The sequence below is a fragment of the Paenarthrobacter sp. NPDC057355 genome (assembly GCF_042667405.1).
GTDB lineage: Bacteria > Actinomycetota > Actinomycetes > Actinomycetales > Micrococcaceae > Arthrobacter.
Genome location: NZ_JBHVAL010000016.1, coordinates 57,157 through 112,341, shown reverse-complemented (window position 1 = coordinate 112,341; position 55,185 = coordinate 57,157). Strand labels below are relative to the sequence as shown.

The following is a 55,185-nucleotide window of genomic DNA, read 5'->3' as shown; positions in this document are numbered from 1 at the left end:
GGGAGCGGCACGGAATTGATGCACCACGTCCATGCAGACGACGTCGCCCAGGCGTTCGAGAAGGCGATCCAGCGTCGCGAGGCGGCAGGCGGCGAAGACTTCAACATCGTCGCCCCGACGGCTTTGAGCGTACGGGGTTTTGCGGGGATTGCTGCTTCCTGGTTCGGCCAGGAACCGCAGTTTGAATCGGTGGGGTGGGAGGAATTCCGCCGGATCACCCCTGACGAGCATGCGGACGCGAGCTGGGCGCATCTGTCCCGCAACCACTGCCTGACCATAGAGAAAGCCAAGTCGCTGTTGGGCTATGCGCCGCGATATAAACCGGAGCAGGCTGTTCATGAGTCCGTCCAGTGGCTCATCGACAACAAACAACTCAGCGTCGCCGGGAGTTAGACCCGTGTACAAGGCACCGACCAGGGAAGTGACCGACACTTGGCTGGATCACGCCTTTTTCATCCTGGGCGGGGCCGCTTCGGTGTGGCTGGCTTTCCTGTTGGTGGGGGAGAGCTTCCATTTGGGCTGGGGCCAGTTGTGGTTCTACTTCTTCTTTTGGGCGTTCCTGGCCTACCTGCTCCTGCCTCGCCTCCACCGCATCCTCACCTCCATCTACGTTCCCGGCTACTTCATCGGACGGGCCCGGACCAGCGACGGGCTCCTGGGCGACCCCGTGAACGTTGCGTTGCTCGGCCACGAACCGCAAATCCACGCCATCATGCGTGCCGCGGGATGGACACAAGCGGACGACGTCACCCTCGGCAGCAGCCGCCGCATAATCAGCTCCACCATCTTCCGGCGCAGCTACTCCGAGGCTCCGGTCAGCCCGCTCTATCTCTTCGACCGGCAGCAGGACTTCGCCTACCAGCAGGAAGTGGACAACAATCCGGGCAAGCGCCACCACGTCCGCTTCTGGCGCTGCCCGGACGGCTGGCTCCTTCCTGGCGGACACAAGGTGGACTGGCTCGCCGCCGGAACCTACGACCGCAGCGTCGGATTCTCGCTCTTCACCCTCCAGATCACGCACAAGATCGAGCAGAATACCGACGTTGAGCGGGACCACATCGTGCGGACGGTGTCCGACGCCGAGCCTGCTGTGACGGTTCAGGTCATCAAGGATTTCTCCACCGGATACCACTCACGTAACGGCGGTGGGGACTCAATTTCAACCGACGGCGACCTCCCCATCATCGATGCGCGCCAGGTACCCGTCCCGGCGAACCAGCCTTCCCGCGCAACGGACAGCCGCGACAGGCGCCCGGCCCCCACCACGATGGGCGCCGCCCTGGTTGTGGCCCGGTCCATCGCGGCTTTCGTCCTCGCCTTGACTCTTTTGACCTCCTCAGAGGTGTTCACGGAACTCACCACCGACGGCGACCCCCTTGACCCACAAACCACGACGGCGGTGGTCACCTTCATCGCCGTGGTGGTCCTGCTGTTCGGGCTGGGTGAGATTTTCCTGGCCTGGCGGATTTTCCTTGGCAGCAATGGTGCCCGCGTGATCGCGATGGGGTTGAGTTCCGTCTCCGTGGTGGTGCAGGCGATTGACTACTTCACGGGAAGCGCCAACATCACCCTGGAGGCCGGCCTTGCGGGTCTGGCTACGGACATCCTGGTGCTCCTGGCACTGTCCAGCCAACGTGCCCGGGTGTACGCAAAACGGCAGCGGGTTCCTGCGGTTCCGCCAACATTTGCCCCGAAGCGCCTGCAAGCTGAACGCTGACCGGGGCTCAAAGTAGGTCGTGGCGGTACGGACTTCCAGCTTGGATCAATAGACTGGCCCTGCCCGGAGGCTGCTCATACTGCGCTTCACACTGCGCTGAGCCCCGGTGATCATCGAATACCGAATTGGGGACCCACGTCTTGACTGCTGTACATCCGAAAATCACTGTTGTTGTGCCCACCTACAACGAGCGGGAGAACCTGCCGGTCCTCGTCGCCCAACTTCAAGCACTGGCCATTCCACAACTCCACGTGCTTGTTGTTGACGACAATTCACCCGACGGGACAGGGTCGGTGGCAGATCAGCTGGCAGCAGGCTCCCGGGGCGCGGTGTCCGTCCTCCACCGGAAAGAAAAGGACGGACTGGGCCGGGCGTACGTGGCCGGAATGACCCAAGCACTGGACACTGATGCCGACGTCATCATCCAAATGGACGCCGATTTGTCCCACCCCGTCTCTGCCATCCCCATCATGCTTGACCGGGTCGGGACTTCCGGGGCCGCGCTTGTGATCGGTTCGCGCTACGTCCAGGGCGGGTCCACGGCTGCGGAGTGGCCGTGGCACCGGAAGGCACTCTCGGCCTGGGCGAACTTCTACGTGGGAGTGATCCTGGGCTTGAAAGTCAAAGATGCGACGGCGGGATACAAGGCCTGGACTGCGTCCGCCCTGCGACAGATAGATGTGGCGTCGATCCACAGTGACGGCTACTCATTCCAGGTCGAGATGAACTACCGGGCAGCCCGGCATGGCCTCACCATCATGGAGGTTCCCATCCATTTTGAGGAGCGCGTGGAAGGGGCCTCCAAGATGAATCTCCGCGAGCAGCTTGAGTCGGCGCTCACCCCGTGGAAGCTCCGCTTCCGCAAGGCAGAAGCACCTGACCGGGTGACCACCTCTTAACGGCTCGACGGCGGCACTCGTGGTGAGTGCCGCCGTCGGACGTGTCCCTAAGTGCGTGAGCGATCGGCTCAAGCGGTAGGGATGTGCGTGAGCGTTGGGCTCAAGCGGTAGGGATGTGCGCGAGCGTCAGGCGGTGACGGCCAGGGCGTCGATCTCCACCAGCATGACCTCGTGCGGGAGGTCCACGAACACCGTAGTGCGGCTGGGCAGCAGGCCGCTGGGGACGTTCTCGCGGATGAATTCGCCGTAGACCTCGTTCATGGCGGCGAAGTCGTCGCGGGTGGTGAGGTAGACGCGGAACATCAGGACGTCTTCAACGGAGGAGCCGCCTGCTTCGAGGATGGCCTTGACGTTCTCCAGGGTGCGGCGGGTCTGGACGCGGACGTCGCCCTCGCCGATGTACTGGTTGGTGGCCGGGTCCATGGGGCCCTGGCCGGACACCTGGAACATGCCGCCCTTCTTGATGCCCTGGGAAAATACGTGTGCCGGGGCGGGGGCGTTTTCGGTGAGTACTACGGTCTTCTCGCTCATGCGGGGTTCCTTTCGTGGCTGATCCAGCCGAGGTCGTTGGAGATGGCCTCGGTGCTGGCTTTGAGATCGGGCAGCAGCTCAAGCAGACCTTCATAGCTGAGCATCACTACCGGTACCGAACAAGAGGCTGCGGCAACAACGGCGCCGCTGGCATCGCGGATGGGGGCCGCGATGCAGTGCACGAAAGCTTCGTGCTCGGCGTTGTCGTGCGCCCAGCCTTGTTCCTTGACCAGCTCCAGCTCCGCCAGGAGGGCAGAGGGCGAGGTCAGGGTGTTTTCGGTGACTTTGACGTAGTCCAACCCCGCGGCGATCTTTTCCTGCCGGCTCCGCGGCATGTCGGCGAGGAGGACTTTGGACACAGCGGCCGAGTGCAGCGATGCAGTCAGGCCGATGCGCGAGTACATGCGGACGGGGTGGTGGGACTCGAACTTGTCGATATAGACCACCTCGTTCCCTTCAAAGGCGGCCAGGTGCACGGTGTGCCCCGTGCGGCCGTTCAGCTCGGCCAGGTGCGGGTGGGCGACCTTGCGGATATCCCGCTGTTCCAGGGCCAAGGACGAGAGTTCAAAGAGCTTGGAGCCCAGCATGAAGCGCTGATCGTCGTCCCGGACCACAAGCCGCTTCTCCTCGAGGGCGTGCAGGAGGCGCATCACGGTGGTTTTGTGCACGGAGGCCTTGGAAGACAGTTCATCCAAGGTGGCTGGCTTCGCGGCGAGTTCGCCAAGCAGGTCGATGGCCCGCAGGAGGCTTTGGCTCAAGGTGTCACGCTCCGGTTCCGGTGTTGAATTGTCCGTCTTCAACATGGATAGCAGCCCAATCGCCATCCGAAGAATCGAGGATCGCGGCGAGCTCCGCGGCGGGAGGCAGGGGGCCTCGGTCGCCGTGGACAGTGAGCGTGCAGGCTGCGGCAACATGGCCACGTCGGAGGCTCGCCTTCTGGCCCAGCCCGTAGAGCAGGCCGCTGAGGTAGCCGGCGGCGAAGGAGTCACCCGCGCCCACAGGCTCGACGACGGCGACGGACAATGCGGGCACTTCTTCCCGGGTGCCACTGCGGTCCAGGGCAATCGCGCTGATCGCCTCGTTCTTGATGACCAGCACCTGGGGATCCGGCATGAGGCGGCGGAGTTCAGTTTCATCGGTGGTTCCGAAGGCGTGCTCGGCCTCGTCTTTTCCAACCAGCACGACGTCGGCCAGGTTCGCCAGCCGCTGCAGGACGCCGCGATCCTGTCCTGCCCAAAGGGCTGCCCGCCAGTTGACGTCGAAGCTGATGATGCGGCCGTCCCTGGGTGTGGTGAGCAAGGCTTCGAGGAGGGAAAGGCATTCCGGCGAGAGCGCGGCCGTGATTCCGCTGAGGTGGATCAGCGAGGCCTTCTCCAGCATGGCAGCAACAGCGGGGTTGGAGAGTGTGTCCCGTCCCATGGCCGAGGCCGCGGATCCTTGCCGGTAGTACAGGACTGAACTGCCGCCGTCGGGGTCTGACTCCTGGGCTGGGACCTTCACGTAGAGGCCAGTGGGTCGCTCAGCGTCGAGCTCAACTCCGGAGACGCCCACACCATGCTCGCGGAGGTCGTTGAGGATGCGGGTGCCGAAGCCGTCGTGGCCCACCCGGCTGACCCAGTGCGTCTCCAGGCCCATCGCGGCAAGACCCATGGCGACGTTGGACTCCGCGCCCCCGATTCCGCAGTGAAGCTCGGAGGCCAGGTGCAGCGGAACGGCTTGGGTGGGCGTCAGCATCGCCATCGTTTCGCCGACACATACAGCTGAAAGCACTCGTTCTCCCATGGTTCGCGCGCTTCGCAGCGGCCTTGACTCTCGATCCGCCACCATGTTAGACATATCACCATCAGGTTTGCAACCAGCGTTGCAAAATACGCAACGCAACACAAGCAGCCCACAACGCAGCTTCAACGCCGCAGCACCGCGAAGGGAATCAACGCGTGGACACTTCCAAAGCAATCTCGGCAACCGCCGTGGGATCCTTGGCCGACCGCCGGCTCGACTGGCATCACAAGGCCATCCCCGCCGCTGCCAACGGGACCACGCATGCACAATTCCTCGACGAAAAGCACACGCTCGCGGACCTCCAGACTCCGCTGCTCACGCTCGACGCGCAGGCCTTGGATGCCAATGCGGATCGGCTCGCCCAGTGGTGCGCGGGGAAGGGCGTGCTGCTCGCTCCCCACGGCAAGACCACCATGTCCCCGCAGCTCTGGGCCGAGCAGCTCAAGCGCGGCGCGTGGGGCATCACCTTGGCCAACTTCGCGCAGCTTCGCGTGGCCCGGGAATTCGGTGTGCAAAACCTGCAGCTGGCCAACAGCCTCACCGATCCGCATGCCATCCAGTGGGTCGCCGGCCAGGACTCCACCATCCTGTCCTGGGTCGACTCAACGGAGACAGTCGCCGTGATCGAGCAGACGCTCGCCGGCACCGACTCGGTACTCGATGTCCTGGTGGAACTCGGTGCGCACGGTGGCCGGACCGGTGCCCGCGGCGTTGAGGCCGCGCTGGACGTGGCCCGGGCCGTGCACGCCGCGCAGCACCTCCGCTTGGTGGGCGTCAGCGGCTACGAAGGCTCGCTCGCGCACACAGCGGACGACGCCGGCCTGGCCGCCGTCCGGGGCTACCTCGCCGACATGCGGCTGCTCCACGAGGAACTCCTCGCGGCTGGGTTATACGGCGCGGCGTCAGTGTTTATTACCGCCGGCGGCAGTGCCTACTTCGACGATGTAGTGACCGTCCTTGCCCCGACCATCAGCGCCGGCGCCGAAACCGGAGGGCCGTCAGTTGATTTGATGATCCGCAGCGGCGCCTACATCATCCACGACGACGGCTTCTACCGCGGTATCTCGCCGTTCTCCCGGGCTGGCGATCAGCCGTTCCATGCAGGAATGTACGGTTGGGCGCGCGTCGTTTCGCAGCCGGAGCCGGGCCTGGCGATCCTCGACGCCGGCAAGCGCGACCTTCCCTTCGACGAAGGCCTTCCCGAGCCACAACTCATCGGCCCAGTGCTCGGCGGAGCCATGGAAGCGTTGGCCGGCGCGGAGATCACCTCCGTCAACGACCAGCACTCCTTCATGACCTTCGACCCCCAAACCACCACTGTCCGCCCCGGCGACGTGGTCCGGCTGGGCCTGTCCCACCCCTGCACGGCGTTCGACAAGTGGACGCTCATCCCGGTCCTCGCCGACACCAACAGTGACCAGACCGTCATCGACCTCATCCACACCTTCTTCTAGGACTACCCATGAAGACCCTCATCAGCAACGCCACCCTGGTGGACGGAACCGGAGCAGGACGCCGTGCTGCGGACGTCCTGCTGGACGGCGCGGTGATTGCCGCCGTCGTCGACGCCGGCAGCCTCACCGCGGCGGACGCGGACCGCATCATCGACGCCACGGGCTTGGTCCTGAGCCCGGGGTTCATCGACATGCACGCCCACTCGGACCTGCAATTGTTGGTCAACAAGGACCACTACGCCAAGCTCAGCCAGGGCGTCACCACGGAATTGCTCGGGCAGGACGGGCTTTCCTACGCCCCCGTGGACGACGCGACGCTGGCAGGCGTCCGGGAGAAGATCGCGGGTTGGAACGACAACCCGGCCGGCTTTGACTGGAACTGGCGGACCGTGGGGGAGTACCTCGACCGATTGGACACCGAGGATGAGGCCGGTCGCATCGCCACCAACGCCGCCTACCTCGTGCCGCAGGGAACCGTCCGCGCGATGGTGATGGGCTTCGCCGAGGGTGACCCGACACCGGAGCAACAGCAGCAGATGCAGGACGTCGTCCGGACCGCCATGGAGGAAGGCGCCGTGGGCATGAGCTCCGGGCTGACCTACACGCCGGGAATGTACGCGCAGACCGAGGAGCTCGCCGGACTGTGCCGCGTTGTTGGCGAACTTGGCGGCTTCTACGCACCCCACCACCGTTCCTACGGCAAGGGCGCCCTGGGCGCCTACGCCGAAATGATCGGACTCAGCCGCGACACCGGTTGCGCCCTTCACCTCTCCCACGCCACCATGAACTTCGCCGAAAACAAGGGCCGCGCCGGGGAACTGCTGGACCTGATCGATGAAGCGCTGGAGCAGGGCGTGGACATCACCCTGGACACCTACCCCTACCTCCCGGGCGCCACCACGCTCTCGGCGATCCTGCCCAGTTGGGCGTCGTCCGGCGGAACTGAAGCCACCTTGGCCCGCCTGGCCGACCCCGAAACCCGCGCCCGTATCAGGGAAGCCGTGGAAATCTACGGCTCCGACGGCTGCCATGGCGTAGTGGCCGAATGGGAAACCCTGGAAATCAGCGGCGTGCAGAACCCGGCGCTCACGGGATACGTGGGCAGGACCATCAAGGAGATTGCCGCGGAAAACGGGCAGGAACCCTTCGAGGTGTTTGCCGGCATCCTCACCGAAGACCGCCTCGGCACCGGCATCCTCCAGCACGTAGGCCACGAGGAAAACGTCCAGGCCATCATGAAGCACCGCACGCACACCGGCGGCAGCGATGGATTGCTGGTGGGGGCCAAGCCGCACCCCCGCGCCTGGGGCACGTTCCCGCGCTACCTCGGCCACTACTCACGCGACCTCGGGCTCCTCAGCCTCGAAGAAATGGTCCACCACCTCAGTGGCAGGCCTGCCGCCCGACTCAAGCTCCACAACAGGGGACTGGTCCGCGAGGGGTTCGCCGCCGACGTCGTACTTTTCAATCCGGAAACCGTCCGCGATACCGCCACGTTCCAGAATCCCCGCCAGGCCGCCAGCGGCATCCAGTACGTGTTCGTCAACGGCACGGCAGCGATCGACGGCGGCCAACCCACCGGAGCGCGCGCCGGCCGTGCCCTCCGCCGCCACAGCGATGGCCTCACCAGAGAAGGACAACAATGACCCCCCAGGAATTCGTCCAGCAGCTCGAAACCGACCGCACGCTTGCAGTGGTCCGGGCTCCCTCCATCACCGACGCCGCGGACCTGTGCCGGGCGTTGGCCGAGGGCGGCATCCGCAGCGTGGAGCTGACGTTCACCACGCCCGATGCTCTCAAGCATGTCCAGCGCGCGGCGGAGACCGCAACGGACCATGGTGCCGCCGTCGGAATCGGCACGGTGATGACCGCGGACCAAGCCCGCGCAGCCATCGACGCCGGTGCCCAGTTCCTGGTGACACCCGGACTCCGGCCCGAAGTCGCGGCAGTTGCTGCCGCGGCCGGCATCCCGTTCAGCCTCGGCGCGATGACGCCCACGGAAGTGGCTCAAGCGCTGGACCTTGGCTCGGACGTCGTCAAGATCTTCCCCGCCCGACAGCTCGGACCGGCGTACCTGAAGGATCTGCAGGGGCCCTACCCGGGCATCCGGCTGCTTCCTTCCGGGGGCATCGACGCCTCAAACGCCAAGAGCTACCTCGACGCCGGTGCTGCCGCAGTCTGCTGCGGCACCAGCGTCGTCCCGCCCGCGGCAGTCGCCGCCGGCGATTGGGCAGACATCGCGGCCCGCGCCGCAGCCTTCACCAGCACCCTCAAGTAGGACTCACCCAGAAAGAAACGCCCATGAATGAATTTCTTGAATGGCTGCGGCACGACACCGCCGGCCTGCTCCTCCTGGCAGGCGCGGGCATCGCGTTGCTGCTGTTCCTGATCATCAAGGTCAAGCTCGAACCGTTCATCGCCCTGGTGGGAACCGGTGTGATCGTGGCACTGGTTGGTGGCATCTCGGTGGAGGCCCTGGTGGGGTCGGCCACGAAGAGCAGCGACGCCCTCATTGAGAAGGGCTTCGCCGGCATCCTTGGCCACATCACCGTGATCATCGGCCTTGGTACCGTTCTGGGTGCCATCCTGGAACGGTCCGGTGGTGCCGAAGTCCTGCTTGGCAGGCTGGTGAAGATCTTCGGCGAGAAGGGCACGCCGCTTGCGATGGGCATCACCGGCTTCGTGCTGGGTATCCCGGTGTTCTTCGACATCGGCATCTTCGTACTGGCGCCGTTGGTCTACGTCGCTGCGATCCGTGGCGGCAAGTCGCTGGCGCTTTATGCCCTGCCGCTGCTGGCCGGTTTGTCCGTGACCCACGCCTTCCTTCCACCGCACCCCGGACCCGTCGCCGCTGCAGGCCTGTTCCACGTGGACCTCGGCTGGATCATCCTCATGGGCCTCATCTGCGGTATCCCTGCCTGGTTCGCGTCCGGTATCTTGTGGGGCACCTGGATTGGCAAGCGCGTGATGGTCTCCGTTCCGGAAGACCGGATTGTTCCCGAAGCCGAGGAAGCGAAGGGCCACGAGCCGTCCATCGGCATTGTCCTGCTTGCCATCGGCCTGCCAATGATCCTCATCCTGGGTGGCACGTTCGGCAACATCTTCGCCCCTCCCGGTGCTTTCCGTGACGTCCTCCAGTTCTTCGGCAACCCGGCCATCGCGCTAACCGTGGCCGTACTGCTGGCCATGTGGCTGCTGGGCATCCGCCGCGGCATGACCTCTGCGGAGCTCAGCGAAATCACGGGCTCGTCGCTGCGGCCGGTGGGCATGATCCTGCTGGTGGTTGGTGCCGGTGCGTTCTTCGGTGCTGTCCTCTCCGCCACCGGTGTTGGCAAGGCCGTTGCTGACTCACTGTCCCAAGCCGGCCTGCCTATCATCCTGTCCGCCTTCGTGATCAGTGCAGGCATGCGTATCGCCCAGGGTTCGGCCACTGTGGCGATCGTGACCACGGGCGGCATCCTCGCGCCGAGCCTGGCCTCGGGCTACACCCAGCCGCAGTTGGCACTGATCGTGGTGGCCATCTCCTCGGGCTCGATCATTGCCAGCCACGTCAACGACGGCGGTTTCTGGATCATCTCCAAGTACTTCAACATGTCCGTCAAGGACACCCTGAAGACGTGGACCGTGCTGGAGACGGTGTTGTCCATTGTTGGCTTCGGAATGGCGGCCCTGCTGTACACCTTCGTCAGGTGACCTTCCGGCACCCACGCCGGGTGCCGTCGTCGTGAGCTTGTACCGTCACGACCCACATTGAAATCCAGAACGGCCTCGACACGCCTGCAGCAAGGCGTGTCGGGGCCGTTTCCTGCGTCAAAGAAGGTGGTGGCGGCACGGTTCGGAGCCGCGCTTAAACAAAGAGCTCCGGAGTGCGTTATTGGGGGATACGCACTCCGGAGCGGTCTTTGGACAGGCGCTTTCGCTTCCTGCACTCATCACTCTACGTGGCATGGGAGCCCATTGCCACCACCTTGAATAAGTACTTTCGCTTTAGTTTTTCCTGGCCGCTTCGTGGCGCTTTTTCTGGGGCACGATCAGGACCGGGCGACGCTGGTGATGACTGAGCCAGGCAGCCACGGAACCGTTGAGGGCCTCGGAAATGCGGTGTCCCAGGCCAGGTTCCGGTGAGCCCACAATGATCATGGAGGCGTTGATGTCCGAGGCCAGTCGGCCCAAGGCCCGGGCGGGGTCGCCGGCGAGCAGCCGCAGGGTCCAATCGGCGCTGCCGCCGTCCATTGCTTCCGCGATCACCTTGCCAAGGTCTCCTCGGACGGCATCCAGCTCGGCGTCATCTTTCTCCGGATGGAGCGACATCCGGTGGGTTTCACGGGCCGGATCCCACTCCACCAGGTAGCTGGCTTCGTCCACGTAGGCGCAGACCAGCGGAACACCGAGTCGCTCGGCGAGGGTCCGGGCGGTCTGCAGCACTTCCACGTGCTGGTCCGGAAGGACGCCCACCACCAGTGGGATGGGGCCGCTGAAATCCTCTTCGGCCATACCCTTATTGTTGCGCCGCGGGGGGCTGTTGAACAGGCCGTTTGCTACCCAACTGAGTAACAGATAACGCTCCACCCAAGCCTCATTGGGACATGTGCTGTTACTCAGTTGGGGCGGGCTTGTTCCACGTCAGCCGGACCTTGAAGTTGGAGGCAGTGCTGGCCGAGGCTATGAAGGCCCCCGCCTCCGCATGAAGGTCGATCCCGAACTCCACACTGAGCTCATCCGGACGGTTTTCCAGGCTCAGGAGTTCGTCGATCACGCCCTGCACCGCCGGCCGGACGTGCGCCAGAGCCCGCTCGAAGGTTTGCTGGGCCCTCGCGAAAACCCCGGAGTGATCGGCTGCGTGGTCGCCACCCCTGGTCACCAGGCTCCCGGCGCCGCTGGCCACCTCCACAACTACCGTGCCGCCGTCGTCGGTGCTGAATTCAACCAGCCTGCTCATCTCCCGGTCCTTTCTGCTGAACCTGCACGCAGGCGGCGGGCGGCCAACACGAACCCCACGCCGGCCGCACACAACACCAGAAGCTGTATCAAGGCAAAGTACGCGTGGGTCCGGTACCAGGACTCAAGGAACACTCCCTTGTCCTGGACCCAGACCAGCGGCACTGACACGGTGGGCCACAGCAGGAGCCATCCCATCAGCCTGGATTCCCCGGCACGCAGCGCGAGGACCCCCGCCCACAAACCGAAGCCCGCGTGCACGAAACTGAACACGACGCTTGTCAGTTCCACGGCGTAATTCAGGCCTGACAACCCAAAGACCGCACCGGACACGATCAATCCGGCCATCACCAGCCGGCCCATGACGCTGCGATCAGGAAGGCCTGCGACGGCCAGCAGCAGGTACCCCAAGGGCGCGACCAGGCCGTAGACGATCCGGAGCGAGGCATCGCCGCCGCTCTCGTACCAGTAGTTGTCATCCAGCCACAGGAAGTAGACGGCAAACCCCACTCCCAGGCCTCCCGCCACCGCCAGTGCGACTCCGCCCCACGCGAGGGGAACGGGATTGAGCGGCGGCGCCTTCGAGGCGGCCGGTCGCGGTTGGGTGACGGCGGGACCGGAACCGCCAACGTTCGACGCCGGGACTCCGGCCAGTGGCGCGGCGCGCGGTGGCGTGGGGCTCGGGTTGGACGTTGGGCTTGTGCCCGCAGGGGGAGTCCGGGGTGGTGGCGGTGGTTGATAGACAGCGGTGTAGGAACCCCGGACTTCGGTGCTGTCAGTTCCGGAGTTTGCCGGTGCGGCGGGTTCCTTTGGCTTGGCTTTCTCGATTTCGGCCCGGGCTGCAGTTGCGAGGCCACCGGGATCCGCCGACGCCGGGTCCACTGAAGCCAGCTCACGGGAGACGTCGAGGACTGCCTGCCACGAGCCCTGCGATGAGTGATACCGCAGTTTACCTTCCAGATCGGAGAGACGCTGCTTCCTTTCGCAGTCATGTTTCCGCGCCGAGGCATCGGGATACTCGGGGTCGTCCAGGACCAGGGCGAACCCGTCCGCTGCCGCCAGCCAGTCCCCGGATTCTTCCGCTTGGCGGGCCTCGCGATAGATTCGGGCCAGTTCCATCCGTTGGCGCGCGGTGTCGCGTTGATTGGCTGCGTCCCGGTAGCCGGGTTCCAACGTGAGGAGGTCCTCAAAGAGTTCGACGGCTTGATCGAATCGCCGCGCCCGCAGTTCCGCGGTTGCCTGCACGTACAACGCCCTCAACTGGGCGCGCTTCATGGCTTGGTCTGTATTCGTTTGTGTACTTGCAGCGGCCGGTACCGCAGCCTGGCCGCCCAAGGTCGCGGCCGCCGTCGTGCTTTCAACAGAAGCCGGTACGCGCGGTGCGCCCTTCAAGGTGAAGAGTTGCGTGGATCCGCCCCGGACGTAGAGGGCCGGGGTGACCCATTCGAGTGTCCCGTCGGGGCTGGCCATCACCGAGATCCGGCCTATGCGGGCGGCCTCGTCAACCGTCCGGCCGTTGGCTATTGCGGCGTAGAAGCCGTGGGAGAACGCGATTGCGGCGGAGTCGCTGATGGCGAACTGCATCGCGGCGACGGCGCCGATTCCGCTGCGGACAAGGGCCGAGGCGGTACCGGAGAAGAGGTCGGTCTGGCCCATCTCGCCCGAGGAGCACGAGTTCAGCACCACCAGCCGCGGGCGCGGGGCAGCGACACTGAGCAACGCCATCAAACGCACGGCGCGGACCATGGCAGCACGGCCGTCCTGTCCCACCAGGGCTATGCGCCCCTCGTCCGTCCGGGAGTCATAGTCGCCGTGGCCAACAAAGTGGACCACGTGCCAAGGGCCCGCGAGGAGCATGGACTGCACGTCATCCCAGGTGCCGCTCCTGGTCCACACCAGTTCAACACGGCCCTCGGACGCCGGTCCCTCGAGGGCCCTGCTCAGATGATCCTTCTCGGCTTCGACGTCCAAGGCCGGCAGATCCCGGGGTGAGGCCACGATGCCGAGGATGCGCAATGGCGGGGCCACGTCCAAGGGATTGAGGTTGTAATCCGGGGCGGGGACATGCCGCAGCAAGGGCTCGGTTTGGCAAAGATAGGTCTCGGTTTCAGGGTCGAACAGGGTTTCCCATGGCATGGTCGCCAACTCGGGGGCAGCCAGCCGGAGGACAACCCTGAGCTGCTGGCCCGCGTGCTGGGCAGCGCCCAGGCTGGCCCGGTACGTGCCGTAAACCTCGCGGGTGAAGAGAGCCTGGAACAGTTCCTGGCCGACTTCGCGGACGGCCACCTCCGCTACCGGAAGCGTTCGGCGGGCGGCGACGGCGGAAGCCAGGACTGTCGCTTCGAGCTGGGGAAGTCGGTCAATGATCCCGTCCACGTCCAGGGTGAAGTTGCCGGACGCGTGTCCGCCCGCCGGCGCGCGCACCACGTGCACCGTATATTCGCCGCGTGCAGAGCCGGTATCGATTTCCAGCTCGATGTCACAGTCCATCGCGGGTCCCTTGTGCGACGGGCGGCCCGGCGGCCGGAAACAGCATGCCGGAGTGCCCTTAGGACTAGATTGGCCCTACATCCGGCTGCTTACAAGGCTTATCGGTGGGCCCTTGAAGACGCCCCGGCCCCGGCCTACCGTTAATTCGACGGATCCGACGGAAGGTGGTCCCACGGTGGAAATCTACATGTGGTGGCTTGATCTGCACCTGGACAGCAAGGAATGGCTTCGCGAGAACCTACGGGTGGAAGAACTGCCACTGCAGGTCCTGCAGCATATCGCCGAGGCCGGTGGACCCCATCCTGACAAAGTCAGCGGCGTACTGACCTCGGACGATTGGGACTTCATACAGACCCAGTCGGAGTTCGTGGACTGACTAGTCCTTACTTCACGGGTGCCCAGCCCAGTGCCGGCCCCAACTTTTCTGCGATGTCCGTGAGGATCTGGACGTAATCCTCGTGCTCGAAACTGAACGGCAAGGCGAACGCCACCTCGTCCACCTCTTGGAAGCCCAGGTGTGCGTACAGTTGTTCGGCGATCTCTTCGCTGCTGCCAATGAGGTCCTGCGCAAACATCATGCGCTTTGGTCCTTGGGGTGAGCTGGTGCGGGGTGTGCGCTCATGGACGTAGCGCTGGTACTTTTCCCGCTGCGCGCTTGACGCGGAATCCGTGGGGATCACCACCAGGCCCTGGGAAACCCTCGCCGGGCTGTGGCCGGCAGTTGCCGCGGCGTCCCGGAACGCACGGATTTGGCGTTGCTGGACGGCGGCGAAATCAGGTTCCTCATCCGGTCCGGGGAACACGACGCTGCTGGAGAGCAGGTTGAAGCCGTTTTCCCCGGCCCATGTTGCCGACTTCAGGCTCGCCGCTCCGTACCATAGCCGTTCCCGCAAGCCGGGAGAGTGCGGTTCCACACGGTTCGAAAACTCCTCCACCACGCCCTGTTTGCCCGAAAACTCCCGCACCTTCTCCCCCGCGACCAGCCGGGCGAACCGGTCCACGCGGGCGTAGCTGAAGTCCTCAGCATCTGAAGACTCCGGGTACAGCTCGTGTTTCACGGTGTCGTAGTGCATCGGCTCGCCCACGCTGACACCCGGATTGACCCGGCCCCCGCTGAGCAGGTCCACCGTTGCCAGGTCTTCGGCAAGGCGCAGGGGGTTTTCCCAGCCCAGAGGCGTCACTGCCGTGCCCAGTTCAATCCGGGACGTCCGTTGGCTGGCCGCTGCCATCACCGCAACGGGCGACGAGATGCCGAACTGCAGGTGGCGGTGCCGCAACCAGGCACTGTCGAATCCCAGGCGCTCGCCCAGTTCGATGATCTCCAAGGTTGACCGGTGGCCCGCCGCAGGATCCGCCGGGTCAAACAGCCCGATGGTAAGGAATCCGAGCTTGCGGAGCGGGCTGTCTGGGGCGGGCATGGCTTCCTTCTCTGTCGGCGGCGCTTATGGCCCAGCCTATGCGCTGGTTCTTACGACGACGACGGGAGGTTACCTAGTGTGTTCGGGCGCCCTTCGAGCAGCCGGTTACGCGCAGTTCGCCACCGGTGCGGGGCGGGGAATGACAGGCACGGTGCCCGTGTCCGTAGTGACGTAGGCCGGGACGACGATCGGTTCTGCTTCAACCACGGCATCGGGTTGCTTGTTGCGCATGCGCAGCAGGGCAACAGCCGAGATCAGGAACCACGCGACGTTGGTGGCCACCGAGGGCCAGGCCCCGTGGAGTGTGCCGTTGATGATGAACGCGCAGGAGCCGAAAAGGTTCGCGGCCTGGAACGTAGTGCCCGGCTTGATCCAGCCCATGGACACCGTCATGTAGGCGCAAAGCATCGCTGCAGCACCGGCCCAACCGGTAATTTCCCAGAGCAGCTCCATCAGGCGTCCTCTCATGTCCGGGCAGCCGGCACCTAGGGCCGGATGACGTATATCTTCAGGGGTATTCCTGCTGAGTGCAGGGACCGCATCTTCAGAGTGAAGTGCGGCTATGAACTAAATTCTGAGGGATGTCTACGTTTAGTTCAATTGCATTATTCTGAAGACCGTATTTAGAATCTCTGAACATAGAGATGGACCCTCGTCGGCTGCTTGTCCTCCTTGCTGTTGCCCGCACCGGAGGGGTCCTTGCGGCTGCCGATGAGCTGCGGATTACGCCGTCGGCAGTGTCCCAGCAGCTCACCAAATTGGAGAGCGAGGCAGGCCAGGCGTTGCTTCTCCGAACTCCAAAAGGTTCCGTGCTGACACCGGCCGGATTGGCGATGGCGGAGGCGGGCGAAGAGATAGAGCGGGCACTGAACGTTGCGCGATCCCGGATGCAGGGACAGGCCGAGGTTGCCGGTGTGGTGCGGGTGGGCGGATTCACCAGCTTCATGCGGACGGTAGTAATTCCGCGTCTTCCTGAATGGCGCATCCAGTACCCCCAGCTCCAGATCCAGCTGGTTGAGGACAGCTTCCCTGCGTTGATGCGGCTTTTCCGCCAGCGCCAGCTGGACGCCGTGGTGGTCGAACACGATTCGACCACGTCGGAGCAACGCCCGCTTGCGGCCGGAATGGTGGAAGAACCCCTGCTGGACGAACCGTGGAAGCTGGTAGTGCCTGGGGGTTCGCTCCTCACCACCGACAACCTCGACCTGAGCCGCTTGCCACTTCCGTGGTTGGGGGTTGAACCTTCCGCAGCCAACGTTGCCGTGCTCGGGCGCCTTCGCCATTCGACTGGGGCCCATATCGAGACGATTCATCAGTACCATGACACCCTCACGGCCCTGGCGCTGGTAGCGGCCGGAGAGGGCGTCGCAATCGTGCCCACGCTGGCCTTGACGGGGGTGGTCCAGGATCAGGTGGACATCCTGGATGTCCCTGGGCTTGGCACAAGGCACATCGCCTTACGTCGGTTCGACCGACGGCGGCCAACGAGCCTTCCCCTGGACACGGTGGCCCGCCTCCTGCGGGAATCGGCGGCTGCGTTTGATACGCGGTCCACTTCCTGACGGGTCCGGTTGGACTGTCAGCCCACCGGATGTCCATGGGAGCAGTGCGTTTCCCCGGGCGCGACCTCATGACCTTGAATGCACGTCCGTTCGGGCGGCTGGTGATCATCATGGCGCCGTATGAAAATGCTGCTCCCGGTTCCCTCCACGCCGGAGTCTTCGCGCCTCAGCCACTCGCCGAAGCGGGTCCTGTGTTCTTTGCTTTCACTGTGGTGATCCGGTTTTTCGTGCCGGAATGGACCTTTGGCCATGGCAATCACGCCCCTTCCGACAGGTTCTGCAGCCATCAGCACGATAATTTTAGGATCATCCCGGCAGCACTGAAAGAGCTGGTTGGAAGACAGTCCCGGCCCGCCCGCAGCGAGCGGGCCGGGACTGCTTTGCCCTAGTTCAGCGCTGGGGTGTCGGTCGGGATAACGCCGGAACCGTACAGGTCGGAGGCCAGGTCCTGGAGAGCGCGAAGGGCCACCCGCTGGGTGAACGGGCCGTAGGACACACGGGCTACGCCGAGTTCCTGGAGTTCTGCCGCCGGTAAGGCTCCCGGAGCGCCGATCACGGAGAGTTTGCCGTGGCCGAGGCCCTCAACGAGGGGCTCGATGGTCTCACGGTTCAGTGCGCCCGGCACAAAAACCAGAGCGGCACCGGCGTCGAGGAAGGCGCGGCCCCTCGCGATGGCGTCCTCGATGCTTTCCTTGACCGGCCTGTCACCGCCGCGGACGATCGCGTCAGTGCGGGCGTTCAGTTGGAAAGCAATGCCCTCGGCGTTCGCGGCGCCAATGATTGCCTTCACGCGGGCAACTGCTTCGTCGAACGGCCGCAGGCGGTCCTCGACATTGGCGCCCACGACTCCGATGCCAATAGCGCGCCGGATGGTTTCGGCCGGGTCTTCATATCCGTCGTCGAGATCTGCCGTGACCGGGAGGTCCACAGCCTTGACGATCCTCTCCACGCCGTCCAGTGCCACGTCCAAAGGCATGGTTCCGTCTTTGTAGCCGAGGGCCGCGGCGATGGAGTGTCCAGCGGTGGCGATGGCCTTTGTCTGGGGGAGTGCCGCCACGGCGTGTGCACTGACGGCGTCCCAAACATTGACGACACTCAGGATCTCGGGCGCCTCATGAAGGGCCTTCAATTGTTCCGCGCGGGCTGCGGTGCTTGCTTCTGTCATGGTTGTCTCCGTCATCCTCGGTTGGGAGTTGGTGCCAGGTTCAGCCTAAAGGCAAGCAACGCGGCCACCACAAGAACCAGGGCACTGGCAAAGAACGTGCTTTCAAAGCCGAGGGTGTCGAACAGGACGCCGCCAAGAGTGGATCCCAGGGCAATGCACGTCTGCACCACGGCCACCATGAGGCCGCCGCCCTGTTCGGCGTTGTGGGGCATCGCTTGGGCTACCCAGCTCCACCAGCCCACCGGAGCGGACGTTCCCAACAGGCCCCAAAGGGCCAGAAGAACAACGACGACGGCGAACACCGCACCGAAGGGCACGAGGGCAACCGCGATGAGGGCCATGACGGCGGGTATGACCATGAGCGTCCGGTGCAGGTTGGATCCCAGGAAGCGGCCGATGAGGAGTGTCCCTGCGAATCCGGACACACCCATGACCAACAAAACCAGCGACACCAGTGTCACTTCCACATGCGTCACGGTTTCCAGGAAAGGCCGCACATACGTGAAGAGGATGAACTGGCCCATGAAGAAGGTCCCGCAGGCGGCCATGCCCCAAGCGACAGTCCGGTCCTTGAAAGCGGTGAAGATCGTGAGAATGTCGCGCGCTTTGGTATGGCTGGTAGGCGCTTCCAAGGACGGCAAGGACATCCAAAGCCACACCACGCATACTGCGGAGACGGGCACAAGGCAGAGAAACGCTCCCCGCCAACCGATGAAGGAACCCAGGTAACTGCCCAAGGGCGCTGCCAGCACGGTGGCCAAGGCGTTGCCGCCATTGACGATCGCCAGCGCACGGGGGACCCGGGACGGGGACACCAGCCGGATCGCCGTGGCCGCGGACATGGACCAGAATCCGCCGATGACCACGCCAATGGCCGCCCGGCCCACCATGAAAGGCAAGTAACCTGGCGCCAGCGCTATCAGGGCTCCTGAGGCGCCCATCAGGGCCGCTAGCCCGATCAGCAGCGTGCGCCGGTTCATTTTTCCGGTCACCGTGGAAATCGAAAGACTCGTGAGAACGGCGAACAGGCCCGATATTGCAATGCCTTGTCCCACCAGCCCCTCGGAGACCTGAAGATCCCGGGCCATGGGAGTCAGGAGGCTGACGGGCATGAACTCCGACGCCACAACGGCGAAAGCCCCGAAGGACATGGCGAACACGCCTCCCCAACGGCTGACGACGTCGGTGCCTTCCTTGTGCGCGCTGTGCGCGACGGTGGGTGTATCTGCTGACATGGATTGGCCTCTCAGGTGAACAACTGGGATCCATCGGACCATGGCCTCGGGGACAGGTGGGAGGCCCGGTTTATACAGGTTCCAACAGAACCTCTCACCCCAGGCTGGCGGGGTCGTAACGTGGTGGGCATGGACAATCGGTCGGAAGTGCGGGAGTTCCTGATGTCCCGCCGCGCACGCATTACCCCCGAACAGGCGGGCATTGAAGCTTTCGGTATTCGCCGTCGGGTCACGGGCCTGCGCCGCGATGAGGTGGCACGCCTCGCCGGCGTGAGTGTTGATTACTACATCCGCCTGGAGCGGGGAAACCTCTCCGGTGTGTCGGACAGCGTGCTGGACGCCATTGCCGGGGCGTTGCAGCTGGACCGTGCGGAGACCGAGCACCTCTACGATCTCGCGCGGACAGCCAACAGGGGTGCCCGGACCAAGGTGAAGAAGGCCGTTCACACGATCGACCCTGCGCTGCAGTACTTTTTGGACTCCATCACGGGCGCGCCGGCTCTCATTTCGAACCACCGTATGGATGTGGTTGCCGCGAACGCGCTGGGGTATGCCATGTACTTCGACCTCTTCCGGAGCACTGCAGGGCCGGCCAACCATTCCCGGTTCATCTTCCTGGACCCCCGGGGGAGGGACTTCTACCCGGATTGGAACCGGGCAGCAAACACCAATGTGGAGATCCTGCGCCGCCATGCGGGCCGTTTCCCGCATGACAAAGCCATTGCCGAACTGGTCGGCGAGTTGTCCATGCGCAGTGAGGAGTTCCGTACTCTATGGGCCGCGCACAATGTCAGGCGCCACCGATCCGGGATGAAGAATTTCCACCACCCCGTGGTCGGTCCCCTGGAACTGACCTATCAACAACTTGAACTCGACGAGGACACCGGTCTTCACGTCACCGTCTACCCGGCCGTTCCCGGAAGCGCCAGTGAGGAAGCCTTGAAACTACTGGCATCGTGGGGAGCCACGGAGAACGTCGTAGAAAAAGCCAATGTCCGTTGAACCTTTGAGGAGCAAGACATGAGATACACACCCAGCGGAGGCCGGACAGCAGCTGGACCCGAAGAATGGTTCACAGGGACCGTGCAGATCGACAGCATCAGGACGCCGGATGGGCAATCGGCTGTCGGTAGTGCCCACGTCCGTTTCGCCCCCGGTGCCCGGACTGCCTGGCACCATCACCCCAAGGGCCAAACGCTGTATGTCACCGACGGAATAGGGCTGGTGGCTACGCGGGACGGCGGGATACAGGAGATCCGCCCCGGCGACGTCGTCTACATCGAACCCGGAGAGGAACACTGGCACGGTGCCACCCCGGATCGGTTCATGGCGCACGTCGCGATGCAGGAAGCGGACCGGAACGGCGACGTCGTGACCTGGCTCGAGCACGTATCCGACGAGGATTACATGGCCTAGCAGAATCATGCCGACGAACATGGAAATCAAGGCGAGAGTGGAAAGCCTCCAAAAGTTGTTGCCGCTCGTGGCGTCTCTTGCAGACTCGGGGCCCGAGCATGTAGCCCAGGACGACACGTTCTTTCCTTGCCCGAACGGTCGGCTCAAGCTTCGGGTTCTCGACGTGACACACGGTGTGCTGATCTTTTACCGCAGGGAAGATGAAGCCGGCCCCAAACCCTCGTTCTACGTGCACTCAGAAACCACCGACCCGGACGGACTCCGGTCAATCCTTGCGGATGCCTACGGAGAACTGGGGCGCGTCAGAAAAAGCCGCACGGTTTTTCGTATCGGCGAGACCAGGGTTCATCTCGACTGTGTCGATGGATTGGGTGAGTTCCTGGAGTTGGAGGTGCCGGTTGGAGACAAAATGGCGCTCCACGCCGCTGAGTTTGAAGCGCACCGGCTCCTCGCAGCATTCGGAGTTGAGGAAACCGCGCTCGTCGAGGGCGCTTACCTGGATCTGCTCAACGCGGCAAGCCGTACGGACGCCACCTAAGGACTAGCCTGGGTGCCGCGCGTCTGATTCAACCGAAGAGGCATGCCCGTAGGTAGGCTGAGTTATCAGGCAAACGCCTGCTGCGCTGTTAATGAACGAAAGACCCGACGGCAATCGGGTCTTTGTTCTGAGCAGTGCGCTCATTTGTGCGGTTAAGAGGGTCATATCCTCACTGTTCGCACTTTGAGTCTATGGCCCTACGCGCGTGGGGCGCAATGTTGTTATGCCCACTACCACGCGCGTGCCGTGCCGTTTTCCTTCGGGAGGAGGTGTCGGCATGGAATCCAAACGGAAACGCGAGGAACCATGGGGCGCTTGGAACTTGATGGTCAACATCATTCGACTAATCGTTGATGGTGCCCGCCTGTTCTGGCACAACATCCCCTAGATGGGAGCGGTGGTCGTCAACCCGGTTGACGGCCACCGTCTGTGGTTCAGTCCTCGAACAAGGTCGCTGACGAGGGGGCGTTCCGTCAGGGCTGAAATTGGGCCGCCCTGCCAATGCGTTTGTAATCGCCATCACATTCCGCCGCGTCGTGTTTCGCCCATTTCTCCACTTGGCCTTTAGGCTGGCCGATGAATGGGGGGATCCATGTTGGATTTATTGAGCTTGAAATTGGCGTTGGCCGTGGTCACGTTGACATTGTGGGTGCTTTTTCTGGGGTCGTACCGGAGGACCCGCTCCCTTTACAGTGCCTATTGGTCGGCGGCCCTCGGATGCTGGCTGGGCGGCATTGGGGCGTACTTGTTGAAGGAAACCGAATGGAGCAGGACGGCCGTCCCCTTCGGCAACGCATTGTTGGTGGCGGGAGCGTTCGGGGTGTGGGCGGGCTTCCGGTCACTCAGGAGTTTGGACACACCATTGTGGCTACTCTTCGCGGCCCCCGGGGTGACCGCCTTCGCCGGATTTTCCGAGGAAAACCCCGACGGCGCGTGGCTGGGTGTGCTGGTTTACTTCAGCCTCATGGGGGTCGGGATGGCGCTCGCCGCCCGTGAGCTTGCCCTGTTGAAGTCCCAGGCCTCGCAAGCCCACAAACCCCTGCTGATCGTCGCAGTTGTCCTCGTTGCGTACTTCGGCTGCCGGATCGTGGTGTACGCCGCGGAAGGACCGGACAGCGAAATCCTGCGCACCTTCTTCGCCCCAGCTGTGACGTGCTTGCTGCTGATCATGTTGTTGGTCCTGGTTTCGTTCAGCATGACGGCGCTTAACAACCATCAGCTCATCTCGGTGCTTAACGAGCGGGCAATGCGCGACGGCATGACTGGTTTGCTCAACCGCCAAGCGTTCATGGAGTTGGCCGACCGGGAGCTCGCCGGGCTGCAAAGGGCAGGGTTGTCGGCCGCAGTCATCCTGGCCGATCTTGACCATTTCAAATCCGTGAACGATACCCACGGCCATGCCGCGGGGGATGCTGCCATCCGGGCGTTTGCGGTGGCGTGCAAGGGAACGCTGCGCAAGACCGACCTGGTGGCCAGGTACGGCGGGGAGGAATTTGTCATCCTGCTCCCCGGCGCCGACGAGGTCAGTGCCGAGGCCATCTCCACCGAAATCAGCCGAAGGCTGGCTGCTGCCCCGGCCCCTGACGGACTTGAATTCCCCACCGTCAGCTACGGGATTTCGTCCACCCCCATTGCCGGACCGACGCTCGCACAGCTGATTTACACCGCGGACGGAGCCCTGTACCAAGCCAAAGCGGCGGGCCGGAACCGGGCGTTCATCGCGGAAAGCCCCCTGGACCCGGAACCCGCCACCTGACGGCACGCAACGTGTTCCCCACTGCTTCAGAACAGGCAACGCCCCTGCCCCGTCATTCTGCGGATGTCAGCTTTTCCTTCCGGCCTGTGTTGGGGAGAGCCACAAGACAAAGGATGCTGATCGCTGCAGTCGCGGCAAGGTAGACCGCCACGGGATCCGTGCTTCGTCCACTGGAGGCAAAGAGCGCGGTGGCAATCACTGGAGCCAGGCCGCCGCCCAGGACGTTGCCCAACTGGTAGCCCAGGGAGATGCCGCTGTAGCGGACTCCGGTGCCGAAGAGCTCTGCAAAGAAGGCCCCCATGGGGGCATGGATGGCAGCCGACCCGCTGTAGGCCACCACGACGGCGGCCAAGATAACCCCGGGCTCTTGCGTGCGGACCAACGGGAACAGGGCGAAGGCAAAGAGGAACAGGAACGCCCCGCCCAAAAGCATGACGGGCTTACGGCCGATCCGATCGGAGAGAGCCGCCCACGCAGGGACGGTGACCACCTGCAACAGCAGTCCAAGCATTGAGGCGTTGAGAAGCAACGTCCGCGGCAAGGCCAGCTCCTGGGTGCCGTAGCTGAGGAGGAAGGTGAAGACGATGTAGACGAACGTGGAGTACCCGATCAGTGCCCCGGTGGACAGCAGGATGGTTTTGGGCTGATTGCGGATGACCTGCAGGACCGGAAGTTTTGTTGCTGCGGACCCACGCTTGGCATCAAGGAAGGCAGGCGTCTCGTCGATTCCGAACCTGACCAGAAGGCCGACGGCGCCAATCACGATACTGGCGAGGAACGGTAGGCGCCACCCCCATGAGATGAAATCCTCCTTCGGCATTCCACCAAGGAGCGCGAAGGCTCCGGTGGCAAGGAGGGCGCCAATCGACACGCCAAGGATGGTCCAGCTGCCATAGAATCCGCGCTTATGGGCAGGAGCGTGCTCGATGGCAATCAACGCCGCGCCGGCAAATTCGCCGCCGGCCGCGAACCCTTGTATCAGGCGCAGGAGCACCAAGCCGATAGGAGCCCACACGCCGATTTGGGCGTAGGTAGGGAGTGCCCCGATGAGGACAGTACAAGCGCCCATGAAGATAAGGGTCAGGAGCAGCATGCGCTTTCGGCCCAAACGGTCGCCGAAATGGCCGATCACGATCCCACCCAGCGGCCGGGCAACGAAACCCGTGGCAAATGTCGCCAAGGACAACAGAGTGCCGATGATCGGATCGGTCGCCGGAAAGAAGACCACGTTGAAGACCGTGGATGCCGCGATGGCGTAGGCCAGGAAGTCGTAGTATTCGATCGCCGTTCCTGCGCACGACGCCGTAGCCAGCTTGATCAGCGACGGACGGGGTGCCGTACCTGGTGCTGGGGCTGCCTCGTTTGACGTCATTTCCTTCACAGTTCACCTCGTTTGTTTGGTCACGCACCTTGGCGTCTTTGCCGCGGCGCATAGGGGTTGTGGTTATCCGAAGACCAGCCCGGGCTGCGATTCCATGGCTTTCTGCAGGCTGCCGAGCACGGAACCCGCCATCTCCGTACCTGAGACACCGTTCATTGGCTGCTCTTTGATGACGTGGAGACGTGAACCATCTGCTCCGGTGGCCGCAGTTTCCAGACGCCCGAGCGTGGCGTTGGGATCGCTGACGAGCCGGGCCCTGCAGTTGTCCAGGCCGACGGTTGCCAGTGCGTAGGTCACCATGGCGTTGACGTTCCTCGGGTACAGCGCCGCAATTCCCCGCACCGGTCCGTCGTAGAGGACAGTCCGCCTGTCTACGTGCTCGGGGGCCGGATCCAGGCTGGAGGGGGACTTTACGAACTCGATGGTTGCTGTTTCCCACAGTTGGGAAACGTGGCTTTCAACGCCCACCAATGCGCCATGTGGCAGGATCAAGCGGGTCCCGTATTTCTTGGCGGTTTCCTCCAAGGCGACGCGGACGGCGTCGTCCACCAATGCACCGCACGAAAGGACCATCAGGTCCGACGTCGTCAGGATCCGGGCGCCATGTTTCCTGATCACTTCAGGGTGGGCGGCTTCGACCACCAGGTCGGTTTCGCGAAGGTCTTCTCGGGTGGCCATGGTGGTGGTGGCAATGCCCGTGCCCACGGTGCGTCCCTGAACAAAGGCCAGGCTGTGGCCTTTTGTTTGCAGTACGTAGGAGGCGATGCTGGTTGCTATTCCGCCGCTGCCAATCACGCCTATCCGTGCCACAACCACTCCTGATCTTCATGGGACTGCCGCTCCGGGGGAGGGCTGATGGTGATAAATGTAAGGGAGCAAGCCCGCATGAAGGAATAGTCTTGGGTATCATTCCTTTATGCGGAATATAAGGATTTGCAGATGAGTGACACCTTGCAGTCTGTCCAGCAGGCCCTCCGGATTCTGGACGCGCTGCAGAGAAAGCCTGAGTTGGGCATCACTGATGTGGCGAACGAGTTGGGCTGCGCCATGTCTACGGCCCACAGGTTAGTCGCCACCTTGGCTGAGGCCGGTTATGTACAGCGATCCACCACTGGCAGGAAGTACAGGCTCGGGCCGGCGATGCTGGGGGCGAACGACGCCGCTGCCATCGAGCACTGCATCGAAAAAGCGCAGCCCCACATGGAGAGTCTTCGAGACCTGTCCGGCGAAACCGTGCAGTTGGCCATCTTGCAAAAGGCCTCGATCCGTTTCGTTGCCGGCGTCGAGTCCCGCAATATCATGCGCGTGACAAGCCGCGTCGGGACGATCATGCCCGCGCACGCGACAGCCTCCGGAAAGTTGCTGCTGTCGCTTCGGGAGGATGCTGAACTCGCCCGTCTCTATCCGGACGGCTTGGGCGAGCCTCTGACGCCCGCGGGGGAAAGCACCATGGACCGGTTCCTGGAGCAGGTCCACCGTGCCCGGGAAGAGGGCTTCGGACGGAGCATGAATGAGGTGGAAATGGGAGTGGCGGCGCTCGCCGTCGCGGTGAATCGTCCAAAAGGGCGGGTTCTCTGCGCGCTTACCGTCAGCGGTCCGACGTCGCGCTTTGGTGCCGGTGAGCAAGCGGGAAACCCGACCCGCGCGGCGCTCTTAAAGGAACTACGGGCCCACGCGGACAGGATCTCGGTCGAGTTGACGTTCTAGATTCACTGTTGATGACTACTGCTGCGTCGGCTTTCCACATAAGCCACGAAACCCATTGCCCTGCCCACGCGGCGATGGTTCGATGGGTTTCATGGCTACCGCAGAAAGTTATGTCCTGGCGATTGGGACCAAGAAAGGCCTGTGGCTGGCAACCAGCCCTGACCGAAAAGATTGGTCCCTCTCCGGCCCGCACTTCCTGATGAGCGAGATACCGAGCATCGGGATAGATACGCGGGACGGCAAAACAAGGATCATGGTGGGGGTGCGCTCAGAGCACTGGGGGCCTACTGTGGCACATTCAGACGACCTCGGCGCCACCTGGACCGAGCCCGAGCAAGGTGCCATCAAATTCCCGGATGGCACCGACGCAGCGCTCGAACGCGTCTGGCAGATCTACCCCGACGCCGACTCCCGCCCGGGCGTGGTCTGGGCGGGGTGCGAACCGATTTCAGTGTGGAAATCAGTCGACGGCGGTGAACACTTCGAGCTGAACCGCGGCTTGTGGGACCACCCCCACCGCTCCGAGTGGGGTGCCGGTTACGGCGGCGCGGCGGCACACTCGATCGTGGTTGACCCATCCGGTGAGAAGGTCCACATCGCCATGAGCACAGGTGGCGTTTACAGATCGCTCGACGGCGGTGCCTCCTGGGAGCCACGTAACAAGGGTATTTCTGCCTACTTCATGCCCGATCCCAACCCGGAGTTTGGTCAGTGCGTCCACAAGATTGCCGCCGATGCTGCCGTCGAGGGCCGGCTATACGCCCAGAACCACCACGGCGTGTACCGGACGGACGATAACGGTGAAAATTGGGGCTCGATCGCGGAAGGACTGCCTGCCGATTTCGGCTTCGTTATGCTGACCCACCCACGCCGGGAAGGGACGGCCTGGGTCATTCCCTTGAAAGCTGACGGTGAACGCATCCCGCCCGGCAGCAAACTGAGCGTCCACAGGACCGATGACGCCGGCAACACGTGGAAGGAACTGCACACCGGTCTCCCGGATCACGAATACAACGCCGTTCTCCGGGATGCGGCATCCGTGGATACTGCTGAGCCCGTGGGGGTGTTCTTCGGAACCCGCGGCGGTTCCGTGTACGCCAGCGCGGACGAAGGCGAAACCTTCACTGAAGTGGCCTCACACTTGCCGGATGTGCTCTGCGTGCGCGCCGCCGTCGTGGTTGGCAGCGTGGACGGAAGCGCGTCCGCAGAGCCGGCGGCCAGCGCCCCGGTACCTGGTTAGGCCCGTTGTGGCTGACTTTACGGTCCTTTTGCCTGGCGTCCTGCAGCCGCTCGTCGGCGGACAGTCCTATCTGACTGCGTCCGCCGACGGTGCTGTGACCGTTGGACAGTTGTTGGACTCGGTGACCGGAGATTATCCGGTGCTGGCCAGGCGTTTGCGTGATGAAACCGGAGCGCTCCGCCGCTTCGTGAATATTTACGTGAACGGCGACGAGGTCCGGCGATTGAATGGTCTTGATACGGAAGTCGCGGCCGGCCAGGAAGTTTTGATAGTCCAGTCCGTAGCCGGCGGCTGAGGGGCAGCGGGTGTCCAGCCGTGTGTCAGGAAATCCTGCTTCAGGCGACGCGCCACACAGTGCATTCGTCGGTATTGATGGCTTTTCTCATCCCGGAGGCGTAATCCATGATCCAGACGACGCCGATCCCCGGGGCTGTTTCCTGGACGCGTCCGCGACGTATCACCACGTCGTCATAGGCGGGGCCGACCGACAGGCGGGCCTCGATTTCGTCTCCGCGGTGGAGCTGGCTGATCGCGCGTATTCGTGTGGTGTGAGTGGTGACTTCCTTCAGCATGGTGTCCTCCTGGCTGGAGCTGGTGCCGGCACTTGCCGGCTATTCCAGTGTGGCCGGGCATTGTTGCCACGGTATTTCGGTGTGGTTAGGGTCCGGTTAGCATTCCGGGATGCTTGGATTTCTTCGCGGGCACGGTGTCGCGTGTTTCCGCAGGCCAGCGCCCCCGCGGCTGTAGCCTGATCTCGGTTGTTGAGGCCACAGCGACCACAGGCTCCGTCCTCCCAGGAGATCCAATGGGTGTATTGCAGCGATCCATAGCGCTGTCCACAGGCTTGGTGGTATTCGCCGCCGGCCTGTTTTTTGTCCAAGCCCCGGCGACAGCCGTACCCCTTCCGGGGCCCGATAATCCGAACGTCCAATTCGTCGAGGGCACCCCACACTCTGAGCATGTCTTCGAGACGCCCCTACCGGAGGTCAAGCAACCCACAAAGGGGCAGTCCGACGTCGATTCCCTGCTCCGTGACGGGGCTGCGGCAGCTGGTCCGAGCGGCAATATCAGCGTCCGGCTGGTCACCGCGAAACTGGCGGACAACACCAACCCGGTTTCCATGGCGGACGCCGGTAAGGCTGTAGTGTCCACCAGCAATTACTGGAAAGCCATGACGGCCAACAAGCTGTCCATGACGGTGACCAGTCAAGTTGCCGGTCACCAGTCGAAAGCCCGCTCCACAGACAGTTACAGCACCATCATCTCCACCATCACGAGCGAGCTGAACTGGACAGCCAGCCCTTACTCGGCGTTGGTTGTCTTCATTCCGACGTCCACGTTGTCAGGCAACGCGCTTGGCGCAGGGTACAGCAGCGGCAGCTACAGCGGCCGCGTGCTTCTGCCCCAGATCAGCAACTTCACCAACAACGTGATGAGCCACGAGTTCGGGCACGTCATCGGTCTGATGCACGCAGATGCCCTCCAGTGCGGCAGTGGGGTGTCCGACGTCGGGGTCAACAGCAACGGCCAATTCACCGATCCCTCCTGCTATATCCGCGAGTACGGCGATACCACCGACATCATGGGGGCTGCCCAGTATTCGTTGCCGGCTGTCAGTTCCACGTTTTGGGACTACGCAGGGTTTGGCCGGGGCGATGAGATCCGTGACGTGGGAGTCGCGACAGGCTCCAAGAGCTACACACTCAAGCCGTGGGGCGGCACGGAAGCGCAGCGCGCGGTCAAGTTCACCGATCCCGTCAGCAAAGAGGTCTATTACCTGGAGCTCAGGGAACCGGCGGGCTACGACAACTATCTGGGCACCGCCGACAACTATCTGGGCACCGCCGACAACTATCTGGGCACCGCCGGAAAACCGGGCAACATGGGAGTCAAGATCGCCCAGCGCGGCGGCGCCACCATCGCTTCCTCCTTGATCCTGATGCCGTCGACCAAGCCGTTCCCGGAGCCTTGGTACGCCAGCAACCACGCGTGGCAGGCAGGCAGCACCTTCACCACCTACACCGGAACGCAGGTGACCATTAATGCGGTGTCGTCGACGTCGGCTACCGTCACCATTACTGCCGATGCGCGGCTCACAGCCAAGCTCCGCTTTTCAGCAGGCGACTTCGACGCCGACGGGCTCGCCGACGTCCTGTCCCGTGAGTCCGACGGCTCCTTGATGCTGTATGCCGGTTTGCCGGGCAACAGGCTGGACAACCCGCGCCAGGTCGGCTCCGGATGGAACATTTTCAACGCGATCACCGGCTTTTCGGATTTCGATGGAGATGGACGAAGTGACATCCTGGCCCGCACCAGTGACGGTGACCTGTGGCTGTACCCAGGCAACGGTAACGGCGGTTTCCTGGCCAAACGGCAAATCGGGTCCGGTTGGCAGGGCTTCACAAACATCATCGGCGTGGGCGATTTCGACGGCGATGCCCGCGTCGACGTCATGGCTACCAAATCCGATGGCAGCCTCTGGCTGTACCCAGGCGATGGCCAGGGCGGCTTCCGAGCCTGGTCGCAGATCGGCTCGGGCTGGAACGGCTTCACCAGCATCACGTCCGACGGCTCCTTCGGGCTCCTTGCGCGGACAAGCGACGGCACCCTCTACCAGTACCCCGGCAACGGTTGGGGCGGCTTCGTGCCCCGCGTCGCACTCGGAAGTGGTTGGAACACGGTGGGCGACATTGTCAGCGGACAGGACTTTACGGGCGACAAGAAGTCGGACGTCCTGACGGTGACGTCCACCGGAACCATGCGCCTCTACCCGGGCAGCGGCGCGGGCTTTGCCGACCGCTTGACTATTGGCGCTGGCTGGAACCAGTTCAGCCAGGTCTGGGAAGCAGGGGATTTCGACGGCGATGCTGTCGCGGACATTCTGGCCCGTGGCACCGATGGCGCGTTGTGGCTTTATCCGGGGAATGGTTCGGGCGGCTTCCGCCCGCGCGTTCTGGTCGGAACGGGCTGGAACGCCTTCAATACCGTCCTCAGCGCCGGAGATTTCGACGGCGATGGTCACCCGGATCTTGTCGCCAGGACAGCGGACGGGGTGCTGTGGATGTATCCGACTGACGGCCACGGACAGTTCCTGCCGCGAAAGCAGATCGGTGTGGGCTGGCAGGGGTTCAATGAATTGCTGGCTCCTGGTGACTTCAACGGTGACGGGAAAGCCGACCTGGTGGCACGGACAACCAATGGCAGCCTGTGGCTCTATCCCGGGAACGGCGTGGGCGGTTTCCTTCCCTGGAGGCAGATCGGTACCGGGTGGGACATCTTTGATTCCGTTGTCCAGGGCGGGGACTTCAACGGCGACGGCCGGGAGGACATCATGGCCCGGGGAACTGACGGGACGCTGTGGCTCTACCCGGGCAACGGCAGTGGCGGCTTCCTGGCGCGGGTGGCCTTGGGAAGCGGATGGAACACCCTCAGCTCATTTGCGGCTCTGGGCAATGCTTTCACCGGCACGGGTAATCCGTCCGTGGTGGGCGTTGCCGGGAACGGTTTGCTCTTCCTGTACACGGGGACGGGCCAGGGGAGCTTCCAGTCCGTTGTGCTGGATCCCCGTTAGGCGGCTCCTGCCCGGTTGCCTTGGTTGATGCGTTGGCGTGGGCACGGAAAAGCCCGGCATGTCGGGGAACATGCCGGGCTTTCCGTTTGTCGTCACCAGTGTGCACTGCCGGGAAGGTGTGCATTTCCCAAGAAGGTGTGCGCTCCCAGGAACCGGGAAGGAGCGCGCCTGTTGGTGAGGCCCGGGCTTACTTGTGCAGGCCGAGTTCTGCGGTGGGGACCTTGGCTGATTCGCGGGCGGTCAGGGCGGAGATAGCCGCGATGATGCAGATCACTCCGCTGAAGATGGAGATCTGCACCCAGCCTCCAGCCTTGGTTCCGCCCATTGCGGTGACGATGGCCGGTGCGAAGCCTGCCATCAGGAAGCCCAGCTGCGTGCCGATTGCGAGGCCGGAGAAGCGGACCTTGGTGCTGAACATTTCACCGTAGAAGGAAGGCCAGACGGCGTTGGCGGCAGCGTATCCGCAGGAGAAGAACGCGATGGAGACCAGGAACATCAGCGGGACATTGCCGGACTCGAGGGTCAGGAGGAACACCGGGGTCATGATCGCGCTCGCGACGGCTCCATAGATGAAGACGGGTTTCCGACCGATCTTGTCCGCCAGCATGCCGAACAATGGTTGGGTTCCGAGAGCAACCACGTTGGCCGCAACTACCAGCCACAGGGTGATGGTGCTGTTGACGTGGGCAACGTCCTGGGCGTACTTGATGGCCAAGGTTCCAAATACGGTGCTCACTGCGGCGATGAACGCACAGCAGACTACGCGGAGAACGTCGCGCCAGTGCAGGCGCAGAAGGTCGGCAACGGGGAGCTTGGAGATTTCGTTGTTCTTCTTGGCTTCGGCGAATGCCGGCGGCTCGTGCAGGGTGCGGCGAATAAAGAACGCCACCAGTACTACTACGGCGCTGAGCCAGAACGGGATACGCCAGCCGATGCCGTACTTGATCTCGTCCGGCAGTGCCACCACTGGAATGAAGACAAGTGCGGCGAGGATCTGCCCGCCCTGGGTGCCCGTCAGGGTCCAGGAGGTGAAGAAGGAACGGCGGTTGTCCGGGGCATGTTCCAGCGTCATCGAGGAAGCGCCGGCTTGCTCGCCTGCGGCCGAGAGGCCCTGGCAAAGACGGGCGAGCACCAGAAGGACAGGAGCCCACCAGCCGATGGTCTTGAAGTCGGGGAGGCAGCCGATCACGAACGTGGCAGCACCCATGAGCACCAGGGTGAACATGAGGACCTTTTGGCGTCCGATCCTGTCACCGAAGTGGCCCAGGATGATCGCCCCCACGGGACGGGCGACATAGGCGAAGCCGAAGGTCGCGAAGGACATGATGGCCGCATTGGCGTCGGCGTCCGGGAAGAAGACGTGCGGGAAGATCAGCGCTGCGGCGGATCCAAAGATGAAAAAGTCGTAGTACTCAACGGCGCTGCCAAGGAAGCTGGCGAGGGCTGCTTTCTTGGGAGTACCCGTCGTTGATGCAGTGCCGGGCGTCGCTGACGGCATTGTTTGGCTCATGGGAGGTTCCTTCTGTGACAACGGTGTCGCGGGTGAAGCTGGAAGGGAGTGGCGAGCGAGGTGCGGCTGGCTGCTCCGAAAGTAACCACATGGTGAGAGCTACTTGTGCAATACAGCAATAGTGGCTGTGAGAGCGGTCACTTGTCAATAGTTGTCGCCACTATCTAGAAATAGCTCTCACTATGTGAGAGCATCGAAACATGAGTGTGAAAGAGGACACAAAGACCGACATGGTCGGCAAAGCCCTGAGTCTGTTGGTGCTGCTCGGTAACGAGCCAAAGGGCGCAAGCGCGGCCGACCTCGCCCGCAGCGCGAACCTGCCCTTCAGTACTACCTACCGCCTGCTGGGTTCGCTGACCCGCGATGGCTTCGTGGATTATGAACCGGACGGCCGCCGCTACCACTTGGGTCTGAGGGTCTTCCAGCTTGGGCAGAGGGTGTCAAACCATCACGGCTTTGCGGCCACGGCGCTTCCGGTGCTGCAGCGGGTCACCGAGCGCACTCACGAGGCAACCATCCTCTCGGTCCGCGATGGCGATCATCATTTGACGGTCAACAAGGTGGACGGGCCCAAGACCTTCCGGGTCACCAGCGACCCGGGTCACCTCGGCGCCTTGCACACAACGTCGGTGGGCAAGGCGATCGTGGCATTCGAAACCGAGCTGGAGCGGAAGCGCCTCCTTGAGGAGCTTCCCCTTGAGGCCCTGACTGAGCATTCCATCACGGACCGGGACAAGTTCCGCGAGGAAATCGAGCAGGTCCGCCGCCAGGGTTATGCCGTGATGGACGAGGAAAACGAGATCGGTATGCGCGCCGTCGCCGTGCCGGTCCTCAACTCGCAGGGTCACGCCTTCGCTTCGCTGGCCGTCGCGGTCCCTGTGTTCCGCCTGACCATGGAGGAACTCATTGCCCACGTCCCAACGCTCCAGGAAGCAGCGGCTGAACTCGCGGCCCGCCTGCCCCAGCGCTGACCCAACTAGGTGACAGCAGCCGTCCCTATGAGCGCTGGGTGGAACGTTTGCTGTCACCTAGTTGGGTGCGCACGCTGGAAATGTTCGCGATAAGAACAAGCGTGCGGAATATGAACAACTGTAGTAATCTGGATAACACCGCAGCCGAAGCGTCCCTGAAACGCCAGGCTGCGGGACTGAAGTAAAAGGAGCTTGAGGATGAGCAACCGAGCCGAATCCGTTCTGGTGGGCCTGATTGGTGAAGGCGTCATGCCCTCGCTCACTCCGCCCATGCATGAACGCGAGGCCGATGTGCAGGGCCTTCGCTTGCTGTACCGCCCCATCGACCTGCTGGAACTCGCATTGCCGGCCACCGCCGTCGGCGATCTCCTCACAGCAGCCCGGCGGATGGGCTTCAACGGCCTGAACATCACGCACCCCTGCAAGCAGCTGGTGCTGGGTCACCTTGACGAAATTTCCGACGACGCCGCTCGCCTGGGCGCCGTCAATACGGTCCTGATCCAGGACGGCCGGTTCATCGGCCACAACACAGACTTTTCCGGCTTCGGTTCGGCGCTCGCCGACGGACTTCCCGGAGCCAAGCTGGACCGGGTGGTCCAGTTGGGCGCTGGAGGTGCCGGTTCCGCCGTCGCCTACGCGCTGCTCAAAGCCGGAGTAAAGACCCTGGACCTCGTGGACATGGATTCCGCGCGTGCGGCCGAGCGTGCCGCGGAACTTGGCAGCCTCTTCAATGAAGCCACAGTCACGCCGCGGGGCCTGGACGAGCTGCCTGGGCTGATGCCCCTCGCCGACGGACTCGTGCACTGCACCCCGATCGGCATGGCCGCCCACCCCGGCCTGCCGCTGGATATCGCGCTCCTGGAACCCCGCCACTGGGTAGCGGACATCGTCTACCGCCCCATCGAGACGCAACTGGTCCGCGAAGCGCGCGCCAAGGGTTGCGCAGTGCTCGACGGCGGCCGCATGGCGGTTGGGCAGGCGGCCGACGCCTTCAAGCTCTTCACCGGAAGGGACGCCGACCGTGACCGGATGCGCGCGCACTTCCTGGAACTGATCGCCTTGGAAGACGCCGCAGCCTCGCTCACCGCCGGCACCCTCGCAAAGGCGGCCCACTGATGCGTACCGGAATAGCCACTGTCTGCCTGTCCGGCACCCTGAAGGAGAAGATGCAGGCCTGCGCCATCGCGGGCTTCGATGGCATCGAGATCTTCGAGCAGGACCTCGTCACGTCGTCATTGAGCCCTGAAGATGTGCGCAAAATGGCCGCTGACCTCGGCTTGGGCCTTGACCTCTACCAGCCGTTCCGCGATTTCGACGGCGTCACTCCGGACCTGCTGAAAGCCAACCTCAAGCGCGCGGAAGCCAAGTTCAAGCTGATGGCCCGCCTTGGCATGGACACCATCCTGGTCTGCTCCAACGTGGCGACAGCGACCATTGACGATGACCAGCTGAGGGCGGAACAGCTCGCTGAGCTCGCCGGACTGGCGGGTGACCACGGAGTCAAGGTTGCCTACGAAGCTTTGGCCTGGGGCAAGTACGTCAACGACTACGAGCACGCGTACCGCTTGGTCGAGATGGTCGACCACCCCAATCTGGGCACGTGCCTGGACTCCTTCCACATCCTCTCCCGCGACTGGGACACCGCGCCGATCGAGGACATCAACGCGGAGAAAATTTTCTTCGTCCAGGTAGCGGATGCCCCCAAGCTGAGCATGGACGTGCTGTCCTGGAGCCGCCATTACCGGGTTTTCCCCGGAGAGGGCCAGTTCGAGCTCGCCAAGTTCATGGGCCACGTGGTCCGCGCAGGTTACACCGGGCCCGTCTCCCTGGAGGTCTTCAATGATGTGTTCCGCCAGTCGGACGTGGAGCGGACCGCCGTGGATGCCATGCGCTCACTCATCTGGCTGGAAGAACAGAGCGCCAAGTGGCTGGCAAGCACGCCGGCGGCTGACGCGGCAGCAGCCCAACAGAACGCCCGCCGTCGTTATCCCATGGAACTGGCCACGCTGCCCAAGGTGAACGAGCCCGCCGGGTTCAACTTCGCCGAGGTCAAGGCCGACGACACCGCCCAACTGGAGAAACTCCTCGGGCAGCTGGGCTTCGAGTTCGAGGGCTGGCACCGCACCAAGGACGTCCAGTTGTGGACCATGGGCCAGGCCCGGGTGATCATCAACGAGCAAGCGGCATCGCACACGGAACCGGCTATCGCCGCTTTGGGGTTCGACGTCGACTCCCCGGTAATTGCCTCCGCCCGGGCCCAGCAGCTCAAGGCCCCTGTGGTCGCCCGCAAGGTGCAGGCGGACGAGGAAGTGTTCCAGGGCATCTCAGCACCGGACTCCACCGAGATCTTCCTGTGCCAGGGAAACCCGGACGGTACGGCGGCGTGGACCCACGAATTCGGCGAAGGGCTGGAGCACGTTTCGAGCGGCACATCAGCCGTGATCGACCACGTGAATTTGGCCCAGCCGTGGCAGCACTTCGACGAAGCCGTTCTCTTCTACACGAGCGCCCTCGCCCTGGAGCCGCAGCCGTTTGCCGAGGTGCCCAGCCCCAGCGGCTTGGTGCGCTCGCAGGTCATGCAGACCAGCAACGGGGCAGTCCGGCTGGTGCTGAACCTGGCCCCCGCGCAGCAGGCCGAAAAGGCACGCAAGACTTATCAGGAACACATCGCGTTCGCCGTGGATGACCTCGTGGCGACAGCCCGGTCAGCACGGGACCGTGGCCTCGAGTTCCTGCAGATTCCGGCCAACTATTACGAGGACCTGGATGCGCGGTTCGATCTTGAACCGGGTTTCCTGGCCACCCTCCAGGAGCTCAACCTCCTGTATGACCGGGACGCCAACGGCGAATTCCTCCACTTCTACACCGCCACAGTGGGCAGTGTGTTCTTCGAAATGGTGGAGCGCCGGGGCAACTACGACGGCTACGGAGCCCCGAATGCACCTGTCCGCCACGCCGTCCAATACGACTCACTCCACCGGGCATAGCCGCCCGATCCAGAAGAAGAATCCATAGAAAGGAGCCGGTTGTGCCGCAAGACAACACTGCACAAATCAACTCTGTCCAGGCTCTCGAGTCCGAGGAACTCGTGCCGCCAGCTGAGCCGCACGCCGCGCATGAGTCCAAGAAGGTGGAAACGCAGGCGGACCTCAGCGCAGAGATCAAGTCGATCGGCGACCGTTATGCCGAGGCACTGAAGAACGGCAAGGCTCCCGAGACAATGCCGCGCCTGGACTACGCGCCGTACCGCAGCTCCATCCTGCGCCATCCGACCAAGAGCCTGCACCACGCCGACCCGGAGACCATCGAGCTTTACTCGCCGGCATTCGGGCACCAGGACGTGCACGCGCTGGAATCGGACCTGACCATCCAGCACAACGGTGAGCCCCAGGGTGAGCGCATCATCGTCTCCGGGCGCGTACTCGACGGCGACGGTCGTCCGGTTGCCGGGCAGCTCGTGGAAATCTGGCAGGCAAACGCTTCCGGCCGGTACATCCACAAGCGCGACCAGCACCCCGCACCGCTCGACCCGAACTTCACCGGCGTCGGACGCTGCATCACCGGCGCCGACGGTTCCTACAGCTTCACCACCATCAAGCCCGGCGCGTACCCGTGGAAGAACCACCTCAACGCGTGGCGCCCGGCCCACATCCACTTCTCCATGTTCGGCTCGGAGTTCACGCAGCGCATCGTCACCCAGATGTACTTTCCGGGCGACCAGCTCTTCCCGTTGGACCCGATCTACCAGTCCATCGTGGACCAGGACGCCCGTGACCGCCTGGTGGCCCAGTACGACCACGAGCTGACCAGCCCCGAGTGGGCCCTCGGCTACAAATGGGACATCATCCTGACCGGTTCCAAGCGGACCTGGACCGAGAACGAAGCATTCGGCGACGCCGGGGACGAGGAGTAGGCACATGAGCAAGCTGACACCCACACCGGGCCAGACCGTCGGACCCTTCTACGGCTACGCCCTTCCCTTTAACAAGGACAACGAACTCCTGGCTCCCGGCAGCCCCGGCAGCATCCGCCTCCAGGGCACCGTGTATGACGGCGCAGGCAACGCCATCCCGGACGCCATCCTGGAGATCTGGCAGCCGGACTCCGAGGGCAACATCGTCCAGCGCACCGGATCCCTGGTCCGCGATGGCTACACCTTCACCGGTTGGGGCCGCGGCGCCGTGGGCAACTCCGGCGTCTACACCTTCACCACGGTGAACCCGGGGCCGTTGAAGTCTGGAGCGGCGCCGTTCATCTCCGTGGCAGTCTTCGCCCGCGGCCTCATGAACCGGCTCTTCACCCGCGTGTACCTGCCGGAGAACGAAGACGCGCTGGCGAACGATCCGCTGCTTGGCTCCCTTGACCCCGAGCGCCGGAAGACGCTGATCGCACGCCGCGACCCCGACGGCGGCCTCACCTGGGACATCCGTCTCCAGGGTGGGGACGAGACCGTGTTCCTGGACTTCCAGCAGGACGGGTCCTTGGACCTCGCTGCTGGGGACTTGGCCTCGGAACAATCATGACCGACGGCGACTTCGGCCTCCTCAGCCCCGTCACTGCCTCGCCCGCGGTGACGGCGCTGACAGGCGACCGTGCCGTGATCGCGGCGATCCTCGACGTCGAAGCTGCCTGGGCGGCCGTCCTCGAGGAAGCCGGGCTGGCCCCGGAAGGGTCCGCCGCTGTGGTGGCCGAAGCCGCCGACGCCGATCACTACGACCTCGCGGTCATCGCCGAGCGCGCCCAAGGCGGCGCCAACCCGGTGATCCCGCTGCTCGGTGAACTCCGGGCCCGCGTCAAAGTCCTGGACATCACGGGCGGGGGCGCCGCGAAAGCGGTGCATACGTCATTGACCAGCCAGGACGTCCTCGACTCGGCGCTCGTGCTGCTGGCCAGCCGCACCGTTTCGGCGTTGATCACTGAGGTAAAGGCCACGACGACGGCGCTCGCCACCTTGGCGGAACAGCATGCGGACACGCTGTGCGTGGGAAGGAGCCTGACGCAGCATGCGCTTCCGTACACCTTCGGGCTCAAGGCCGCGCAGTGGTTCCAAGGAGTGGCTGCGGCGGCGTCGAAGTTGGCTGCAGCCGAGTTGCCGGTGCAGTTCGGCGGCGCCAGCGGAACGTTGGCATCCGGGTCCAAACTGACTGCGGGCTCTGACTCCACGCCGTTCACGCTGGCTGACTCGCTGGCTTCCAAGCTTGGCCTGGCCCCCGCCCCGGCGCCGTGGCACAGCAACCGCCTGGCCGTTACGTCCCTCGGTGATTCCCTGGCTGCATTGCTGGATTCCTTCGGCAAGATCGCCGCGGACATGGTGTTCCTGAGCCGCCCGGAAGTCGGCGAACTCGGGGAGCCCTTGGCTGCCGGACGCGGGGTTTCCTCGGCCATGCCGCAGAAGCAGAACCCCGTGCTGTCCGTGCTGATCCGTAGTGCAGCACTTCAGGCGCCGGCTCTTGCTTCCCAGCTCCACTCGGCTGCCGGCACCTTCAACGACGAGCGGCCCGACGGTGCCTGGCACACTGAATGGCCCGCGTTGCGTCGGCTGCTCGCGTTGGCTCTGGGTGCCGCGCTCCAACTCCGGGAACTCAGCGAAGGACTCCGGGTGTTCCCCGAAGCCATGCGCCGGAACCTGGAGATCTCGGGGCCGCTGCTCCTCAGCGAAGGTGTGTCGGCCGCCGTCGCACCCCTCCTGGGCGAAGACGGGAAGCAAAAGCTGCAGGCCGTCGTCGACGAAACCCTGGCGGCGCCTGCAACGCAGCAAGCGGACACGTACCGCAAGCTGCTGCGGGAGGCCGTCCCTGCTGAAGCCCTCTCGGACGACCAGCTGGACGCCTTGCTGGATCCCGCGAGCTACCTCGGCGAAGCTGCGGAAATCAGCCGCCGCATCCTCGCCGCCTACCCCGAATTCACCGCTTCAACGAAGGGAGCACCCCGTGGCTAAGCCAACCCTCAAGGCTGTGCTGCTGTCGCGGCAGCGCGAACTGGGAGCCAAGCCGCTCCTGGTAGTGGGCCCGTCGCTGGGTACCTCCACGGTGCTGTGGTCCGAAACCGCTGCCCTCCTCGGTGACGAGTACGACGTCATCGGCTGGGACCTCCCCGGCCACGGCATCTCGCCGGCCGCCACGGAAGGTTTCGATGTCGCGGAACTGGCGGACGCCGTCGTCGATCTTGTCGACTCTGTAAGCCCCGGCGCAAGGTTCCATTACGCGGGCGTTTCGCTGGGTGGGGCCACCGGCCTGCAGCTCGGCATCAAGCACGGCGACCGCCTCCGCAGCCTGTCCGTGCAGTGCAGCGGCCCTAAGCTCGGCACCCCGGAAGGGTGGCTGGAGCGGGCGGAGACCGTGCGGAACCTGGGTACTCCCGTGATGATTCAGGGCTCGGCCGAACGGTGGTTCGCGAAGGGGTTCATGGACCGTCAGCCGGAGATCAGCAGCCGCCTGCTGCACGCGCTCCGTGATGCCGACCGCTTCAGCTACTCGTTCTGCTGCGAGGCCCTCGCCGCGTTCGACGTCCGCGAGCAGCTCGGCAGCATCACCGTCCCCACGCAGGCGATTGCCGGCGTCGAGGATACTGTTGCGCCGCCGTCGGTCGCCGACGAGATTGTCTCGGGTGTCCGCGCGGGCGGCACCTTCGCCGTGGCGGAAGCGCTCGACGGCGTCGGGCACCTTGCGCCTGCCGAGGCGCCCGCCGTCGTGGCTGGTTTGATGCGGAACTTCATGAAGGAGAACGGACGATGAGCTCTGAACACAACGGTGCCGTTCAGCCCGAGGCTACTGCGCAGGACATTTACGACGCCGGCATGGTGGTCCGGCGTGAAGTGCTCGGCGATGCCCACGTGGACCGGGCCAACGCCGCGAAGGATTCCTTTACCGAGGACTACCAGGACATGATCACCAGGATCGCCTGGGGCGGGATCTGGACGCGGCCGGGGTTGAGCCGCCAGATGCGCTCTGCGGTGACGTTGACGGCGCTGGTGGCTCACAGTCACTGGGAGGAGTTGGCCATGCATGTCCGGGCCGCCCTCAACAACGGCCTGAGCAGGGACGAAATCAAGGAAATCCTGCTGCAGACCGCGATCTATTGCAGTGTCCCGTCAGCCAATTCGGCGTTCAAGACGGCCCAGAAGGTCTTCGCAGAAATCGACGCCAACTCACCCAACTAGGTAACAGCACATGTCCCAATGAGGGCTCATAGCAACGTTTGCTGTCACCGAGTTGGGTACCAAGAAACGAAGGAAATCTTATGAACCAGGCTTTTGTGTACGATGCCGTGCGCACGCCGTTTGGCAAGTTCGGCTCCGGGCTTGCTGCTGTCCGTCCTGATGATTTGGCCGCGCATGTGGTCCGTGAGTCTGTTCGCCGGGCGCCCGGTTTGGATCCGGAGCGGATTGACGAGGTGGTGTTCGGCAACGCGAACGGTGCCGGTGAGGAGAACCGCAACGTTGCCCGGATGGCGACGCTGCTGGCTGGCCTGCCCGTCTCGATCCCGGGTACCACTGTGAACCGCCTCTGTGGCTCATCCCTGGACGCGGCCATCATCGCGTCCCGGCAGATCAACGCCGGCGATGCCGACGTGGTGCTGGTGGGCGGGGCTGAGTCGATGTCGCGTGCGCCGTGGGTGCTGCCCAAGACCTCCAAGCCCTACCCGGCAGGGGACATGACCCTGGCGTCCACCACGCTGGGTTGGCGCCTGGTGAACCCGGCGATGAACAAGGACTGGACCATCTCCTTGGGCGAGGCCACGGAACGGCTGCGCGAAAAATACGGGATCACCCGCGAGCGGCAGGATGCTTTTGCCGCCGACTCGCACAACCTGGCCGACGCCGCGTGGAACGAAGGGTTCTACGATTCTCTGGTGTCGCAGGTTCCGGGCACGGACCTTGTCCGCGACGAAGGCATTCGTGCCGGTTCTTCGGCGGAGAAACTGGCCGGGTTGAAGACGGTGTTCCGTCCGGAAGGTTCAGGGCCCGACGGCGGCACGGTCACCGCCGGGAACGCCTCGCCTCTGTCTGACGGTGCTTCTGCGGCGTGGATCGGTTCCGAAGCCGCGTCCTCGATTCTGGGCCTGGAGCCGTTGGCCCGTATCGCCGGCCGTGGAGCACACGGCAACGACCCCCAGTTCTTCGGGTTCGCCCCGGTGGAGGCCGCTAACAAGGCCCTCGCGAAGGCGGGCATCGGCTGGGACCAGGTGGGCGCCCTCGAACTTAACGAAGCGTTCGCCGCGCAGTCGCTGGCGTGCGTTGACGCGTGGGGGATCGACCCGTCGATCGTGAACCGTCACGGCGGTGCGATCGCGATGGGTCACCCGCTGGGTGCTTCCGGTACGCGGATCCTGGGCACGCTGGCCCGTTCCTTGCAGGCCTCCGGGCAGCGCTGGGGCGTCGCGGCGATCTGCATCGGCGTGGGCCAGGGGCTGGCCGTCGTGCTGGAAAACGTAACCTCTGGCGTTTCGGAAGGAGTCTAAGGGCGATGTTGAATTTCATTGACACTGTTGGCGAGGCCGTGGCCGGGATCAAGGACGGTTCCACGGTGATGATCGGCGGGTTCGGCAATGCCGGGCAGCCATTCGAGCTCATTGATGCGCTGATGGATTGCGGCGCCAAGGACCTGACCGTGGTGAACAACAACGCCGGCCAAGGTGACCAAGGCTTGGCGCTGCTGATCAAGGAAGGCCGGGTCAGGAAGATGATTTGCTCCTTCCCACGCCAGTCAGATTCATGGCACTTCGACGCCAAGTTCCACGCCGGGGAAATTGAGCTGGAGCTCGTGCCCCAGGGCAACTTGGCCGAGCGCATCCGTGCTGCCGGGGCCGGCATTGGCGGTTTCTTCACCCCCACCGGGTACGGCACCACGCTGGCCGAGGGCAAGGAAACCCGGTTCCTCGACGGGAAGTGGCAGGTCTTCGAGACTCCGATCCACGCCGACGTCGCGCTGATCAAGGCGCTGAAGGCCGATGGCAAGGGCAACCTCGTGTACCGCAAGACCGCTCGGAACTTCGGGCCCATCATGGCCGCCGCAGCGAAGCACACCATTGTGCAGGTCTCGGAGATTGTGCCCACGGGGTCGCTGGATCCGGAGAACGTGGTGACTCCGGGTATTTACGTCAACAGTGTGGTCCGGGTGGATTCTGCCGGAACATCAGGGAAGGTGGCCTGATCATGGGCACGCAGACAAGCATCCAGACCTCGGAGAAGCCGCTGGGCCGTGACGAACTCGCCCAGCTGGTGGCCCGTGATATCGCTCCAGGCTCGTTCGTGAACCTGGGTATCGGGCAGCCGACCCTGGTGTCTAACTACCTCACCGAGGACCAGAACATCACCCTCCACACGGAAAACGGGATGCTCGGCATGGGCCCGGCCGCGGAAGGGGATGCCATTGATGGTGACTTGATCAACGCCGGAAAGATCCCCGTCACGGAACTGCCCGGAGCTTCCTACTTCCACCACGCCGACTCGTTCGCGATCATGCGCGGCGGACACCTGGACATCTGCGTCCTCGGAGCCTTCCAGGTCTCCGCCACAGGTGACCTCGCCAACTGGCACACCGGCGCGCCCGGCGCGATCCCCGCCGTCGGAGGTGCCATGGACCTGGCCACCGGCGCGAAGGACGTGTTCGTGATGATGACCCTGCTGACCCGCGACGGCGCCTCAAAGCTGGTGGAGCATTGCACGTACCCGCTGACCGGCGTTGGCTGCGTGACCCGCGTGTACACCGACAAAGCCGTATTCCTCACCGGACCCGAAGGCGTCACCGTCCGAGAAACCTTCGGCTGCACCTTCGAGGAAATCCAGGAACTCGTCCCGCTGCCGCTGAAGAAGGCAGAGTAGGCCTAGCAGAGCGGGCCCACTTCCTTGTGAGGCCCGCTCTGCGCGCTATCTCCCCGTGAGAGCGCGCAAAGCAGGCCCCGCAATAAGGTCCCTCCCGTTGTGAGGCCCGCTCTGCACGCTATTTCCGAGTGATAGCCCGCAGAGCAGGCCTCGCAACGCACTTTAGGATTAGAAACCATGAGCGAATCCGCAGCGACACCGCAGGCCAGCGACCAGTACGTGCAGTCGTTGGCGCGGGGTCTTGCTGTGATCCGGGCGTTCGATGCCAACAACCCGGTGATGACCCTCAGCGAAGTCGCGGCCCGCACTGACTTGACCCGCGCCACGGCCCGACGCTTCCTGCACACCCTTGTGGAGCTTGGCTACGTACGGACCGACGGCAAGACCTTCGCACTCACGGCAAAGGTGTTGCAACTGGGCTACTCGTACCTGTCGGCGCTGTCCCTGCCGCAGTTGGCCCAGCCGCACCTTGAGGAACTGTCACTGAAATTGGGGGAGTCGACGTCGGCCGCAGTCTTGGACGGGCAGGACATCTTCTACGTTGCCCGGGTAGCAACCAAACGCATCATGAACGTGGGCATCACGGTGGGCACGCGTTTCCCCGCCTACGCCACCTCGATGGGCCGGGTCCTGCTCGCGGGACTTCCCCCGGCCAAGCTCGATGCTTACCTCGACAAGGTCGAACTCAAACCCCTCACCCCGCGAACCGTCGCCGGCGCGCCCGACTTGAGGGCCGCCGTCGAGCGTGTCCGGACGCAAGGCTGGTGCCTGCTGGACCAGGAGCTGGAGCTCGGGCTGATGTCCATTGCGGCGCCAGTGCACAACCGCAACAACGGCGATACCGTCGCGGCGATCAACGTGTCGCTGCAGGCCCAGGCAGTCGCTGCCCAGCCGGAGGGTTACCTGGACTCGGTCCGCGCCGAAGTGGTGGCAACCGCGGAGGCGATCTCCCAGGACGTCTCCGCCAAACACTGAGTTTTTTTGTACAGCTAATGACCTCAAGATGGCCTCATAAGAGCATTATCTGTACAAAAACTACTTCCGGATCGCCGCCAGACGGGTCTCCAGAATCCTCCGGACCATCGAGTCGGGCACGGGATTGTCCACGGAGAACCGCAGAGTCCCCGGCGACCACGAGTATCCACCCAGCTCTTCCGACATTTCAGGCAGGATCTGGCCGCTGAACGGATACAGGGCAAGGTGCTTCTTGGTTTCGAGCACGCTCACCAAGCCCTTGCCGTCCACCAGCAACGCAGGCATCCCGTAGCTGGTGCCTTCCTCGGCGTCGGGCGCCAATTCCCGGGCAATCTCCACAATCCGCTCCAGGACAGGGCGGCTGGCGGCGCTGACGTTCTCCAAGTATTCAGTGACGGTTCCCATAACCCAACGCTTCCCTAACTTGGGAGTTTTTGTACAGCTAATGCGCTTAAAAGGGCTTCTTAAGGGCATTAGCTGTACAAAAACTCGGGAGGGGAGGGAGGGGTTAGCGCTCCGGAATCACCGCGATGCCCTGGATTTCGATCATGGCTTCCTTCTGCCAGAGTCTCGTGACTCCGATACCGGCCATCGCCGGGTACTGCGATCCGGCCATTTCACGCCAGATGCGCCCGATCTCGCGGCCGTTGGCCATGTAGTCGTCCACGTCCGTGAGATAGATGGTCACATTGACCAGGTCCTCAGGCTGGCCGCCGGCTTCCCGAAGCGTGGTCAGCACGTTGGAAAACGCCTGCGTGAACTGCTCCACGATGCCGCCGGGAACGATGTTCATGTCCTTGTCCAGCGCTGTCTGCCCACCCAGGAACACGGTGTTTCCGGCGAGCATGCCGTGGGCGAATCCCGACGGCTTGGGCAGCGATTCCGGGTTGATGGTCTTGTGGCTCATGGTGGTCCTCCTCGGTAGTGGCAGTTGCGAAAACTTTTGAAAAGCCCCTATGCAGATCATTCCCGCCCTGCTACGTTGAGCATATGTGACGATCGTAAAAAAGTCGACACATCGAATATCTCGAAGGGAAACCCAGCGATGAAACTAGCCACCCTGCGCATCTCGGGCGGACGTACGACGGCGGCACTCGCCACAGGCGACGGTACTTACGTCGCGCTTCCCGCAACTGATGTGGGCGCGTTCCTGAGCCAGGACAACTGGCGGGCCGTGGCGGAGGCAGCCGACGGCGAAGTCATCAGCAACCCGGACTTCGCACCCCTCCTCCCCAGTGCGGGCAAGGTAATCTGCTGCGGCCTGAACTACGGCGACCACATCCAGGAAATGGGCCGAGACCTCCCCGAATACCCCACATTGTTCGCCAAGTACGCGGACACCCTGGTCGGTGCCAATGACCATGTGGAAGTCCACGGCAGCGGTCGCGTGGACTGGGAAGCCGAGCTGGCCGTCGTCGTGGGTTCCGGGCTGTACCAAGCGGACGAGGACAAGGCCCGCGAGGCAATCGCCGGGTACACCGTGGCCAACGACGTCTCCATGCGCGACTGGCAAAACCGGACGCTGCAGTGGTTCCAGGGCAAGGCCTGGGACCGCACCACTCCGGTGGGCCCGGTCATGGTCACCGCGGACGAGGCCGGGGAGCACTTCCAGGTCAAGGGCTACGTCAACGGCGAGCTCGTGCAGAACGGAAACACCCGCACGCTCGTGTTCGGCCCGGCGCAGTTGCTGTCCTACATTTCGCAGTTCACCATCCTGCGTCCCGGTGATCTCGTCCTCACGGGAACGCCCGGTGGTGTGGGCATGGGCATGACCCCGCCGCGCTTTCTGCAGGACGGCGACACGCTTGTCACTGAAATCGAGGGGATCGGCCGGCTGGAAAACCGGTTCGCGATCCACGCACCCGTCCACGCCTAAAAACGCAGCCTAAAGCGCACGCCTAAAAACGCAGCCTAAACAAGAGGAGAAACCCCATGAGCCAGGCCACCACCGAATACCGCCTCGAAGGCGACAACTCCATCTACGCCCAGCCCGATGGCAAGGTAGTACCCGTCGTCACCCGTGCCGGCGCGGAGGACACGAATACGGCCCAGTCCGGCGACTGCATCCGCGTCTCCGGTGTCAGCATCCAGCACACCCCGGCAACCAAGATCTGGTTCGGCCAGGTGTCCAACACTCCCGGCTACCGTTCCCTCCCGCACCACCACGGCGAAGCGGAAACGGGCGGCTACGTCCTCCGCGGCCACGGACGCATCTACTTCGGCGAGAACTACAGCGAGTTCATCGACATGAAAGCCGGCGACTGGGTATTCGTTCCGCCGTTCATGCCACACGTCGAGGCGAACATGTCCGTCACGGAGGAACTCGTCTGGCTGACTGCCCGCACCCCGGAGAACCTCGTGGTCAACCTCGAGGACGTTCCGGACGAGACACTCGCCGACTACCGCCGGGCCTAATGATGATCACGGGAACCCTGACGTCGGAGACTTTCCTCCGCGCTGTTGAGCTGACGGAGACCGAGGCGCAGGTCTTCGACGAAGCGTATGAGGCCACTACCCAGTACGTTCCGTGGCCCAAGGCTTACGGTGGAGACATGGTGGCCCAGGCCGCAGCGGCGATGATGCGCTCGGTGGATGCCGACCGGCAGCTCCACTCGATGCACAGCTACTTCATGCGCCCGGTGGATATCGGGTCAACGGTCCGGTACGAGGTGGAACGCTTGCGGGATGGCCGCGGTTACTCCACGCGCACTGTCCGGGGTTTCCAGAACGGCAAGCCTGTATATGCCGCGATGGGTTCCTTCCAGGTTCCCGAAGACGGACCGGACTTCCAGCCCGAGGCGCCTGCCGCCGTCGAGCCTGAATCGTTGCGGACAGCTGCGGAAGCCCTGGAGGGGACTGAAGGCCCAGCCGCAGACTACTGGTCAACCGGCCGTAGTTTCGATATGCGGCATATTCCAGGCCCGGTATATGTCGAACTCGAGGGAGGAAAGGCCCCGCAGCAGGCAATTTGGGTCAAGGCCTTCGACACCCTGCCCGATGACGCCAACCTCCAGCGCGCCGCACTGGCGTACGTGTGCGACTACACCGTCCTCGAACCGCTCCTCCGGGTCCACGGCCTCAACTGGTCCAGCCCCGGACTCGCCACCGCCAGCCTGGACCACTCCATGTGGTTCCACCGCGACGGCCGCGTGGACGACTGGGTGCTGTACGCCCAGGACGCCATCTCCGGCCAAAGCAACCGCGGCCTCGCCATGGGCCGCTTCTTCGACCGTCAGGGGCGACTTCTCGCGACCGTCGCCCAAGAGGGCATGATCCGCGCCTGACACCCCCATCCCCAGCCCCAACGACGCACCACTGAAAGGAACGGCCATGAGCTTGTTGCCATCGGCCCACGTGGACACGTTCACCCGCGACCACTTGCCGCCCGCCGATACCTGGCCGGCGTTCGAATTCACCCTCCCCGAACTGAACTACCCGGACCGGCTCAATGCCGCCGCTGTGCTGATCGACGACGCTGTCGCCCGGCACGGCGCCGACCGCCCCGCCCTCCGCACCCCAGACGGCGTTGTCTGGACGTACGGCGAGCTCCAAACCCGCTCCAACCAGGTTGCCCAAGTACTCACCGAGGACCTCGGCGTGGTGCCCGGCAACCGCGTCCTGCTCCGCGGCCCCAACAACCCCTGGATCGTGGCTGCCTGGCTCGGTGTCCTGAAAGCCGGCGCAGTGGTGGTCACCACCATGCCCATGCTGCGTTCCACCGAAGTCGCCACGATCATCCAGCTCACCAAGCCCGTGGTCGCGATCTCGGACCACCGATTCGTGGACGAGCTCGCGGTTGCGGCCGGTGCGGACGTCGCTGTCCTGACGTACGGAAAGAACGACGACGGCGACCTCACCACCCGCTGCGAGGGCAAGAGCGGGCAGTTCACGCCAGTAGACACGTCCTCGGACGACGTTGCCCTTCTAGGGCCGACGTCCGGAACTACGGGCGTGCCCAAGGTGACCATGCATTTCCACCGCGACATCCTCGCCAACGCGGACACCTTTGCCCGGTACATCCTGCAGCCCACGGCCGATGATGTTTTCGCGGGTTCTCCTCCGCTGGCCTTTACCTTCGGCCTCGGCGGACTGGTGGTCTTCCCGTTGAGGTTCGGCGCTTCTGCGTTGCTGACGGAGAAGGCCGGGCCGGTGGAACTGGCTGAGCGGGCAGCGGAGGCCGGAGCCACGATCCTGTTCACGGCCCCCACGGCGTACCGCGCGATCCTGAAGGAGAAGCGCGGGGATCTGCTCAGCAGCCTCCGGGTTGCCGTTTCTGCAGGCGAGCACCTGTCCAAGGAAACGTGGGAAGCCGTCCATGAAGCTACGGGCCAGCGACTGGTCAACGGCATCGGCGCCACGGAGATGCTGCACGTGTTCATTTCCGCCGCCGGGGACGACATCCGGCCGGGCACCACGGGCAAGGCCGTGCCGGGCTACCGCGCCACGATCCTTGACGCGCAGGGCAACGAACTCGGCCCGGGCCAAACAGGACGTCTTGCGATCATCGGGCCCACGGGCTGCCGGTACCTGGACGATCCCCGGCAGGCGAACTACGTGGTGAACGGTTGGAACGTTACGGGGGACACGTTCTCCATGGACGAAGACGGCTACTTCACCTACCAGGCCCGCTCGGACAACATGATCGTCTCCTCCGGCTACAACATCGGCGGACCCGAGGTGGAGACAGCCATCGACCAGCACCCGGACGTGGTGGAGAACGCGGTCATCGGCATCCCGGACGAGGAGCGCGGCAGCATTGTGTGCGCGTTCGTGGTTCTGCGTGAGGGCGTCACCGGCGACGCTGCCAAGCGCAAGGAAATCCAGGACTTCGTGAAGCAAACCATCGCCCCGTACAAATACCCGCGCGATGTCCGCTTCGTCACCGAACTTCCACGCAATCCCAGCGGCAAACTGCAGCACTTCAAGTTGCGCGACCGCGTCCTCGCAGAGGACATCCCCAGCACCAACGAACTTACCGCCGCAGGCCAGAGCCAGGCGTAGAAGGAGCATCACCATGAAGATCGCAATCGTCGGAGGCGGCCCGGGCGGCCTGTACTTCGCAGCACTGATGAAGCAGCTGGACCCGTCCCACGACATCACCCTCTGGGAACGCAACGCCGCCAGCGATACCTTCGGTTTCGGCGTCGTGTTTTCCGATGAGACCCTGGGCGGCATCGGCAACGCGGACCCGGTGGTGGCCGAGTACATGAGCCGCCGCTTCGCGCGCTGGTCCGACATCGACATCCACTTCCGCGGCGAAACCATCACCGTGGGCGGCCAGGGCTTCGCTGCCATGAGCCGCAAGGAACTGCTGGAACTGCTGCAGCGCCGCTGCATCGAACTGAACGTTGACGTCCGGTTCAGCACGCTGGCCCCCGCCATCGAGGAGCTGGAAGCCAACTACGACCTGGTGCTTGCCGCGGACGGCATCAACTCCCAGATCCGCGCCAAATACGCCGACTCCTTCAAGCCCAGCCTGGACCCGCGGACCAACAAGTTCATGTGGCTCGGCACCGACCAGGTCTTTGAAGCCTTCAAGTTCTTCGTGAAGGAAACCGAGTGGGGTGTCATGCAGATCCACGGCTACCCGTACTCGGATGAGGGTTCGACGTTCATCGTGGAAATGCACCAGGACGTCTGGCACGCTGCGGGCTTCGACGAGACCGCCAATGAAGTCTTCCCTCCAGGCGTCTCCGACGAGAAGTCCATCGCGAAGATCCGTGAGATTTTCGCCGAGGAACTGGACGGCTACGAGGTCCTCACCAACAACTCCAAGTGGATCAACTTCACCACGGTCCGCAACCAGAGCTGGCGCAAGGGCAACGTGGTCCTGCTGGGCGACGCCGCCCACACCGCGCACTTCTCCATCGGCTCCGGGACCAAGCTGGCCATGGAAGACTCCCTGGCACTGGCCGCCTGCCTGCACGAGCACGCCGATCTGCAGGACGCCCTGGAAGCCTACGAAACCGAGCGCCGTCCCGTGGTCGCGTCCACGCAACGCGCGGCCCAGGCATCCCTGGAGTGGTTCGAACGCATCGGCCAGTACAAGGACCAGGACCCCACGCAGTTCGCGTTCAACCTGCTCACCCGCAGCCGCCGCATCACCCAGGAGAACCTGCGCTTGCGCGATCCAGAATTCGCTGACGCAGTGGACCGCAACTTCGCGGAATCGCAGGGCCTCAACGATGTTGCCCCTGCCATGTTCCAGCCCTTCAGCATCGGCGAACTGGAGCTCAAGAACCGCATCATCGTCTCGCCCATGGACATGTACTCCGCCACGGACGGCATCCCCGGCGACTTCCACAAGGTCCACCTCGGTTCCAAAGCACTTGGCGGTGCCGGACTGGTGATGACCGAAATGGTGTGCGTCTCCGAAACCGGCCGCATCACCCCCGGTTGCAGCGGCCTCTACACGGACGAGCAGCGCGACAGCTGGAAGGAAATCGTCGATTTCGTCCACGCCCGCTCCACCGCCAAGATCGGTGCCCAGCTGGGACACTCCGGCCGCAAGGGCTCCACCAAGCTCATGTGGGAAGGCATCGACCAGCCACTCGACTCCGGTAACTGGACCGCCGTCGGACCTTCCGCCCTGCCGTACAGCGTCGAAAACCAGATCCCCGTGGAACTGGACCGCGCGGGCATGGAGGCCATCAAGGCTGAGTTCGTCTCGGCCACAAAGCGCGCCGATGAAGCAGGCTTCGACCTCCTCGAAATCCACGCCGCCCACGGCTACCTGCTCTCCTCCTTCCTGTCGCCGGTGTCCAACAAGCGGACCGACGAATACGGTGGCAGCCTGGAGAACCGGCTGCGGTTCCCGTTGGAAGTGTTCGACGCCGTCCGCGCGGCTTGGCCGGCCAACAAGCCGGTGACGGTACGCATCTCCGCGACGGACTGGATCGACGGCGGCAACACCTCGGACGATTCGGTTCAGATCGCGAAGGCGTTTGTGGAGCACGGTGCCGCGGGCCTGGACATCTCCACCGGCCAGGTTGCCAAGGAAGAGAAGCCCGCGTTCGGTCGCAGCTACCAGACCCCGTTCGCTGACCGGATCCGGCAGGAAGTCGCCGCCCCTGCAGGCGTGGCAGTGATCGCCGTCGGCGCCATCTCCAGCTACGACGACGTCAACTCGATCCTGCTCGCCGGCCGTGCCGACCTGATCGCCCTCGGCCGTACGCACCTCTACGATCCCCAATGGACCCTCCACGCCGCGGCAGAGCAGGAATACCAAGGCCCCGGCGCCCAGTGGATCCCGCAGTTCCGCGCCGGACGCCGCAAGCCGCCGAGCTCACGTACGGATGCCGTCCGCCCGCGACTGTCCCTGCTCAAGGAACCCGACGCTGAAGAGGCCACCACCCATCTCCGCTGGACACCGGCAGCAACGGCCGCATCCGCGGGCGCAGCATCGGTCCTGGTGAAGTAGCCATGGCCGCCGCACCCGTCAACACCTGGAACGTGCCCAAGCGCACCACAGGTGTGGTGCTCCTCTGCTGCTGGCTGGCGATCCTCGCCGAAGGCTACGACGTTGGCGTGCTGGGAGCCGTCCTTCCGGCACTGGCCGAATACAAGGAGTGGAACCTCTCACCGCTCGCATTGGGTGGCTTGGGCTCATATGCCTTGATCGGCATGCTTATCGGTGCGCTGTTCATCGGTACCCTCAGCGACCTCGTGGGCCGCAAGAAAATGCTCCTGGCCTCGATGGTTATCTTCACCATCACCCAGGCTGGCGCGGCATGGGCTCCCACTCCGGAGCTCTTCGGCATCTTCCGCCTGATTGGCGGACTGGGCATGGGTGGTGTGATCCCGGTGGCGGCCGCCCTGACCATCGAGTACTCCGCCCCGAACAAGCGCTCTTATAACTACGGACTCATGTATTCCGGCTACTCGCTGGGCATCGTGGCTGCGGCGCTTGCTGCCTTGTTTGTCTTGCCGCTGGGTGGTTGGCGTGCCGTCATCGCGATCGGCGCCGCTCCCGTGGTGTTGCTGCCGGTGATCTGGAAGTTCCTGCCCGAATCCCTGGAGTACCTGGAGTCAAAGGGTCGGGGTTCCGAAGCCAAGTCGCTCGCGGCAAAGCTGGGAATCACGGATTACCGGCCGGTGGTTGCCGCCAACCCCACCGGCAGCCAGGCTGCGGATCCATGGTGGAAAACCATCACCACGATGTTCTCCCTGCAGTACCTGCGCTCCACCGTGTTTTTCTGGATCTCGCTGTTCTGCGGCCTGCTCCTGGTCTACGGCTTGAACACTTGGCTGCCGAGCATCATGAAGAAGGCCGGCTACGACCTCGGATCATCACTGACCTTCCTGCTGGTCTTCAGCCTGGCCTCTGCCATCGGCGGCCTGCTCCTGGGCCGCGCTGCGGACAAGTACGGCAAGAAGTTGATTTTGGTGGTCTTCTACATCCTGGGTGGCCTGGGCATCATGCTCCTGGTTTTCCCGAACACGATGGTGGTCAACCTGCTGTTCGTGGCTTTCGCCGGCGTCGGATCCATCTCGACGTCGTTGGTCCTCACCGGTTACATCGCCGACTACTACCCGGCGAAGGTGCGCGGCACAGCTACGGGGTGGGCCCTCAGCTTCGCCCGGCTTGGCGCCATCTCGGGGCCCTTGATCGGTGGCTGGATTGCCGGTTCGAAGCTCCCGTTCGAGGCGAACTTCGGGATTTTCGCCGGCATCGCGGTCCTGGCCGCTGCCGCCGTCGCACTCATCCCGAAACCGCAGCCCGAGGTGCCGGTGGCCGCCGTCGACGTCGACCCTGACGACGCCGCAGTCGGCGCACGGTAGGAGAGCCATGTTTCCGGAGGCGTGCGTTGAGCGAACCGTCGAATGGGTGGACACGGACGCCTCCGGGCACCAGCACAACTCCGCGATCATGCGCTGGGTGGAGGCTGCGGAGGCCGAACTGTTCCGCGTCCTCGAACTGCCGGACTATTTCCCCAGCGCACCGCGGGTGCAGCAGGTCATCAACTACAAAGCGAAGCTCTGGTTCGGCCAGCGCATCACCGCCACGGTGAAGATCCAGGCGCTTGGCCGGACCTCGCTGACGATGGCTTTCGAAGTAAAGTCCGACGCCGGCGACGTCGCCGCGTACGGAACGGTCACTACCGTCCACGTCCCTAACGGCACCACCACAGCACAGCCCTGGCCGGAACATCTGGTCAGGGCTGTTTCCTGCCCGCGAGTTGGCACTTAATGACAGTCCGGGACTCCGCGATTGTCATTAAGTGCCAACTCGGCGGAGGTTTGCTTAGCGCAGGCCCTTCAGGATGTTCTTAGGACGCTGCATCTCGCCGTGCTTGGCACCGAGGATGATGACCCAGGCAGCGAAAGCGGGGATAGCCCACTGAAGGGCTTTCAGCTGGTTTTGGGCCGACTTCAACTCATCCGAAGCGCCCGGCCGTGGTTCAGTGGCTCCTTCGGCACCTTCGCCGGAGAGCTGGTCCACCTTCTTGCCCACAATGCCCGCGTACAGGGTCACAGCCGCGCCGGCCAGGGTGACCGCGGTCTTGTAGACCGTGTTGGCGGCGACGCTGTCCTGCTTGGCGATGCGGCCCTTGTTCTCCCAGGCAATAGCGAGGTCGGAGGCAAGGTGGCCTGCGAATGCTGCTGTCTGGATCGGAGCCCACCTGCCCCAGCCCTTGCTGGACAAGCGGGTGCGCTCGGTGGGGTCCTTGGCTTCAGCCGCGGCACCGTTAAGCCCAATGGCCCCCATCAATGAGCCACCAAACCAAGCCGCAGCGGTAAGGTCGTGAATGGAACGGGCTACAAGATTTCCTGCCATGATGTGCTTCCTATCGTTGATGCGGAAAGTACTGGGTGTGGCTTCTTGATCCTGACGCGGAGTTCAAGCGTGCCTCCATAGTAAGCATCCTTAGTATGACGGTGCCAGCTCGCTGCAGTTCCTTGAGGGAGCAGCGCAGCGCCCACACCTATGATGAAGGGGACTGGCGCCTGAACAGTGGCGCGGAAATGAGGATGTTTTCGATGTTCGCCGTCCCGGCACCCCCGGTGCGCCACCAGCAACTCCTCGTCACGATCTTTGGCCTCTACGGGCGGAATGCGGGCGATGCGTTGCCGGTCTCGGCACTGATCTCCATGCTGGGTTCCTTGGGCTATGACGCCCCGGGCGTGCGGTCTTCCGTTTCCAGGCTCAAGGCCAAAGGCGTGCTCAAAAGCGTGCGTGAGGGCGGCATCGCCAAGTACAAGATCTCAGAATCCATCAGCGATGTGTTCCGTGAAGGCGACCGGCGGATCTTCGCCCCCGAACAGCCCGCCCCCGTGGACACCTGGGTGCTGGCAGTGTTCTCGGTGCCGGAATCGCTGCGCAACCGCAGGCACCAGCTGCGGTCCGCATTGTCCGGCCTGGGGTTCGGCTCCGTGGCCAACGGTGTGTGGATCGCGCCCGCCCACAAACTGGATCAGGCGCGCGAACGCCTTACAGCGGACGGACTGATCGAATACGTGGACCTGTTCAGGAGCGACTACGTCTTCGACGGCCCTATGCGCCCGAAGATCTCCGAATGGTGGGACCTCAAGGAACTCGATGAGCAGTTCACCGAGTTCCTTGAGGTGTACTCAGGGGCAGAGCAGCAGTGGATCGAACGGGTGGGTGATGATCCCGACGTCGCCTTGGCTGAGTCCACGGAGGACTTGCGGCGTGACGCTTTCCGGTACTACATCCCCATGCTCACCATGTGGCGCAAGTTTCCGTACCGGGACCCGAACCTTCCCACGGATTACCTGCCCCCGGAATGGCATGGCCCTGCGGTCCGCCGGACTTTCCAGTCCGTTCACCGCTTGGCTGCACCCCTGGCCGCAGCGCATGCGCACGAGGTCATCGCCGAGGCACTGGATCCGGCCGTCGCCTAGCCCAGCCGCCTAGCCGCTGGTGCGGGGCGCGTCGATGATCCCGAAGGTTTCACCTTGGGGAGCCCGCACGATGGCTGTGCGGCCCAAAGGGCTTTCGGCGACAGGCTGGACCAGGGTGGCGCCAAGTTCCACTGCCCTCAACGCAGTGCGGTGGACGTTGTCGCTGGCAAACCATGTCATCCAATGGCCCGTTGCTGCCTCGGTGTCGTGGAGGACGCCGCCCACTTCCCTGCCGTCCAG

General features: G+C 63.9%; 56 protein-coding genes (2 of these 56 cut by a window edge). 38 read left to right on the top strand and 18 right to left on the bottom strand.

Annotation, left to right across the window (positions count from 1 at the left end; translation table 11 throughout):
* From ACFUOZ_RS16595 to ACFUOZ_RS16585, 3 genes are all read left to right on the top strand, one after another.
* Positions 1-393, top strand: partial view of an NAD-dependent epimerase/dehydratase family protein gene (locus tag ACFUOZ_RS16595; protein ID WP_377550084.1) — the 3' end only. It extends 576 nt beyond the left edge of the window; only the last 393 of its 969 coding nucleotides appear in the window; its start codon lies off the left edge, out of view; its stop codon occupies positions 391-393.
* A 4-nt stretch (positions 394-397) separates the two neighbouring features.
* The gene (locus ACFUOZ_RS16590) at positions 398-1,717 is read left to right on the top strand and encodes an LssY C-terminal domain-containing protein (protein ID WP_377550082.1); all 1,320 of its coding nucleotides are present in this window, start codon (positions 398-400) and stop codon (positions 1,715-1,717) included.
* Positions 1,718-1,857: 140 nt separating this feature from the next.
* The gene (locus ACFUOZ_RS16585; RefSeq protein ID WP_377550080.1) at positions 1,858-2,616 is read left to right on the top strand and encodes a polyprenol monophosphomannose synthase; all 759 of its coding nucleotides are present in this window, start codon (positions 1,858-1,860) and stop codon (positions 2,614-2,616) included.
* Between the two features lie 126 nt (positions 2,617-2,742).
* Here ACFUOZ_RS16585 and ACFUOZ_RS16580 read toward each other — a convergent pair whose 3' ends face one another.
* From ACFUOZ_RS16580 to ACFUOZ_RS16570, 3 genes are read right to left on the bottom strand one after another with little or no spacing between them, the layout of a single operon-like run.
* Positions 2,743-3,147, bottom strand: a complete 405-nt coding sequence (locus tag ACFUOZ_RS16580) for a RidA family protein (RefSeq protein ID WP_024818727.1) — start codon at positions 3,145-3,147, stop codon at positions 2,743-2,745.
* Positions 3,144-3,950: an IclR family transcriptional regulator gene (locus tag ACFUOZ_RS16575; protein WP_377550077.1), complete on the bottom strand. Its 807-nt coding sequence runs from the start codon at positions 3,948-3,950 to the stop codon at positions 3,144-3,146. Before ACFUOZ_RS16575 ends, ACFUOZ_RS16580 begins: the two co-directional genes overlap by 4 nt.
* Entirely contained in the window at positions 3,910-4,917 is a 1,008-nt protein-coding gene (locus ACFUOZ_RS16570) for a sugar kinase (RefSeq protein WP_377550075.1), read from the bottom strand. The genes ACFUOZ_RS16575 and ACFUOZ_RS16570 overlap by 41 nt, the downstream gene beginning before the upstream one ends.
* 167 nt (positions 4,918-5,084) lie before the next feature.
* Between ACFUOZ_RS16570 and ACFUOZ_RS16565 the strand changes: the two genes are divergently transcribed.
* The 4 genes from ACFUOZ_RS16565 to ACFUOZ_RS16550 are packed head-to-tail and all read left to right on the top strand — an operon-like array spanning position 5,085 to position 10,076.
* Positions 5,085-6,383 (top strand): alanine racemase, encoded by a 1,299-nt coding sequence (locus ACFUOZ_RS16565; protein WP_377550073.1) that lies wholly within the window; start codon positions 5,085-5,087, stop codon positions 6,381-6,383.
* Positions 6,384-6,391: 8 nt separating this feature from the next.
* Complete coding sequence (locus ACFUOZ_RS16560) at positions 6,392-8,029, top strand: amidohydrolase family protein (RefSeq protein ID WP_377550071.1); 1,638 nt, start codon at positions 6,392-6,394, stop codon at positions 8,027-8,029.
* Positions 8,026-8,661, top strand: coding sequence for a bifunctional 4-hydroxy-2-oxoglutarate aldolase/2-dehydro-3-deoxy-phosphogluconate aldolase (locus ACFUOZ_RS16555; RefSeq protein ID WP_377550069.1), 636 nt, complete (start codon positions 8,026-8,028; stop codon positions 8,659-8,661). The genes ACFUOZ_RS16560 and ACFUOZ_RS16555 overlap by 4 nt, the downstream gene beginning before the upstream one ends.
* 23 nt (positions 8,662-8,684) lie before the next feature.
* The gene (locus ACFUOZ_RS16550; RefSeq protein ID WP_377550067.1) at positions 8,685-10,076 is read left to right on the top strand and encodes a GntP family permease; all 1,392 of its coding nucleotides are present in this window, start codon (positions 8,685-8,687) and stop codon (positions 10,074-10,076) included.
* A gap of 294 nt (positions 10,077-10,370) precedes the next feature.
* On the opposite strand, the gene ACFUOZ_RS16545 is transcribed toward ACFUOZ_RS16550, so the two are convergent.
* The 3 genes from ACFUOZ_RS16545 to ACFUOZ_RS16535 form a co-directional block, all read right to left on the bottom strand.
* Positions 10,371-10,877, bottom strand: a complete 507-nt coding sequence (locus tag ACFUOZ_RS16545) for a universal stress protein (protein ID WP_377550065.1) — start codon at positions 10,875-10,877, stop codon at positions 10,371-10,373.
* A 100-nt stretch (positions 10,878-10,977) separates the two neighbouring features.
* Positions 10,978-11,322 carry a CU044_2847 family protein gene (locus tag ACFUOZ_RS16540; protein ID WP_377550063.1) on the bottom strand — a complete coding sequence of 115 codons (345 nt, stop codon included), beginning with the start codon at positions 11,320-11,322 and terminating at the stop codon, positions 10,978-10,980.
* On the bottom strand, positions 11,319-13,811 hold the full coding sequence (locus ACFUOZ_RS16535; RefSeq protein WP_377550061.1) for a CHAT domain-containing protein: 2,493 nt from the start codon (positions 13,809-13,811) through the stop codon (positions 11,319-11,321). The genes ACFUOZ_RS16540 and ACFUOZ_RS16535 overlap by 4 nt, the downstream gene beginning before the upstream one ends.
* 175 nt (positions 13,812-13,986) lie before the next feature.
* Between ACFUOZ_RS16535 and ACFUOZ_RS16530 the strand changes: the two genes are divergently transcribed.
* Positions 13,987-14,187: a hypothetical protein gene (locus ACFUOZ_RS16530; protein WP_377550097.1), complete on the top strand. Its 201-nt coding sequence runs from the start codon at positions 13,987-13,989 to the stop codon at positions 14,185-14,187.
* Between the two features lie 7 nt (positions 14,188-14,194).
* Here ACFUOZ_RS16530 and ACFUOZ_RS16525 read toward each other — a convergent pair whose 3' ends face one another.
* Positions 14,195-15,229 (bottom strand): LLM class flavin-dependent oxidoreductase, encoded by a 1,035-nt coding sequence (locus ACFUOZ_RS16525; protein ID WP_377550059.1) that lies wholly within the window; start codon positions 15,227-15,229, stop codon positions 14,195-14,197.
* A gap of 105 nt (positions 15,230-15,334) precedes the next feature.
* Positions 15,335-15,682, bottom strand: a complete 348-nt coding sequence (locus ACFUOZ_RS16520; RefSeq protein WP_377550095.1) for a hypothetical protein — start codon at positions 15,680-15,682, stop codon at positions 15,335-15,337.
* A 185-nt stretch (positions 15,683-15,867) separates the two neighbouring features.
* Between ACFUOZ_RS16520 and ACFUOZ_RS16515 the strand changes: the two genes are divergently transcribed.
* The gene (locus ACFUOZ_RS16515) at positions 15,868-16,791 is read left to right on the top strand and encodes a LysR family transcriptional regulator (RefSeq protein ID WP_377550093.1); all 924 of its coding nucleotides are present in this window, start codon (positions 15,868-15,870) and stop codon (positions 16,789-16,791) included.
* Between the two features lie 68 nt (positions 16,792-16,859).
* Positions 16,860-17,180: a hypothetical protein gene (locus ACFUOZ_RS16510; RefSeq protein ID WP_377550057.1), complete on the top strand. Its 321-nt coding sequence runs from the start codon at positions 16,860-16,862 to the stop codon at positions 17,178-17,180.
* Here the strand turns inward: ACFUOZ_RS16510 and ACFUOZ_RS16505 are convergent.
* Both ACFUOZ_RS16505 and ACFUOZ_RS16500 read right to left on the bottom strand, forming a co-directional pair.
* Positions 17,177-17,956: an isocitrate lyase/phosphoenolpyruvate mutase family protein gene (locus tag ACFUOZ_RS16505; RefSeq protein ID WP_377550055.1), complete on the bottom strand. Its 780-nt coding sequence runs from the start codon at positions 17,954-17,956 to the stop codon at positions 17,177-17,179. The genes ACFUOZ_RS16510 and ACFUOZ_RS16505 overlap by 4 nt on opposite strands.
* A gap of 11 nt (positions 17,957-17,967) precedes the next feature.
* Complete coding sequence (locus tag ACFUOZ_RS16500) at positions 17,968-19,191, bottom strand: MFS transporter (RefSeq protein ID WP_377550053.1); 1,224 nt, start codon at positions 19,189-19,191, stop codon at positions 17,968-17,970.
* 129 nt (positions 19,192-19,320) lie between these two features.
* Here ACFUOZ_RS16500 and ACFUOZ_RS16495 point away from each other — a divergent pair, with 129 nt between their 5' ends.
* The 4 genes from ACFUOZ_RS16495 (at position 19,321) to ACFUOZ_RS16480 (ending at position 22,901) form a co-directional block, all read left to right on the top strand.
* Positions 19,321-20,193 carry a helix-turn-helix transcriptional regulator gene (locus ACFUOZ_RS16495; protein WP_377550051.1) on the top strand — a complete coding sequence of 291 codons (873 nt, stop codon included), beginning with the start codon at positions 19,321-19,323 and terminating at the stop codon, positions 20,191-20,193.
* An 18-nt stretch (positions 20,194-20,211) separates the two neighbouring features.
* Positions 20,212-20,607 (top strand): cupin domain-containing protein, encoded by a 396-nt coding sequence (locus tag ACFUOZ_RS16490; RefSeq protein WP_377550049.1) that lies wholly within the window; start codon positions 20,212-20,214, stop codon positions 20,605-20,607.
* A gap of 7 nt (positions 20,608-20,614) precedes the next feature.
* Positions 20,615-21,145, top strand: a complete 531-nt coding sequence (locus ACFUOZ_RS16485; RefSeq protein ID WP_377550047.1) for a class IV adenylate cyclase — start codon at positions 20,615-20,617, stop codon at positions 21,143-21,145.
* A gap of 604 nt (positions 21,146-21,749) precedes the next feature.
* A complete protein-coding gene (locus tag ACFUOZ_RS16480) occupies positions 21,750-22,901 on the top strand; it encodes a GGDEF domain-containing protein (RefSeq protein ID WP_377550045.1) in 1,152 nt (383 codons plus the stop codon).
* A gap of 52 nt (positions 22,902-22,953) precedes the next feature.
* On the opposite strand, the gene ACFUOZ_RS16475 is transcribed toward ACFUOZ_RS16480, so the two are convergent.
* On the bottom strand, positions 22,954-24,273 hold the full coding sequence (locus tag ACFUOZ_RS16475) for an MFS transporter (protein ID WP_377550043.1): 1,320 nt from the start codon (positions 24,271-24,273) through the stop codon (positions 22,954-22,956).
* 72 nt (positions 24,274-24,345) lie between these two features.
* The gene (locus tag ACFUOZ_RS16470; protein ID WP_377550041.1) at positions 24,346-25,092 is read right to left on the bottom strand and encodes an aspartate dehydrogenase domain-containing protein; all 747 of its coding nucleotides are present in this window, start codon (positions 25,090-25,092) and stop codon (positions 24,346-24,348) included.
* A gap of 129 nt (positions 25,093-25,221) precedes the next feature.
* On the opposite strand from ACFUOZ_RS16470, the gene ACFUOZ_RS16465 reads away from it, so the two are divergent.
* The 3 genes from ACFUOZ_RS16465 to ACFUOZ_RS16455 all read left to right on the top strand — a co-directional run bounded on the left by ACFUOZ_RS16465 (position 25,222) and on the right by ACFUOZ_RS16455 (position 27,524).
* Positions 25,222-25,989 (top strand): IclR family transcriptional regulator, encoded by a 768-nt coding sequence (locus ACFUOZ_RS16465; protein WP_377550039.1) that lies wholly within the window; start codon positions 25,222-25,224, stop codon positions 25,987-25,989.
* 82 nt (positions 25,990-26,071) lie between these two features.
* Positions 26,072-27,229, top strand: a complete 1,158-nt coding sequence (locus ACFUOZ_RS16460; RefSeq protein ID WP_377550037.1) for a WD40/YVTN/BNR-like repeat-containing protein — start codon at positions 26,072-26,074, stop codon at positions 27,227-27,229.
* Between the two features lie 7 nt (positions 27,230-27,236).
* Positions 27,237-27,524, top strand: coding sequence for a MoaD/ThiS family protein (locus tag ACFUOZ_RS16455; protein ID WP_144660593.1), 288 nt, complete (start codon positions 27,237-27,239; stop codon positions 27,522-27,524).
* Positions 27,525-27,564: 40 nt separating this feature from the next.
* Here the strand turns inward: ACFUOZ_RS16455 and ACFUOZ_RS16450 are convergent, their stop codons facing one another.
* Positions 27,565-27,801, bottom strand: coding sequence for a hypothetical protein (locus ACFUOZ_RS16450; protein WP_144660595.1), 237 nt, complete (start codon positions 27,799-27,801; stop codon positions 27,565-27,567).
* A 233-nt stretch (positions 27,802-28,034) separates the two neighbouring features.
* Between ACFUOZ_RS16450 and ACFUOZ_RS16445 the strand changes: the two genes are divergently transcribed.
* Positions 28,035-30,800 carry an FG-GAP-like repeat-containing protein gene (locus tag ACFUOZ_RS16445; protein WP_377550034.1) on the top strand — a complete coding sequence of 922 codons (2,766 nt, stop codon included), beginning with the start codon at positions 28,035-28,037 and terminating at the stop codon, positions 30,798-30,800.
* A gap of 187 nt (positions 30,801-30,987) precedes the next feature.
* Here ACFUOZ_RS16445 and ACFUOZ_RS16440 read toward each other — a convergent pair whose 3' ends face one another.
* Entirely contained in the window at positions 30,988-32,310 is a 1,323-nt protein-coding gene (locus ACFUOZ_RS16440; protein WP_377550032.1) for an MFS transporter, read from the bottom strand.
* A gap of 200 nt (positions 32,311-32,510) precedes the next feature.
* Between ACFUOZ_RS16440 and ACFUOZ_RS16435 the strand changes: the two genes are divergently transcribed.
* The 12 genes from ACFUOZ_RS16435 to ACFUOZ_RS16380 all read left to right on the top strand — a co-directional run bounded on the left by ACFUOZ_RS16435 (position 32,511) and on the right by ACFUOZ_RS16380 (position 44,079).
* Positions 32,511-33,281 (top strand): IclR family transcriptional regulator, encoded by a 771-nt coding sequence (locus ACFUOZ_RS16435; protein WP_377550030.1) that lies wholly within the window; start codon positions 32,511-32,513, stop codon positions 33,279-33,281.
* A 198-nt stretch (positions 33,282-33,479) separates the two neighbouring features.
* Positions 33,480-34,397 carry a shikimate dehydrogenase gene (locus ACFUOZ_RS16430; RefSeq protein WP_377550028.1) on the top strand — a complete coding sequence of 306 codons (918 nt, stop codon included), beginning with the start codon at positions 33,480-33,482 and terminating at the stop codon, positions 34,395-34,397.
* Positions 34,397-36,268: a bifunctional sugar phosphate isomerase/epimerase/4-hydroxyphenylpyruvate dioxygenase family protein gene (locus ACFUOZ_RS16425; RefSeq protein WP_377550026.1), complete on the top strand. Its 1,872-nt coding sequence runs from the start codon at positions 34,397-34,399 to the stop codon at positions 36,266-36,268. Before ACFUOZ_RS16430 ends, ACFUOZ_RS16425 begins: the two co-directional genes overlap by 1 nt.
* A 41-nt stretch (positions 36,269-36,309) precedes the next feature.
* A complete protein-coding gene (gene pcaH / locus ACFUOZ_RS16420) occupies positions 36,310-37,194 on the top strand; it encodes a protocatechuate 3,4-dioxygenase subunit beta (protein WP_377550024.1) in 885 nt (294 codons plus the stop codon).
* A gap of 4 nt (positions 37,195-37,198) precedes the next feature.
* Positions 37,199-37,804 carry a protocatechuate 3,4-dioxygenase subunit alpha gene (gene pcaG, locus ACFUOZ_RS16415; RefSeq protein ID WP_377550022.1) on the top strand — a complete coding sequence of 202 codons (606 nt, stop codon included), beginning with the start codon at positions 37,199-37,201 and terminating at the stop codon, positions 37,802-37,804.
* Positions 37,801-39,219 carry a lyase family protein gene (locus ACFUOZ_RS16410; RefSeq protein WP_377550020.1) on the top strand — a complete coding sequence of 473 codons (1,419 nt, stop codon included), beginning with the start codon at positions 37,801-37,803 and terminating at the stop codon, positions 39,217-39,219. The genes pcaG and ACFUOZ_RS16410 overlap by 4 nt, the downstream gene beginning before the upstream one ends.
* The gene (locus ACFUOZ_RS16405) at positions 39,212-40,015 is read left to right on the top strand and encodes an alpha/beta fold hydrolase (RefSeq protein ID WP_377550018.1); all 804 of its coding nucleotides are present in this window, start codon (positions 39,212-39,214) and stop codon (positions 40,013-40,015) included. Before ACFUOZ_RS16410 ends, ACFUOZ_RS16405 begins: the two co-directional genes overlap by 8 nt.
* Entirely contained in the window at positions 40,012-40,440 is a 429-nt protein-coding gene (pcaC, locus tag ACFUOZ_RS16400; protein ID WP_377550016.1) for a 4-carboxymuconolactone decarboxylase, read from the top strand. Before ACFUOZ_RS16405 ends, pcaC begins: the two co-directional genes overlap by 4 nt.
* 80 nt (positions 40,441-40,520) lie before the next feature.
* Positions 40,521-41,741: a thiolase family protein gene (locus tag ACFUOZ_RS16395; RefSeq protein WP_377550014.1), complete on the top strand. Its 1,221-nt coding sequence runs from the start codon at positions 40,521-40,523 to the stop codon at positions 41,739-41,741.
* A gap of 5 nt (positions 41,742-41,746) precedes the next feature.
* Positions 41,747-42,433, top strand: coding sequence for a 3-oxoacid CoA-transferase subunit A (locus tag ACFUOZ_RS16390; RefSeq protein WP_377550012.1), 687 nt, complete (start codon positions 41,747-41,749; stop codon positions 42,431-42,433).
* Positions 42,434-42,435: 2 nt separating this feature from the next.
* Positions 42,436-43,104 carry a 3-oxoacid CoA-transferase subunit B gene (locus ACFUOZ_RS16385; RefSeq protein WP_377550010.1) on the top strand — a complete coding sequence of 223 codons (669 nt, stop codon included), beginning with the start codon at positions 42,436-42,438 and terminating at the stop codon, positions 43,102-43,104.
* 177 nt (positions 43,105-43,281) lie between these two features.
* Positions 43,282-44,079, top strand: coding sequence for an IclR family transcriptional regulator C-terminal domain-containing protein (locus ACFUOZ_RS16380; RefSeq protein ID WP_377550008.1), 798 nt, complete (start codon positions 43,282-43,284; stop codon positions 44,077-44,079).
* Positions 44,080-44,139: 60 nt separating this feature from the next.
* On the opposite strand, the gene ACFUOZ_RS16375 is transcribed toward ACFUOZ_RS16380, so the two are convergent.
* Positions 44,140-44,484 (bottom strand): iron chaperone, encoded by a 345-nt coding sequence (locus ACFUOZ_RS16375; RefSeq protein WP_377550006.1) that lies wholly within the window; start codon positions 44,482-44,484, stop codon positions 44,140-44,142.
* Between the two features lie 103 nt (positions 44,485-44,587).
* Positions 44,588-44,986: a RidA family protein gene (locus ACFUOZ_RS16370; protein ID WP_144660636.1), complete on the bottom strand. Its 399-nt coding sequence runs from the start codon at positions 44,984-44,986 to the stop codon at positions 44,588-44,590.
* A gap of 138 nt (positions 44,987-45,124) precedes the next feature.
* Here ACFUOZ_RS16370 and ACFUOZ_RS16365 point away from each other — a divergent pair, with 138 nt between their 5' ends.
* Genes ACFUOZ_RS16365 through ACFUOZ_RS16335 form a run of 7 tightly spaced genes read left to right on the top strand, consistent with a single transcriptional unit; the run spans position 45,125 to position 53,269 of the window.
* Positions 45,125-45,955 carry a fumarylacetoacetate hydrolase family protein gene (locus tag ACFUOZ_RS16365; protein ID WP_377550004.1) on the top strand — a complete coding sequence of 277 codons (831 nt, stop codon included), beginning with the start codon at positions 45,125-45,127 and terminating at the stop codon, positions 45,953-45,955.
* Between the two features lie 56 nt (positions 45,956-46,011).
* Entirely contained in the window at positions 46,012-46,494 is a 483-nt protein-coding gene (locus ACFUOZ_RS16360) for a cupin domain-containing protein (protein WP_144660639.1), read from the top strand.
* A gap of 2 nt (positions 46,495-46,496) precedes the next feature.
* Positions 46,497-47,363 carry an acyl-CoA thioesterase gene (locus tag ACFUOZ_RS16355; RefSeq protein ID WP_377550091.1) on the top strand — a complete coding sequence of 289 codons (867 nt, stop codon included), beginning with the start codon at positions 46,497-46,499 and terminating at the stop codon, positions 47,361-47,363.
* Between the two features lie 46 nt (positions 47,364-47,409).
* Entirely contained in the window at positions 47,410-49,080 is a 1,671-nt protein-coding gene (locus tag ACFUOZ_RS16350; protein ID WP_377550001.1) for an AMP-binding protein, read from the top strand.
* 13 nt (positions 49,081-49,093) lie between these two features.
* Positions 49,094-51,499, top strand: coding sequence for a bifunctional salicylyl-CoA 5-hydroxylase/oxidoreductase (locus ACFUOZ_RS16345; protein ID WP_377549999.1), 2,406 nt, complete (start codon positions 49,094-49,096; stop codon positions 51,497-51,499).
* A 2-nt stretch (positions 51,500-51,501) separates the two neighbouring features.
* Positions 51,502-52,860, top strand: coding sequence for an MFS transporter (locus ACFUOZ_RS16340; protein ID WP_377549997.1), 1,359 nt, complete (start codon positions 51,502-51,504; stop codon positions 52,858-52,860).
* 7 nt (positions 52,861-52,867) lie between these two features.
* Positions 52,868-53,269, top strand: coding sequence for an acyl-CoA thioesterase (locus ACFUOZ_RS16335; protein ID WP_377549995.1), 402 nt, complete (start codon positions 52,868-52,870; stop codon positions 53,267-53,269).
* A gap of 54 nt (positions 53,270-53,323) precedes the next feature.
* Here ACFUOZ_RS16335 and ACFUOZ_RS16330 read toward each other — a convergent pair whose 3' ends face one another.
* Positions 53,324-53,857 (bottom strand): hypothetical protein, encoded by a 534-nt coding sequence (locus ACFUOZ_RS16330; protein WP_377549993.1) that lies wholly within the window; start codon positions 53,855-53,857, stop codon positions 53,324-53,326.
* 95 nt (positions 53,858-53,952) lie between these two features.
* On the opposite strand from ACFUOZ_RS16330, the gene ACFUOZ_RS16325 reads away from it, so the two are divergent.
* Positions 53,953-54,945 (top strand): PaaX family transcriptional regulator C-terminal domain-containing protein, encoded by a 993-nt coding sequence (locus tag ACFUOZ_RS16325; RefSeq protein WP_377549991.1) that lies wholly within the window; start codon positions 53,953-53,955, stop codon positions 54,943-54,945.
* A 9-nt stretch (positions 54,946-54,954) separates the two neighbouring features.
* Here ACFUOZ_RS16325 and ACFUOZ_RS16320 read toward each other — a convergent pair whose 3' ends face one another.
* A protein-coding gene (locus ACFUOZ_RS16320; RefSeq protein WP_377549989.1) for a VOC family protein crosses the window boundary here: on the bottom strand, positions 54,955-55,185 show its 3' portion. Its footprint extends 543 nt past the window's final position; 231 of the gene's 774 nt are visible here — the last part of the coding sequence; the start codon falls outside the window, past its right edge — the gene reads right to left on this strand; it ends in the stop codon at positions 54,955-54,957.

Bases quoted from the DNA above. Each gene is read 5' to 3' on its own strand.
- ACFUOZ_RS16560 (WP_377550071.1), top strand. From the start codon at position 6,392: ATGAAGACCCTCATCAGCAACGCCACCCTGGTGGACGGAACCGGAGCA.
- ACFUOZ_RS16330 (WP_377549993.1), bottom strand. From the start codon at position 53,857: ATGGCAGGAAATCTTGTAGCCCGTTCCATTCACGACCTTACCGCTGCG.
- ACFUOZ_RS16435 (WP_377550030.1), top strand. From the start codon at position 32,511: ATGAGTGTGAAAGAGGACACAAAGACCGACATGGTCGGCAAAGCCCTG.
- ACFUOZ_RS16465 (WP_377550039.1), top strand. From the start codon at position 25,222: ATGAGTGACACCTTGCAGTCTGTCCAGCAGGCCCTCCGGATTCTGGAC.
- pcaG (WP_377550022.1), top strand. From the start codon at position 37,199: ATGAGCAAGCTGACACCCACACCGGGCCAGACCGTCGGACCCTTCTAC.
- ACFUOZ_RS16425 (WP_377550026.1), top strand. From the start codon at position 34,397: ATGCGTACCGGAATAGCCACTGTCTGCCTGTCCGGCACCCTGAAGGAG.
- ACFUOZ_RS16385 (WP_377550010.1), top strand. From the start codon at position 42,436: ATGGGCACGCAGACAAGCATCCAGACCTCGGAGAAGCCGCTGGGCCGT.
- ACFUOZ_RS16460 (WP_377550037.1), top strand. From the start codon at position 26,072: ATGGGTTTCATGGCTACCGCAGAAAGTTATGTCCTGGCGATTGGGACC.
- ACFUOZ_RS16380 (WP_377550008.1), top strand. From the start codon at position 43,282: ATGAGCGAATCCGCAGCGACACCGCAGGCCAGCGACCAGTACGTGCAG.
- pcaC (WP_377550016.1), top strand. From the start codon at position 40,012: ATGAGCTCTGAACACAACGGTGCCGTTCAGCCCGAGGCTACTGCGCAG.
- ACFUOZ_RS16450 (WP_144660595.1), bottom strand. From the start codon at position 27,801: ATGCTGAAGGAAGTCACCACTCACACCACACGAATACGCGCGATCAGC.
- ACFUOZ_RS16325 (WP_377549991.1), top strand. From the start codon at position 53,953: ATGACGGTGCCAGCTCGCTGCAGTTCCTTGAGGGAGCAGCGCAGCGCC.
- ACFUOZ_RS16445 (WP_377550034.1), top strand. From the start codon at position 28,035: ATGGGTGTATTGCAGCGATCCATAGCGCTGTCCACAGGCTTGGTGGTA.
- ACFUOZ_RS16555 (WP_377550069.1), top strand. From the start codon at position 8,026: ATGACCCCCCAGGAATTCGTCCAGCAGCTCGAAACCGACCGCACGCTT.
- ACFUOZ_RS16335 (WP_377549995.1), top strand. From the start codon at position 52,868: ATGTTTCCGGAGGCGTGCGTTGAGCGAACCGTCGAATGGGTGGACACG.
- ACFUOZ_RS16520 (WP_377550095.1), bottom strand. From the start codon at position 15,682: ATGGAGCTGCTCTGGGAAATTACCGGTTGGGCCGGTGCTGCAGCGATG.
- ACFUOZ_RS16360 (WP_144660639.1), top strand. From the start codon at position 46,012: ATGAGCCAGGCCACCACCGAATACCGCCTCGAAGGCGACAACTCCATC.
- ACFUOZ_RS16495 (WP_377550051.1), top strand. From the start codon at position 19,321: ATGGACAATCGGTCGGAAGTGCGGGAGTTCCTGATGTCCCGCCGCGCA.
- ACFUOZ_RS16430 (WP_377550028.1), top strand. From the start codon at position 33,480: ATGAGCAACCGAGCCGAATCCGTTCTGGTGGGCCTGATTGGTGAAGGC.
- ACFUOZ_RS16545 (WP_377550065.1), bottom strand. From the start codon at position 10,877: ATGGCCGAAGAGGATTTCAGCGGCCCCATCCCACTGGTGGTGGGCGTC.
- ACFUOZ_RS16540 (WP_377550063.1), bottom strand. From the start codon at position 11,322: ATGAGCAGGCTGGTTGAATTCAGCACCGACGACGGCGGCACGGTAGTT.
- ACFUOZ_RS16500 (WP_377550053.1), bottom strand. From the start codon at position 19,191: ATGTCAGCAGATACACCCACCGTCGCGCACAGCGCGCACAAGGAAGGC.
- ACFUOZ_RS16440 (WP_377550032.1), bottom strand. From the start codon at position 32,310: ATGAGCCAAACAATGCCGTCAGCGACGCCCGGCACTGCATCAACGACG.
- ACFUOZ_RS16370 (WP_144660636.1), bottom strand. From the start codon at position 44,986: ATGAGCCACAAGACCATCAACCCGGAATCGCTGCCCAAGCCGTCGGGA.
- ACFUOZ_RS16340 (WP_377549997.1), top strand. From the start codon at position 51,502: ATGGCCGCCGCACCCGTCAACACCTGGAACGTGCCCAAGCGCACCACA.
- ACFUOZ_RS16535 (WP_377550061.1), bottom strand. From the start codon at position 13,811: ATGGACTGTGACATCGAGCTGGAAATCGATACCGGCTCTGCACGCGGC.
- ACFUOZ_RS16350 (WP_377550001.1), top strand. From the start codon at position 47,410: ATGAGCTTGTTGCCATCGGCCCACGTGGACACGTTCACCCGCGACCAC.
- ACFUOZ_RS16580 (WP_024818727.1), bottom strand. From the start codon at position 3,147: ATGAGCGAGAAGACCGTAGTACTCACCGAAAACGCCCCCGCCCCGGCA.
- ACFUOZ_RS16395 (WP_377550014.1), top strand. From the start codon at position 40,521: ATGAACCAGGCTTTTGTGTACGATGCCGTGCGCACGCCGTTTGGCAAG.
- ACFUOZ_RS16475 (WP_377550043.1), bottom strand. From the start codon at position 24,273: ATGACGTCAAACGAGGCAGCCCCAGCACCAGGTACGGCACCCCGTCCG.
- ACFUOZ_RS16365 (WP_377550004.1), top strand. From the start codon at position 45,125: ATGAAACTAGCCACCCTGCGCATCTCGGGCGGACGTACGACGGCGGCA.
- ACFUOZ_RS16550 (WP_377550067.1), top strand. From the start codon at position 8,685: ATGAATGAATTTCTTGAATGGCTGCGGCACGACACCGCCGGCCTGCTC.
- ACFUOZ_RS16505 (WP_377550055.1), bottom strand. From the start codon at position 17,956: ATGACAGAAGCAAGCACCGCAGCCCGCGCGGAACAATTGAAGGCCCTT.
- ACFUOZ_RS16510 (WP_377550057.1), top strand. From the start codon at position 16,860: ATGACCTTGAATGCACGTCCGTTCGGGCGGCTGGTGATCATCATGGCG.
- ACFUOZ_RS16355 (WP_377550091.1), top strand. From the start codon at position 46,497: ATGATCACGGGAACCCTGACGTCGGAGACTTTCCTCCGCGCTGTTGAG.
- ACFUOZ_RS16525 (WP_377550059.1), bottom strand. From the start codon at position 15,229: ATGCCCGCCCCAGACAGCCCGCTCCGCAAGCTCGGATTCCTTACCATC.
- ACFUOZ_RS16575 (WP_377550077.1), bottom strand. From the start codon at position 3,950: ATGTTGAAGACGGACAATTCAACACCGGAACCGGAGCGTGACACCTTG.
- ACFUOZ_RS16375 (WP_377550006.1), bottom strand. From the start codon at position 44,484: ATGGGAACCGTCACTGAATACTTGGAGAACGTCAGCGCCGCCAGCCGC.
- ACFUOZ_RS16490 (WP_377550049.1), top strand. From the start codon at position 20,212: ATGAGATACACACCCAGCGGAGGCCGGACAGCAGCTGGACCCGAAGAA.
- ACFUOZ_RS16410 (WP_377550020.1), top strand. From the start codon at position 37,801: ATGACCGACGGCGACTTCGGCCTCCTCAGCCCCGTCACTGCCTCGCCC.
- ACFUOZ_RS16390 (WP_377550012.1), top strand. From the start codon at position 41,747: ATGTTGAATTTCATTGACACTGTTGGCGAGGCCGTGGCCGGGATCAAG.
- ACFUOZ_RS16345 (WP_377549999.1), top strand. From the start codon at position 49,094: ATGAAGATCGCAATCGTCGGAGGCGGCCCGGGCGGCCTGTACTTCGCA.
- ACFUOZ_RS16485 (WP_377550047.1), top strand. From the start codon at position 20,615: ATGCCGACGAACATGGAAATCAAGGCGAGAGTGGAAAGCCTCCAAAAG.